Origin of the sequence: Labilibaculum sp. K2S (assembly GCF_030372765.1) — a bacterium.
Lineage (GTDB): Bacteria > Bacteroidota > Bacteroidia > Bacteroidales > Marinifilaceae > Labilibaculum.
The window spans coordinates 57,672-102,952 of record NZ_JAUCMW010000019.1 but is presented as its reverse complement, the minus strand read 5'-3'; the positions used below and the strand labels follow the sequence as shown (position 1 = coordinate 102,952).

The following is a 45,281-nucleotide window of genomic DNA, read 5'->3' as shown; positions in this document are numbered from 1 at the left end:
ACCTATTTACCTATAAAACAACACTTTAATAATCGAACTCAGGTTAATTGGTATTATAAATAAAAAAAGCCATTACGAAATGCATAATGGCTAACTTTAAAAGGAAAAAACAATTTATTATTCGTGTACTCTCTGATTTTACGATTTATATTTCCAGTTTTGAATTGCCTTAGAATTTCATCAGTCAATAAATCTTTTGATCCAAAAATAAGTGTACTTTTAATATGAGATTAACGTACAGTTGCTTCCATTTTTTGAGCTAAAAAAGGACTCCGAAAAAAAATCAGAAATAACTGTACCTATATTTTTTATGGAATTCTACTTAAGAAAAATTTTTAAAGTTGAATTACAAGCTTTTCTCCTTCATAAGATGCATTTCTATTTGCCATATCCTTCCCTTTTGAACTTTGTTCAATAACCTTAATAGTAAACTTTCTATACTCAAACATTCCAGGATACCTCCCTTCTCTAGCTCCAATTGTAAGTTTCATTTTTTCATTATCCCACCTAAATGTGATAATGGAATAAGTCCCCTCTTCATAATTATAATTATCTCCTTCGTCTTCATATAATTCAAAATATCCATCAGCTCCCGGATAGATTCTTATTTCCAATGGCTCTGAAGTTTTTTGCCCTGAGTATTGAACCACTCCTCCCATTGGAAGAATAGATCCTGACTTCACAAATAGTGGTATTTTATCTAAAGGGGTATCGGTTTTTACCGTTTGTCCTCCTTTAATGCGCTCCCCAGTCCAGAAATCATACCAATCGTTATTTTTCGGTAAATAAACATCTAACATATTGATACCAGCTTCTGTAATAGGGGCGACCAACAATGATTTGCCAAACATATATTCATATTGCTGCGAAACGGCTTGAGCATCGTCCCTAAAATCCATAACCAAAGGCCTCATCATAGTTGAACCAGCACTGGTTACCTGCCATGCCTCTGAATAAATGTATGGCAATAACGCATAACGCAGATTCAACATTTTGCGCATGTTCTCTTCTACCTTTGTCCCATACTTCCATGGTTCTGTTTCGGATTGATAACCATGCATGCGAAAAATTGGGTTAAACACCCCCCATTGAAACCAGCGGACAAGCAGTTCATGATAATTTTTATCGCTGTATTGTAAATGTCCCGGACGGAAGAAACCTCCGATATCGGTGGTCCAGTAAGGCAATCCAGTAATGGTATAATTTAAACCGGCTACAATCTGGCGCCTGAAAGTATCCCATGTGCCACCAATATCGCCCGACCAGTTAATGATGCCATAGCGCTGCTGGCCAAGGAATGCAGAGCGTGTAAGAATACAAACCCTTTTATCAGAAGCAGTTGCCCTTTGTCCTTCGTACACCGCTTTACTCACCATTAAAGGATAAGTTAATCGGTAAAAATCGCCTAAGCCTGCATAGGTTTGTTGCCCTTTTAATGCATCATTTTCAGGCTCAACAGCATCCATCCACCAAGAATCCACCCCATTATCAAACATATTTTCTTTTAGTGTCTGCCAATACTCTCCTCTTGTTTTTGGATTGAAATAATCGAGCCATTTAGTGCCTGGCACAAAACGGTTTTTAGCTACATACTCTTTACCTATGCCGGAATTCTTATCGGGGTTTGACCATATTGATATATTAAAATGGACATTTAAATCATGTAGTTCTTTTATAAAACCTGACGGATTCGGATAATTCGTTTCGTCAAATTGCGGAACACCCCAGCCCCTATTTCCCCAATATTGCCAATCCTGAACAATTACATCCATTGGCAATTTTCTTTTTCGAAACTCTTTTACAGTTTCTACCAGATGTTTACTTGAAATATACCTTTCTCGGCATTGCCAAAAACCATAGGCCCACTTTGGAAAAAGGGGTGCTTTTCCGGAAAGCTTACGGTACGAAGCTATAACCTCATCGGCTGAAGGCCCATAAAAAACAATATAATCAAGCTTTTTAGCTGCCGGCGATCTAAAAGTAGTGGTATTATCCTTTAGCTTCCATGATAATTTTGGGGTATTATCGGATTTACATATTACTTGAACCTGATGTTCCCCTTGTTTCAGTTTCACTAATGTACCAGCAGTTGGTGGTAGCCACATGTTGCTCTGGTCAAGAACAGGATGTCCGTCAATAGTTACAAAATGCCTGTTGCCCATATCTCCTAAATCAAGAAAAATGGAGTAAGTTCCAGATTCTGCTAATGAAAATTTCCCGGAATAAAGGGCTTGATTTCGAGATACTTTCTGTGTTCCGGATGTAGTTGTTACCTCAACTACGTCTTCTTCACCTTCGGTTTGTTCCTGTTTTTTCAATGCTATAAAGTTATCAGCAGGGTTAAAGTCTGTGAGTCCATACTGATGCCATAACACGCCATAACCTTTATTGGAATAGATAAATGGCAATGCAATTTGAGTATTAACCTGGGTTAAACGGCGGCTTACACCTTTTAAATTATAATTTCCATCCTGAAATTGCCCTAAACCGAAAAGGGCTTCAGCCTCAGGGGAAAGAAAGGATTGTTCTGCCAAATAACAAGGTTCGCCATGAATCGTATCGCTTACAAGTTTTCTGGAATCAGCATTCTCTTCTAGAAAAACTTTCCCTTCAGCATTAGCATAAGACAACTTCCCTGTTGTTTTATCAACAAGAACATGAATATTTTTTCCTTTCACCTCAATGGTTGAGGAATTTTCAGACACTTCATACCCCGGAACTTCATCTGCTGAAGTTAAGACCAACTCCAGCAAACTTTCCAAAGAGTCTTTCATATACATAATCCTCACGGCATTATCGGCTATTGGATAAATACCAAGCCTCCCTTCTGAAAGTGTTATGTCTACGCCTTTTTTACTTTTTTGATAACTTATTACGCTTGGCTTTGAGCAGGATACCAAAAAATAAGCAATGAGGGCTAAATAAATTAATTTCATTTTAAATGGCATTATATTTAGAAGTGTTTTTTTTCAAACATATATATTACAATCAATTACACATTCAGATTATTACATAAGGTTATCTCCCCGCTGTAATTGTGCCAAATTTAATGTACTAGGATACAGGGTGTGGCTTAAATAATCACAAGGGCTGTTTAGAGGTACCTCAATATAAAATACTCCTTTACTTCATTAATTCAAATGGTTCTATTATTTAATTCCGTAAAATGAAATAACCTGATTGGATTTAGTATCGATATCATATTCATATATCTTCCTGAACTCAGCATTTTGTATCTCTTCCTTGGCATTATTAATTGGTTGAGGTGTAGTTTTTAAAAGGTAAAAACCATTTACATTTTTACCTTCTGCTTCCCTAATGCCATTTCCACTAAGGGGAGTGTAAGAACGTACACGGCATAAACCACCATTCAAAGAGCGAATATCAGCTTTAATCAGTTGTCCTTCGTCCCACTCCATATTAACTTCAAAACCACCCCTTGCTTTAAGTCCACTCACTGTTCCTTTGCGCCACACAGACGGCAGGGCTGGCAGTAAATGAATCGCTTCATCGTGGCTTTGAAGAAGCATTTCAGCAATACCTGCTGTACAACCAAGATTACCATCAATCTGAAAAGGAGGGTGTGCATCAAAAAGATTAGGATAGGTGCCACCGCTTCCACCCATGCCACCCTTCCCGTCAACGGGCTTTAACTGATCTTTAATAAGTTTATAGGCATGATTGCCATCAAGTAAACGCGCCCAAAGGTTTACCTTCCATCCCATAGACCATCCTGTAGATTCATCGCCACGAGCCAAAAGTGATGTTTTTGCCGCCGAAAATAATTCGGGTGTACGATAGGGTGAAATTTGGTTTGAAGGGTACAAGCCATAAAGGTGAGATACATGACGATGATGGTCATTTGGATTATCTAAATCTTCCATCCACTCCTGCAACTGTCCCCATTTACCTATTTGCATTGGAGGTAAACGTCTTAATGCTTCATTTAACGTGTCAACTAATTCGGGATCCGTATTAAGAATTTGTGCTGTATGTATGGCAATTTTAAATAGATCAAAAACCAATTGATTATCCATAGTTGTTCCGGCTGTAATTGATGTTAAACGCCCCATTGGGGTATTTTCCGGTGAAACAGAAGGACTTACAACCAACCAATTATTTACAGGCTCTTCAACCAGAAAATCCACAAAGAACAGAGCGGCATTTTTGATCACAGGATAAACAGATTTTAAATAGTCTATATCACCTGAAAAGGCATATTTTTCAAACAGGTGTTGCGACAACCATGCTCCTCCCATTGGCCACATTCCCCAATTAGCACCATCTATAGGCCCATTAATTCGCCATATATCAGTATTATGGTGTAACACCCAGCCTCTGGCACCATACATATCCTTTGCAGTTTGTTTTCCTGTTTCAGCTAGTTCGCGTACCATTTTAACCAATGGTTCGTTCATTTCGGTTAAGTTGGTAATCTCAGATGGCCAATAATTCATTTCAGTATTAATATTCACTGTATATTTACTATCCCATGCAGGAAATAGGTTATCTGCCCAGATACCTTGTAAATTAGTGGGTTGAGTACCTGGACGCGAAGAAGAGATTAACAGGTACCGGCCAAACTGAAAATAAAGAGACACCAATTGTGGATCGTTGCCTTTGGCAAACTCTTTAATACGCACATCGGTTGTTTTCTTTTCTGAATCAGTTACCCCCAAATCTAATTTAACGCGGTTAAAAAATGAGCGATAATCAGCAACATGTTGCTTCAATGCTTGCTCATAATCCTTTTGTATTGCTTTATCAAGGTATCCATTCACCCTTTGCTTGGTGTTGCCACTTACGTCTTTATAATTATTAAAATTGGTTGCAACGGAAATATAAAGAGTTGCTTCATTGGCATCTTTTACAGTTAATATTCCGTTTTCAGCAGAAACAGAACCACCTTTCGTAATAATCTTAACTTTAGCATTGAAAGCTACCTTCCCTTTAATACCTTCTTGATCGCTGCAGATACCAGACATAATTAGTTCATTAGTATCGTTTGTGGAAACAGTTACTTCGGAAGGCCTGTCCATAGTTGCAGAAAAATTAATGACACCTGATTTATCTGCTTCTATTTTTGCAATAATAACCTCATCGGGATGGGAAGAAAACACGCTGGTTTTATAGCCAACGCCATCAACTTTATAGGAAGATGTCACAATGGCATTATTAATATCCAGCTCTCTGTAATAATCGGTATAATTCTCATGTCCCGGAAACGTAAGCTTTAAGTTGCCTGCTGTTTGATAAGACATGCCATGAGATTTTTTACTAATCATTTTCTGATCTACCAGATCACGCGCTTCAGCAAATTTACCTTCAAAAATAAGCTTGCGCACATTGGCCAAGGCATCTTTTGCCAGCACATTATCGTTACGATTAGGACCTCCTGCCCATAACGTGTTCTCATTCAACTGAAAGACTTCATTTACCGGGTCGCCAAAAATCATTGCTCCTAAACGACCATTGCCCACCGGCAAAGCTTCTACCCATTGTTTTGCAGGCTTATCGTACCACAGTTTCAATTCTTGCTCTTGTGCCTGCAACTGCATTATAAATGCTAAAGCTAAAGCGGCTGCTAAAAAAATCTTTTTCATAAACTGGTTTTCTATATGTATTTTAGCTTTGCGTAAAGCATTTCTATTTTTTAATTTCATCAAAAATAGGCTATTATGCCCCAAAACGTTTTCAAATTCAAATATTATAGTTTAAAATACAGACATCTGGCAGTTCTATATTTCCGACCAACATTTACACATTGGTAATGCCTACAAAAAACAAAGACAACCCTAAAGGCAGTCATGGTTGGAAGAAATTCAGATCATTTTTTTTACAAAAACAACATTAATCTTCTAAAAGCTAAATGATTATATCTACTATTGAGATTATCTGGTATTATTAATAAATTTACTTTTTCAATGATGCATTTATGTAACTTATAATTCATAATTGGATTCAAATACTTGAATCGATATAGCTAGTACCTATAAATAAGTAACGAGTTTATTTATCTGCGCCGCCTTAACAATCTAACATAATACATCACACCAGCAACATTACTCGGAAGAGCTTGAAATTTCACCCTTACATGGTCTTTTCCAACAACCATCGAGTTGGGAATGGAATATTCCACTTTCCGGTGTTGTCTTCAGTCAGAAGTTTTTCATCGTCGATATAAATATCAAATTTCCTGCTACCCCATTCTGCGCCCCAATAGCGGACTCTCATTATGGCAATCTATGATGAAATTTCTGAAACATTAATTCTCTCATCTTCAAAGTCGCTTATTCAAACCTAAAAACATTGGAAGAAACGAATGGTATTTCAACCAGATAAGTTATAGCCAGTCCATCTGGATCAGAAAAATATAAATTATAGAAAACTCTAGTTGAGGAGATTTCTTACAGCAACTTGTACACACCAATTATAACATAAGGCTTTTCGCCTGGATTTAACTGTGGCATAGTAAGTGTTCCCAAAAAAATGGCATGATTAAGATAAGCATATTGGCTATCGTTTGGAGCTTCCAAATCAACAACTGATTTTACATAAAAACCACCCTCTTCCCCTTTTGCAGGTACATGCATCAGTGCTTTGTTTATAACCTGAATTATAATGCTATCATTCGTTTTAAGCAAGTAACGTGCATTGAGTTCTGTATCACCATCGGGGCGCACCACTTGCCAATCTTCACCGCCTGGCAAAACTTCGCCTTGTATGTTGGGACCTTTAAACGAGCCTCCTTTAATTGGTATCATCCGGCGGGTACCATGCTTGCTGTCTGCAACAATAACCATATTGCCAATTTCGACTTTAGCATCCCACATGAACTCCACCTTAAAATCTTTATAAACACGCTCCTCTTTTTCAGTGGGAGTTAGCTGCGCTAATATATTGAAAGGAATAAAAGCAGTTAGCAATAATAAGCTTAACACCAGAATATTTTTAATCATTTTAACTTTCTTTTTAGATAAACTTTTCAACTACTAAAACGCTCTATATTCAGCGAAAATCCTGCCTATATAAATCTATTAACCACATTAATACGCCGACAACTGCTCAAAATACAAACAACGCTTATCACATCCTAACGTTACAGATATGACTCCGTTACCGTTTTCTTCTTTCAAAATAACTTTAGGGAATTGCTATGTATTGAAGGCTATGCCTAAAAAAAAGCATAGCCTCTTATTCTCAACTATTTAATAAACTTCCAATGGTCAAAATTGAACAATTGACCGTCATTGCCTTTAAACACAAAATATAAATCGTGAACACCTTTGACTTTATCGACCTTGGCAGTGAATGATTTCCAAATAGCTTCCCCATCAGTTTTGGTAATTTCACAAACGCCAATCAACTGGCCATCTTTAGCATCTAGACGAATCTCAATTTTCCCTCCGGCTAGGGAAGCTGCAGTAGCTTCGAACTTTTTAGCACCTTTTGCAAAATCAACACTACGCACTTTTAAGTAATCGTTGTCATTAATTTGCGAAACATACACACCATTGCTACCCTCTGTCGTTTTCAATCCTTCGGACCAGGCAATGGTTTCAGCTTCCGTTCTTTTGAACGGATTTAAGGGTTCCAAACTTGATGTTACACCTTCTTTTGTTGGTACCATTAATGGAATTGATCCATCTTCGTTGTATTCAAATTGTTCAACACAAGAGGAACGCCTGAAACCGCCTCCATTTGGCAAAGCTTCGTTGTGGTAGAAGAAATACGAATTCCCTTTAAAATCAATAGTTCCAGAGTGATTTGTAAATGAAAGTTTAGGATATCGCTCCATTATTAATCCCTGATATGTCCATGGACCCGTTGGCGATGGAGATGTTGAATACCCAATACTTTCAGGAACTCCATTGGCGGCATAAATAAGATAATAAAGATTGTTGCGCTTATAAAACCAAGGGCCTTCAACATATTTAGTACCTAGTTTACCATCTGGCCTTACACTTTCGCCAAACGATTCGGCAGTCATATCAACCGATACTACTCCGTTATTGCCTATGCTATGGTCATACGAAACCATATCTTCATTCAATTTCACATACCAAACACTAGGGTTGCCCCAATATAGGTAGGCCTGCCCATCGTCGTCGACAAAAACAGTAGGATCAATATCTTGCCATAAATGGTCACTATCAACTAGTTGTTTTCCTAAAATATCGGTAAAAGGTCCATAAGGCGAATCGGCTACCAAAACACAAACCCCGGTTCCGTGAATAGGTACATAGAGGTAATATTTGCCATTGCGTTCGATACACTGAACCGCCCAAGCACCATTGGTTTTATCCAACCATCTGAAGTTTTTTAACGAGGCAACTGCGCCGTGGTCCGTCCAGTTAACCATATCAGTTGATGAATAACAACGCCAATCGTACATGGTAAAAAAATTGGCTACTGTGCTGTCCTCATCGTGAGACGTATAAAGGTAAACGGTATCATTGTAAACCATTGGTGCCGGATCGGCAGTAAAATTGGTTTGCACAATTGGGTTTTGAGCATAAACAGAACCCGTAAAAAGTAAAACTGTTAGGACTAATATTGAAGCGATTCTAAGCATATTTGATATTTGTAAATTCATATTTTAATATTTACCAGAATTAAATTTATACAGAAGGACTCCATGCGCCGGAACTTTAATTGCCAGCTTTTGAGTATTGGTATCTATTTCAGCAATATCTTTCTGGCGCCAAAGGTCACGTACGGTAACATTTCCTTTTATGCCCAACTTTTCGAAATCGCTGTATTGAGCATCTACTATCTCTGCTCCGAAATTGCAGAAACCAACTGCACGGCTACCATCTTCAAGTTCCTTCACATAAATCCTTAAATCCCCAATGGTTTGGATACAGGTAGCCTGTTTTCCAAGCGGATCCTGATTAACATCAATCACTTCATCGTTTGTAAGCAGATTCAAGGTAAAATCATCCAATTTTTCCATGTCACAACCTATTAAAAGAGGTGCGGCAAAAAGGCTCCATAAACTAATGTGCAAATACTGTTCGTCAGGCTTTAGCTTGCTAGGGTGTGTATTTCCCCAACCAACATGGCCAACTACCAACATATCAGGGTCGTTCCAGTTGCCCGGTTTGGCATAAGGAGCAGATTTATCCTGGTCGAGAGCAATGTTTTTCACACTTACCCATGTATCGGTAATATCGTTGGTGGTACGCCAGCAATTGCCGCCAACTGAACCTCCCCATTTCCATACATCGGACATACCATATTGACAGACACTGAAAACAATATCACGTGGTTGCTCCCTAAGATAATCCCCCATTAGTTTGAAAGGTTTCATTGCGGTATTCAGCTCGCCTCCACCATTATAGGAGAGCGATGACACTTTATATGGGTCATTATCGGGCAAGCCATCAATTACATTTCCATAACTACACCAGTCATATTTAAGGTAATCAAAGCCCCACTCAGCATAAGTTTCAGCATCCAACTCTTCAAAACCAAAGCTACCGGCACATCCACCACACGACCAAGGGCCTGGGCTGGAATAAAGACCTATTTTAAGGCCAAGTCCATGCACATAATCAGCAAGGCCTTTCATATCTTCAAATCGTTTATTAGGTACGATTTTTCCATTAGCATCCCTTAATTCCCCTCTTAAAGAAGCGTCTTCAGAATCGCGATGGTTATTCCAAAAGTCATCAATATTTATATATGTCCAGCCATGGTTAATCAAGCCACTTTTAGCCATAGCATCGGCAGCGCTTTTAACTTTTTCGGCAGAAACCTCTTGAGCAAAACAGTTCCAACTGTTCCAACCCATTGGTGGTGTGAGGGCAATTTGGTCTCCACAAACTATACGAAGTTTTCTTTCTGCTTTACCTTTAGCATTTTTGGCAGATAAGGTAACTTCATAGGTTCTTTTTTCATGCAATTTTCCTGTAATAATACCTGTTTGAGGATTCAATTTCAATCCCTTTGGTAATTTTTGGGCCGAAAATTCCATTGGCCTGTCGCCTGTTGCAGTAACTAAGAATTGAAACGGCGAACCCGGGCGTACGCCAAAAACCTTAGCTCCAGTCAACCTTGGCTTATCCGATGGTTTTGGAGTTAAAATATACGGTTCGCTCGCAATTGGATTATAGGTTTTTAATGTTGTAACTCCTGTGGTTTCAAATTTAGCATCTACCCAATCGGCATGGTCGTAGTAATTGCCATTGCCTCCATCGGTAACTACCAATTCTACTTTCTTAATGCCGGTTAATGCAACAGAACATTCTTTAGCAGAATCGCCTAAATGCATCACCCCGCTGGACCAAAGTTTATTTCCATCGCCATAAATTTCAAACTCCACAGCAGGCTCATGCCCTTTCATTTCATCATCAAGCCCTACTTTTGCAGTAAATGCATTTGCTTTACCTTCAGTTAAAACAAGTAACGAACTTACCGCATGGGTAGCAAAACCACGTTCAAAGGTTTGCCCTGCGATAGTCATCGTGTTGCCATCTAAAGATTTGTTTTTCACAGGCACACCATATCCTTGGGTTGCCGTACTCAGGTCTAGTTCATCAAGCCATACTGTTTGGGCTGATAGATCTTGCATTCCACACAGACCGGCTAATAATACCAATCCAATAATACCTGTCAATGTGATATTCTTAATCGCATTCATAAGTCACTATATTTTATATACCTATTAAAATTTAACCAACACTTTCTTTCCGTTGTACTTAACCACTTTATCAAACGACATAACAACCTCATTTCCTGCCGCTTTGCCTTTGGCCACTTTAACAATGCGGAAAGTACGCTCTTTAATCATTCCAGGAAAATCCCCCTTGCGATTATCGATGGTTAATGTTTTTTTAGCATCGTTCCAATTAAAAGAGATGGTTGAGTATAAACCTTTCTCATAATTGTAATTGTCGTTTTCATCTTCGTAAAGGGAGAACTCGCCATTGGCACCTTCGTAAACTCTTATTTCCAGATTATCCCAATTCTTTTCAGTGGCATATTGTACTTTTGGCCCTATTGGAATAATGCTCCCTTCTTTGATGTAAAAAGGTATGGTATTTATTGTTGTTTCTTTGGTTATTTCTTGTCCACCGTGGTACTTTTCGTTAGTCCAGAAGTCATACCAATCAGCGCCTTCAGGCAAATAAACGGTTGACGATTTAACAGGCATAAAATCTACCACTGGAAAACCATTCTCGCCTATTTCCTGCCCTTTATTCCAGCCTGTTTTTTTATCTACTTTCACCACTTTTTCCGGTGTGTATTGAGCTTGAAGAACAGGGGCAACTAAAATGGATTTGCCAAACATGTATTCGTCATTCAAATCCCATACTTTTTTATCATCCGTAAAATCCATCACCAAAGCACGCATAAAGCTGCCTTGCTGTTTTGTAACATCCCACGAAGTGGAGTAAATAAAAGGAAGCAGCGAATAACGTAATTTGATGGCATTTTCAATGGCATCGTAAACAGGCTCGCCTTTTTCTCCGAAATAATAAATCTCTCTTTTTAGATCGGTGCCATGAGAACGCATCATTGGTGTAAATACTCCGTATTGCAACCAGCGTACATACAACTCCTGGAAAAGTGGATTTTTTGCAGCTGTACCATCATTATAGGATAGGTTGTAGGCTCCGGCAAAGAAACCGCCAATATCTGAATTGAAATTCGGGTTTCCGGTAAGGGTGAAGTTAAGGCCGGCAGGAATCTGGTTACGCAAAGCCTCCCATGACGAACCCAAATCGCCCGACCAAACATTACTACCATAGCGTTGCTGCCCGGCAAAACCGGAACGGGTTAAAATAAACACCCGTTTATCAGAAGTTTGCTTGCGCTGGTGCTCATACACACCTCCAACTGTTTCCAGAGGATAAGCATTACGTACCTTTCTGAAAGAACCCAGATAAGTTTTATTATCAAAATCTTCTGGCTTAACATCTAAATGGTCGGGCTCGGTTGAATCCATCCACCAGCCATCAATGCCTAAAGAGAAAAGTCCTTTATTAAGATGTTCCCAATAAATATCTTTTGCCTCGGGATGATAGGCATCGTAAACCTGAACACCAGAAGGATAATTCATGTCCGGTGGCCAAACATCTTTACCTGACTGAGGCCATGTTTGGAAATCCATCAACATGCCTTTGTCCTGCAATAGTTTAAATTGCGACGTTTTAGGGCCAAAAGACGACCAGATAGAGATGATAAGGTGCGCATTTAAATTATGTACGTCGTCAACAAATTTTTGCGGTTCAGGAAAACCTGGATTTAAAAACTGCATGGCATTCCAGTGATAGTTGTCGCCCCAATATTGCCAGTCTTGGATAATACCATCCAGAGGAACGCCTAACTCACGGTATTTTTCAACAACTCCTACCACTTCATCCTGAGTTTTGTAACGCTCTCTGCTTTGCCAAAAACCATAGGTCCAAAGTGGGAACATGGGCACTTCACCTGTAAGCTCCCTCATTTCAGCAACCACGCCATCGGCATTTTTGCCATACATAAAATAGTAGTCGATACAATCGCCAACTTCCGAAAGAAATTCAGTACTTGCTTCATTGTCGGTAAAGGTTGTTGGCGAATAGTTATCCCAAAACAAACCGTAGCCTTTCACCGATTGAAAGAAAGTGGTAAAATCCCAGGTATTATTCTGTACCATTTGAACTTGTTGATTTCGTTGCGACATTTTACCGTTCTGCAAAATTCCAAGTCCGTATATTGCCTCGTTTTCATCCAGAATATATGACTGTGAGACACTGTAAGTTGTATCTCCGGCATCAATAAAGTCAGTAAATTTACCTCCATATTTTTTTTCGTTCAACAAAGGTTCTCCTGATATTGTTTTAAATGCCACTTGCCCATTCTTTAGATTTAATACAACACTAATTTTCTTACTCTTCAAAATAATTTCCTTGCCCATTTCTGAGATATTAAAAATCTCTTTCTGAGGCTTCTTAATCACAGAAAGACTCTTTTTTTCAAATTCGTCACCCTCTGGAAATTTTAATATCCGAACTGTAGATGATCCATAAAATTGAATTTCTATTTCAGTAGAATTTATTACTGTTTTAATACCTAGATCTGTCTGCTTATATGATTGACCTTTACTGGTATTGTATAGCGAAAATACCAGTAAGAGCAATGTATACATATGCTTTAATTTCATAATAAAAATATTTTTAATAATCATACAATTCTTCAAACTTGCCTTTATTTAAATGTATTTTCAATATTCCATTTTTAAAACTTTTGTTGCAACCACAGTTCCATCCGAATAAAGTTCTCTAACTATAAAAATTCCTATCCGATTATCTAAATCAGTTATTTTTTGTCCCAATAAAGTAAAATATGCAGTTGACGTAACAACAGCACCTGAACTTGGAATATTATAAATCCCATTCGTTTTTTCTACTTGTCCGAATAGAGCAATAGTTTTACTAAAAGCTCCTGCCGAAGAAAGCTCAATATTCCCACGATACATATTGTCTGTTAAACCGGAAACTAACCTTACATATATAATAACCAAGGAGACTTCACCCTTATTCGGACTAAGCGATATCATTTGAGAATATCCTTGTGTCTCTTCAAGTGATATTTCATAATTGGCAGAAGATGTAATGACAATATCATTCGTCAATTTATTACCGGAAACTATAATTTGCTGCACAGTAGATGGCCCTGTATCAATTCCATAATAAAAGTCATTAAGCTCTGTAATATTATTTGAGTTAATATCCTGAATATTAATAGATGGTGGATCATATTCGCTGGAATTAGATAGGAATACAGTATCAATTACAAAAGGATTACTGCCATTAGACCAAAAGCCTGCAATATAAATATGTTCCGAATTAAGAGGTGTACCATCATTCTTCTTTGCTTGTTCCAGCATTACAACCACTTCTTGTTCATTACCGAACTGATACGAAGCGGGTGACCCCCAATAACTACTTCCATCATAAATGTTGAATGATATATCAGCAGTATTATTTCCACCTAATCGAGCGATGATATATTTATAACCAGTTAAATCAATTCCTTCATATTGCCAACCTCCAAAACCATATAATCCGGTATTCAGCGTATTGGTAACTCCATCAAAAGAGCCATTTTCCCAGATATCAGGATTAAATAAATTATTTGTTAACGGAAAAGTGGTTGAGGTAATATTTAATGTCACTTGTTTTTGTACACCTAAAGGTCCTGTATAAGCTATATCAATAGTTGCTTCTCCATCCTTAAGTGAGTAAATTCTTCCATTAGAAACTTCAACGACCGAGGGATTGTCAATAGTGTACTCAGCAAGAGAACCTACATTTTCGATATGCCCATCAGCAAAAACAGCCTTTATTTTTAAACCTACAGATCTACTTGTTAAAAGTGCTAAATTCTCCCCACTTTCAACAACCAGATCCGATAACGCTAAATAGTCATCTGCAGCACCTTCAAAACTATATTCCTGTGCATATTCCTGATACCAATGATAAACCGGCCACGGACAAGCCTCCGGATCATTAAGAAAGACATAATCCTCACCTTCAGCAGGAGCAATTCCTGTAAAATCATCCAACAGGTCAGGACTTGTAAAAAGGAGCCAACTTACATTGCCGCAACCGTCAACAATCTTCTTTAAATTTGCACCGAAACCATCTCCACCAGCAATACCGGTAATGTCTTTACCCCAGGATGCGTTGTATTTTTCCGGTGCCCAATCCATCTCTGTTACCATGATAGGTGCGATATCAGCTATTGGCTGAACCTGATTATTCCATCCATTTTGGAAAGGTTCATAGCCTTGACCACTGTTAAACCACCCCGGATAAACATGTACTGCATAACCAATATTATCGCCTTCAATGGGATTCGCTGCGTACCCGGCATACAATGACTGATATCCTAAACCCGGTATCCAAAGTATGTTATTTGCACTCTCCCTTACAGCATCAACAATTGCCTGAAAATAGATTCTAAGGTTATCGAAATGACCTTGCGTACCTGCGCCATATGTTCCATCGGATCCAAGTATATCAACTGGCTCATTGGCTAATTCAAACATAATGTTAGGATTATTTTTTAATTTGGGATGTTGAGAAACATATCCCCAAACTAGAATAAGATATTGCTGATATGCATCGCCGATAGCTATCTCTTCGGGACAAACTCCCGGAGGACGCATTACAACGTACAATCCCTTTGAGATTGCATATTCGGCCATGGGGATAAAAACCTGATCGAGATATGTTTTAAACCGATTAAAGTCAAAGGCAGATATATCGTTTTCACCATTAACCTGCACACCCGGAGTATTGGACCAATAGGGATCCATGTGTAATCGAATAAAATTCATTTTCCAACCGGCCTGCAATATACCGTCAATTAAGCCTTGGTTATAAGTCAAACATGCAGCCACATCAAAGTTGGTCCATTTTGAATTCTGTTCGTTAAACCAAGGAGAGTATGTTTGAGCAAAACCGTGCAAATTTACAATATGACCAGAAACATCTTTTAAATATCTCCCCTCCACATGCAATTGAGGCATTGGCATTCCTTCCCATGCAAATGTGATATTTGCATGGAAAATAACTACTAATACCAAACACAATTTTAAAATTACTGTCTTCATTATGACTATTTTTTTGTCTGACTTTTAATAAAATTGCTTATTAATTACAATTGTACAAACGCCATCGCAATCTATCTTCTACCTTTTCCCTTTGGATTTACGATCTTATTTTCAGTCCACAAAAAGAGAATAGTGTTGCAAACCAAATTTTTGATGGCAACACAGCCTCATTTATTTATTATAATTTATTGCAGGCAACAAACCTTTTTTCCTGTTAAATATTTAATCGTTAAAACTTCATTTATACCAATCAGTGTTACTCATACAAATTGTAAAAAAATGTCTATCAACAGATAACCTACAGAACTAATCGACCAAACCTTATGAGTCGATTCTACAAATTTCCGATCTCAACCCACTCATCATTGAAATAATATTTTATTTAAGTTATTCCCAGCGTCATAAAAAATAACCTTGGTAAATAAAAAATTTAAACACTTAAAAAATCCAATAATACTATTATCATTATTTTGCCCAATCCTCTCCATTAGGTGTCCTGCGCCACTCAAAATATGCATCAAGTACTTTAAGTGCTTCTTCGCTTGGTACAGATCCCAAATGAGGCGTTGATCCCAAGTACATTATTTGCTTATTTTCATTGCCGAATGCAGGCCATTCAGGAACACCTTCACCATTAGGATTGCCATACTTGGCAAAGTTGACCCAATAAGTGCCCATCGCCTCTGATATTTCACTATCTGACTCTGATGTCTGCGAATTATTATCTAAATGTTGAAAAACATAGGCCACATCCTGTCCATGCGGAGATCCATAACCAAACATTGGGGAATCTTCAGGATAAACCGGATGTTGATCGAAATAGTAATAATAAACATCAGATTTCCCTGTTTTAGATTGCAATTGCGCCCAACTCCAGGTGTGCCAGCCAAAAGCGGCATCACGCATCAGGTCGCGAGCTGTTTTTGGCACACTATTTTCTTCAACTGGATAGGCTTGCAATAATGCATCTGCAAATTTTCCATAACGTGTTTTCACATTATTTATGACAACCTTTGAATCTTTTTCCCACATAAAACTGGCACCCTCATCGGAATTATAACCAATCAGCACAGGTACATCGTTGTATTTTCCTTCCTGATAAAGCTCATACTGATCGCCAGGAATCACATATCCATCAACAATAGGCCAACCTCCGGGCATGGTCCAACCCGCCGGGATAAATTTTTCAGCTTCCATTTCGCGCAATTCAGCAATTGACGAAGCACCATGGTTCTTAACAAATGCTTCACCATCTGCTTCAGCTTGTTTCAATGTTTTCATGTTTTCACCCGGATAGGTAGTTGATCGGGTAGGTCCAAAAGAACCACCACTTTGCGATATGGCTCCATGAAACAAACCTTTTGCCAATGGCGATGCACACAACATACTTACTGAGATTCCTCCTGCCGACTCTCCAAAAATGGTTACTTTATCAGGGTCACCGCCAAAAGCTGCTATATTTTTTTGAATCCATTCAAGGGCTGCAATTTGATCTAACAAACCATAGTTGCCTGAAACACCTACTGGACTCTCAGCACTTAATTCAGGATGTGCTAAAAAACCAAGTTGACCAACACGATAAGAAATACTAACCAAAACAACCCCCTTTTTTGCTAACATTTCGCCATCGGAAACAGGATCTGAGGCAGATCCAAAACTAAAGCCTCCACCATAGATCCAAACCAGTACCGGAACTTTTTCATCCGGTGTTTTTGCCGGAGTCCAAACATTAAGGTATAAGCAATCTTCACTCTTCCCAGCAACCGGGTTTCCTCCTTGCATAGGGGCAGGTGCAAATTCGATTGCTTGCTTAATACCTTCCCACTTTTCTGCGGGCTGAGGAGCTTTCCAGCGTAATTCACCAACCGGAGGTTTAGCAAAGGGAATGCCTTTAAAAATGGTTAAACCATTAACAATAGTTCCCTGTAAAATTCCCTCTTCAACCTTAATCTGGTCAGGCTCTAAAGTGGTGCAAGAGACAGTTATTACCATTACAAATAAACTAGCAAAAAATTTGATTGTTCTCATCTATTTATTTTTTTCCTATTTAAATAATTTTGGTGCAAGCTCTTTCAAACTACGGCGCCAAGTCAAAAATTCGTGACCTGTGTTCTCCGAAACATATGAAACAGCGTTAATCCCAGCGTCTTTTAAACTCTTAACAGAATTATTTACACGTTCAGGATTTTCACGACTACCACAACTTTCGAAAATCAATTTTACCGTTGATTTGTCTTTTATATCATCAGGCACATAAACCCCTCCACTCAAAAGTGCATAATACGAAAACACTTCCGGCTTATTAAGAGTAATCAACCTGGTTTCAAACCCTCCCATCGACAAGCCAGCCATTGCACGGCTTTCAGGCTCATCTAATGTTTTAAAATTTGCATCGATATAAGGAATTAATTCATCAACTAAAACGGTTTGAAACGGGGTAATGTCAAAACTTTTTAACCCTCCTATTTTAGTTTCGTTGGTCATGCCGTAAGTCATTACAATAATGAACGATTTAGATTTTCCTTCGGCAATCAGGTTGTCCATTATCAGGTTGGCATGCCCTTGATTAGCCCAAGCTGTTTCATCCTCACCCCAACCATGTTGAAGGTATAAAACAGGATATCTTTCTGACTGATTTATTCCGTAGCCCGGAGGCGTATACACAAATGCCCTACGTATTGTTTTTGTACTTTCTGAAGGAAAAAGTATTTGTTCTACTTTCCCATGAGGAACATCTTTCAAAGCAAAGAAATTACGGTCGTGTGCAGGTATTTCAATACCACTTTCCCAGCGTAATGAACCAAAAAAATTCATTGCTCCCGGGTCATTAAACATACCACCATCAATGGTTAAATGATAGTAATGAAAACCTTCGTCCATAGCCCCTTCTGTAGTCCCCATCCATGAACCATCTTCCATTTTCTCCAGTTTTGTGCCCCCCCGGCCACCAAGCCCAAGACTAACACGTACGCTATCCGCACCAGGAACATCAACACGAAAACGAGCGTATCCTTGTGAATTAACTTGAGGGTATTCTTTGCCCGGCTGATTTAATTCAGAAGGTTTAAAATCTTCAATTATGTTTTTAGACGTTGTTTGAGCGAAACACATATCTCCTGCTAAAATAAATAAGAGAACAAGTTTCAAGAAAAGCTTCTTTTTCATCGTGATTTGTTTTTTTTGTTAAGAGAAAAGTTAAAAAGACAGTCTCCTGCTGATATATTCCTGATTTTATAAGCAAACTCTACGAAGCTTAAAGAATCATAGCAGAGAAGGTGACACATATCACATTGATAATAAATTAGTTGATTGTGACTTTTATCATTTTTAAATCTTTTGCATCCGAACTATTTCCATAAAATATTTTGTATTCACCAGGTGTTACAGCCATTTTTCGTTGATCCCAATCATAAAACTCAAAAGAAGAGGCTGGTAATTTAATGGTGGCTTTTTGAGTTTCGCCCGGTTTAACTGTTATGCGCTGATAGGCTCTTAGCGTTTTTAAAGGGCCGTCGATATCATTTTCTTTATGCACATATACTTGAACTACTTCTGTTCCGCTATTCTTTCCTGAGTTTTTAACCGGAACAGTTAACGAAATAGATTCTTCAGCAGAAATTTTTGTTTTACTTATGGAAGCTTTGCCAATATCAAATTTAGTATAGCTTAATCCATAGCCAAACGGAAAAAGGACATCCGTTGTATAACGATAGGTACGACCTTTCATGGAATAATCTTCAAAATCACCTAATTTTTCAGAGTTTTTGTAAAATGAAATCGGCAATTTACCGGAAGGATTATAATCGCCAAACAGAACATCAGCAATAGCTTGTCCTCCCGATTCTCCAGCATACCAAGCCTGAAGAATAGCATCACACGTTTCGGTTTCGGGGGTTAAAGCAATGGCCGAACCAGAGCAGTTAACGAAAACCAATTTTTTACCAGCCTCTTTCAATGCCTTTAAACAGTTACGCTGAACAGATGGCAATTCAATATTGGTACGGTCACCGCCTTTAAAACCCGGATAAGAAACCGGCATTTCTTCGCCTTCCAGTTCGCCGGAAAGTCCTCCTACAAATACTACTACATCTATGCCTTTTAGCTTTTTAATTAAGGAGGAATAATCTACATCAACTTCTTTTCCGAAATTCAGTTCAATATTGGCCTGCCAATCGTTCATTTGAGCATATCGTATTTCAATTTTATACTTTTTACCTGCTTCTACTTTAATAGGCATCTTTGAGGAGAGTAAGCGCCAGTTATTGTATTTTCGAATAGTATCGCCATTTACCAACAATTCAAAAGCTCCTGAGGCACCTCCTTTAAAAACAAGATCTTCGGTTTCTTTTGCCACAAATTCGGTTTCATATAAAGCAGAAAAACCCTCAAGTTTTACACCTGATGCAAATTCGTGCTGGCCGGCAGTTGTTAATTTAATTGGATTGGTAATTTGCGTAGTTGCAGCAACAGCACCTTTTCTTTCACTATTATTCCAATAAGTAGCTTTAAACCCGGGTTTGCCTTCAAAAACACATTGTCCTATATAACTTTGGGTAACTTTATCCTCCACTAAATCACAACCTTTATCATAAAAAAGAGTATTATCGGCCAATTTGGTTTTTATACCGTTAAGAATAGAAATAGTTCGTACCGGTGTACCATTATAATTTCCCCATAACATGGGCTCATTGCCGGCGTTGGGTCCTATAACGGCAATTTTATTCTCTTTTTTGGATAATGGAAGTATATGGTTGTTATTTTGAAGCAAAGTCAGTGACTGGCGAGCCATATCAAGTGCCAGCTGTCTGTGTTTTTCATTATTCAAAATTGAAGGAGGAATTTGTGCCCAAGGTACCATTGAATCATCATCAAAATCACCAAGATCAAAACGCCCAATTAATACACGCATTAAGCTTTTATCTATATCTTCTTCTTTTATCAATCCCTTTTCAACAGCTTTTGGTAATGTCTTATAAGGATAATTATTCCAAACACATTCTACATCGGTTCCAGAAAGAACAGCTTTTGAGGCGGCATGAACAGCATCGGAAGATACTTTATGTGAAGTGAAAAAATCAGTAACTGCCCCACAATCAGAAACAACTAAATACTTATATCCCCACTCGTCGCGAAGAATACGTTGCAAAAGCCTTGTGCTTCCACAACAAGGCTCATCGTCTAAACGCTGATATGCGCACATCACCTGGCGCACATCACCTTCTTGTACCAAAGCTTTAAATGCCGGAAGGTAGGTTTCATATAATTCCCGAGGATCCACGTCGTTAAGATTCAATTCATGACGACTCCATTCCGGGCCGGAATGTACTGCATAATGCTTTGCACAAGCCAACAACTTACGATATTTAGCATCGGCAGGTCCTTGCAAGCCCTTTACTACCGCAACGCCCATTCGTGAAGTTAAGTACGGATCCTCGCCATAGGTTTCCTGTCCACGTCCCCAGCGAGGGTCTCTAAAAATATTTACATTCGGTGTCCAAACTGAAAGACTTAGGAAACGTTTGTTTTCATTACCCATATTAATCCACTCATGGTATTTGGCACGTGCTTCATCTGACACAGCGTTATAAATATCATACAACAATTCATCATTAAATGAAGCTGCCATCCCAATAGGTTCGGGAAATACGGTTACATTACCATTATTGGCATATCCATGTAAAGCTTCGCTCCACCAGTTAAATTTCTTAATATCCAGCCGTGGTATAGCGTCAGACTGATCGCACATTAGTGTTGCCTTTTCTTCAAGCGTAAGCCTTAAAATTAAATCTTTAGCGCGCTCCCGGGAACTTAATTCCGGGTTTTGAAAAGGATATTCCTGCCCCCAAACAGTCAGAGTCAAAAGAAGATTTAAGACTATTAAAAATCCCCTTTTAAACACGGTAGAGTCGATTTGTATTTCCATTTGTTTAAAAATTATCAAAACCACGATAACCTGTGCAATTTATAATCATGCTCCTTTGTTTCCAATTATTTGCTCCGGCTATGTCGGTTTCATCTGTTTATATTTTATTTTTTAAGGTCAGATGAAACTCGCAAAAGATCATCATCCCCTTGTTTTGGGAAGCTTTATTAATGGCTCGTTTCATTTTATAGATTTATTCGTTAATTCATTGGTTTTAGACTAGCAACAAAACCACCCCTTGGTAAAGACTTTACAAGAACAATACTTGATTTATCAACCACCATATATTTGGTTTTCAACTCTGTATCAAAACCTCCACCGGTAATTAAAATCAGCTTATATTTCATTCCATCAGGCAAAAATCCAAATTCAACGTTTTGCGTAAGCTTTTTATCTTCAGAATTAAGCCCGCCTATGTACCATTGATTCCCTTTTTTTCGAGCCATAACAATGCTTTTTCCCGGATAGCCATTGAGGAACCTGGTATCATCCCAACTATTTGGTACCTCTTTTAAAAAGTTCTTGACTGCATCCGGCAGATTATAGTATCCCTCGGGACGATCGGCCAGATGTTGAATTCCCGATTCAAACACAACACTCAATGCCAGTTCGTGCCCATAAGAGGTAATATGTGGATACTGAGAATTAGTAAAAGTAACCGGTGTATAGTCCATACTTCCAACAACATTTCGGGTAAAAGGCAATATGGAATTATGTCTTGGTGCAGTAGTCGTAAATTCCGGCCCATTATTATACCATTCAGCCCCCCGCACACCTTCGTATGTCATCAAATTAGGATAAGTACGTGCCCATCCTCGCGGTACTAAACAGCCATGAAAATAAACCATCATCTCGAACCGGGCAGCATCTTCTAAAATATCAAGATAATAATTTATCATATTCTGTTTCTCACTTTCAAAAAAATCGACTTTCACCCCAGCAACACCTAATTTCTTTAATCTGGCAAATTCTTCCATACGGTTTTCATGAGTCAACATCCTGTCTTTTGGTGTGGCGCCAACCCATGTATGTTCGCCACCCGAGTTGTACCACATCAATGGCGTAACACCTATAGAATGAATGTATTTTAAAGCATCTTCCAATTGCCCGCCGTTACCCATGGCATCCCATTCCCAATCAAGTAAAGTGTATCGCCAATTAAAAGCAGCAGCCAAATCGGCAAATTTACAAACTGTTCTATAGTTCTTTGTACCATGATTATCAGACCAGTAATTCCACGAAGCTTTGCCAGGTTGCACCCAATCCGTATTCTCAATTACAGAAGGTGTTGACACATCATCTACCAATGTTGACTCAACAACATTATTAAGACCTCCGATAATGACTAAACGCCAGGGCGATTTCCATGGCAATGAAATAGTTGGCTGCACCTCACCTGTTCCTCTGCCATTCCATTCATCGGGGAAAGTTATTTTATAGGATGTCTTCTCACTATAGTTTGAAAGCTTTGTTCCGCAATAATTTCGGTTTAAATCAGCTTCATGAATTAAAAACCAACACTTTTTATCGGCTGTATTAAAAAGTGCGGGATAACACCAATCCTTTTGAATATTACCATCTACCATTTCAGAGTAGAGCCCCTCATTTGCAGGGTTATATTTTTCGAGCCATCTTTTTGTACTATCAGGAATAAAATAAGCTGTTAACTCATCCTTTACCAGGTATGTCCCATTTTTTTCAGGAAATTCGTACCGAAAAGCAATGCCATCATTATAAGCCCTAATAATTAGATTTAATTTTGCCTTCCCGGGATTTTGAAATGAAACAGTTATTTCGTTAGCAGAATTTGTGCATTTAGAACGCTTGCCATGTAGAGTTGAATAGTTATCGGTTATTAATCGGGCTTTTCCTGTTTTAAGAAATTGTAAATCCTTACTAAAATTCTGGTCACTACGCACCAACCCAAGATTTATTTTAGGAATAATCTGTGTTGATCCATTACTATCATAATTTACCTGTAAAAACCATGTGTCTGACACAAACTCATTTGGAGCATTCACCACAACATTTATTTGTTTGTTTGGTGAGGTTACAGATGCAACTTGAGATAATATTGCAGTACTCCACACACATAATAATATTGAAATAAAAAAGAATTTCATTTTTATGCCTATTAATTTTACCTGACTCATTCAACTAAGAAACGCACTATTATCACTTAAATAACACTTGTGAAAAATTATACAGGTTGTTTCGCCATACCGGCCAGGTATGTCCGCCAGGATATTCGCTATATGTATATTTAATTTTTATGTCATCGAATTTACCAAGCATTCTCTGACCGTTTTTCCAGGCAATATCTTCTTTTCCTCCCATTGAAATCCAAAAACACTTCAAATTTTTATTAATCTGCGCTGCGTTTTCTTTCATAAAATCATACTCTTTATTTGCAATATCGTCTTGCATCGGATGAATCCATCCAGAACTAAATACGCCCAAATACCCAAACAGATCAGTATTGCGTACTCCCGCATAAAGAGTTTGCATTCCGCCCATAGATAAACCTGCCAATGCACGTGACTGAGAATCGGTTTTAACACGATAATTCTTTTCAACGAAAGGAATGACTGTTTGCTTTAATTCTGATTCAAAAAGTTTCAGAAAACCCTTACTAAACCCTGACAATGCCAAATTGCCATCTAACATTACAATAACCATAGGTTTCGCTTTTCCTTCGGCAATCAGGTTATCTAAAATCAAATCGGTTTTACCCTGAGTTGCCCATCCGCGCTGATCCTCTCCTCCTCCGTGCAACAAATACAACACAGGATATTTTTCTTTAGTATTCTGAGAATAACCGGGAGGTGTATACATATAAAAATTACGCCACGAGTGGGTTAAATTTGAATAGTAACGCTTGAATCGAATATCGCCATGAGGAACCTCTTTTATTTGGTAGTAACCATCTCCGGCAAAAGGCACCTCAATACCACTTGCCATGCGTCCCATACCGTAAAATGTTTCACTTGAAGGATCAGCCACGGTAACACCATCAATGATTAAAGAATAATAATGAATGCCTTCGCTCAACGAATCGGTGGTAACTTCCCAAAACCCATCAGCCTGCCTTATCATATCATATTTTCGGCCTAAATCAACCTGTATCTTACTTGCTTCCGGTGCCTTAATGCGAAAAACAGCTCTTCCATCAGTCAATATCTTTGGGTATTGAGCTGAACGCACATTTGATTCAGCTCTTCGCCCCTCACTGTTGACACCCGAAAACAGGGCATAATCAACCGGCTTAAACAACAACTGTGAAAAATGATATAGATTATCTTTCCACACATTAAAATCGTGGTATCCACCGGCAATCACCTGGTAAATATGAGGTACACTATTCTTTTCCAAGTAATCGTGAGTACGCTTACTAAAATTGATCAGGTTATCTTTATCGCCGCATGAGATCCAAAGCAGACTCAAATTTTTAGCGGCATCATTGGGATTTGGCAACAGCTTTTCGGGCTCTTTTGTGTTGGGTGCAGAAGAGAAGCCTCCAATCCAGGCAAACTGATCCATATTACCCAAGCCAAAATTCAAAGTTTGGCCTCCTCCCATCGAAAGTCCGGCGATGGCACGATGTTCTCGATCGGCAAACACGGGATAACTCTTTTCTATGTATGGAATCAAATCACTAATCAAGTCTTTTTCAAATGTTGCAAAAGCAGCCACTTTCAAACTATCATAGATATTCCCTACAGCCCGATCATCTTTCATTGCTCTTCCGTTAGGTAAAACCACAATCATAGGTTCAACCTTTTTTTGTGCATAAAGATTATCCAGAATTACCTGAGGCTTTCCTTGCACATACCACTCTTTTTCATCACCTCCAATTCCGTGCAACAGATAAAGGACAGGATACTTTTTATTCTTTGAAAAACCAGGGGGTGTGTAAATGAGAGCACGCCGACTACAACCAACAGTTTTCGAAGTATAAGTTATTGTATCAATTTTTCCATGCAAAACATCAGCATTAACCATATCGTAACCTTGCGGTGCCGATTCTATAATCACCTGACTGTTTACGGCTAAGGTAAACAGCATACTAATTGACAAGAATAAAAAGAGTTTCTTCATTTTTTTTATTTAAAGCTTTAAATGTCTTCGTTTGTTATTTTTGAGGTATAATTATTTGATATTTTCCACTTAAATACAGCAAACTAAACAGATATAACAATTTACCATAATAAAGACCGAAATAACCATCGATATATGGCTTAAGTTTGGCATTCCACAACTCAGTTTTCCGGCACCCCATATATCCAACAACAAGCTCAGGTTCAGTACTATCAAGATTCAATTGGTCTTTAAATTCAGATATTCCCTGAGATCGAAACAACTCCTGAAACTTATCAGCATAAAACTCTTGCCACTCCTTATCTTTGCCATACCAAATGTAATCCGTTACTGTATTCATTGGCACATGCCACGAATCATAACCAAATCCGACAGGTATCCACTGTGTTCTTCAAAGAAACTACCATGAATGACACCACCAACAATTCGATTAATTTTCTCTTCATAATATTAATTCAAATATTGGATAAACCTAAATCTTAAGGAAATACGATTTTGTATTTACAACTTGTATCTCCTTTTCGAACAGAAGCAATAACTTCTGCCTCCGCCTGTACGCCCGAAACCGATGAAAACATCTTCTCTGCAAACCCTTCAGAGCAATAGCACATTGCAGACGAATCTTTTTCTTTATCGTGAACTGCAATTGGACAAACACAGTAATTTTTGTTTTCATCGGCAATGAGTATTCCTTTCTCCTTGTCGTAATCTACTTTCCAACCCCATTTTTCGCGCAGGAAAACAGTGAACTTGTCAAGGTCACCTTTATACTCCGCCAAAAGAGCATCCATTTTCAGATTTTCATAATGAACCCCTGCGGTTTTTTTAATTACTTTCCGGGCAGACTCTTTGTCTAATCCAACATTTACATTCAGTAGAATACTTGCTATCCATTCCTGTAAAAGGGAGAGTTTTTGGGTTTGAGCTTGCATTGTGTTTTCATCTGAGCCATCGACTTTTTTTGAAAACGCAATTGAACCGAACCCACACAAACACGCTCCTGAAAAACAAACTTTTTTTAAAAAGTCTTTTCTATTTACTGCCATCTCATTAAGATTAAAAAGTAGACTATTTTCAATTAACTATAAACTTGTTGGCTATTAATTTTCGACCAACCTAATATAATAAACAGCTCCTGCAGCACTTCCCGGAAGGGACTGAAATTTAATCCTTACATGCTCTTTCCCAGTAACCATAGAGTTGGGAATGGAATATTCCACATCACGAAATTTTGACAAGTTCCATTTTCCGGTGTTGTCTTCGGTCAGAAGTTTTTCATCGTCGATATAAATATCAAATTTCCTGCTACCCCATTCTGCGCCCCAATAGCGGACTCTCAAACTCAAGCCGGTTTCAGATTTCGTTGCCAGATCGTAGCTGAAAAAGCCACCATTCTTGGCCTCGCGGAAAAACTCATTCAAATTGTTGCCTTTATTGGAATCTTCGGATAGCATGCCATGATCAGTTTCGGGCTGTTGCTCGCCAGGAGCCACCTGATCGATTGTGCGTTTTTCCAGAGCAAGTTTTTCTTTTTCAATGTTTGCCAAAGAATCGGTGTATGCAGTGTAGCCTGAGTTTGACAAGGCCAACCAATATATCATATACCTGGCATCGTGTATGTTACTAAACGGTTCGAGTGTAAGTTCGACAGGATTGACCATTTTTACATTTAATTTATAATTTAACGGCTTACCATCTACCGGAACCAACTTATTTCCTATATTTTGAATATCATCATTAATCAGAATTGGGGCTTTATCAATAGGTAAAAATTTACCACTTGAAGATTGTCCCCAACGACCATCATCCGCAATCAAACCTCTTAAATCTTCGGTTCCGGTTTTTGCACCCAATAAAATAGGTCCATGCATGAAAGCGATGTATTCAGGAACATTGGGTAAATGTTCGATAGTATTGCGCATAGGCAACGTTATTTGAACCACATCACCTTTTTTCCATTTTCTGTCGATGCAAACATAAGACGAAGGAAGTATTGAGCAATCCACATCCTTTCCATTCACTGCAATTTTCAAAGCACCCTTACTTACCCATGCTGGATAGCGAACCAATAATTTGAATTTTGAAGCCCCCTCTGAAATGGTAAGCTTTGTTTGTTCTTCATTAGGAAAAGTTGTTTCCTGTTTGATTTTCACCCCTTTTTCTTTCCAATTCAACTCAGAAGCGATAAAAAGATTCAGGAACAATGAATCGCTTGAATGGGTATAAATGAATTGATTGTATTTGCCGTGGTTTTCCATACCAGAGCCAACACAACACCACATCGCTTCGTTTGGAGCCGAGTAAACCCGGTAATGACGTGGACGTGCCGGGGTGAAATAAACATATCCGCCGTGTTCGGGATGTTGAGAAGAAAGGATGTGATTAAATATGGTACGTTCGTAATAATCAGCATATTTTGCAGCTGGATTCACCCTAAACAAATCTTCTGTTAATTTGAGCATGTTATACGAATTACATGATTCGGGTCCATCATTGACATTTGCAAAATCGCTACACGATTCTTTGGCCGGAAAATGTTCCCTTCGGCTGTTGCCGCCAAAAGCCAACGAACGGTTGGTTGTTACCGTTTCCCAGAAAAAGCTACCCGCTTTTTCATATTTATCATCCTGATTAAGCTCTGCAATTCGCTCGAAACCAATAATTTTTGGGATCTGAGTATTGGCATGTTTGTTATCAAGCATATCTATTCCTTGGGACAATGGATCGAGAAACATTTTGTGCGAATAACGTTTTGCAGCAGTAAGGTATTTTTCATTGCCTGTAATTTGGAAAGCATCGGCAAGAACTTCGTTCATACCACCGTATTCGTTGGCGAGCATATCTTCCATCTGCTTGTCCGACAAGTTCTGAGTAATTGTAATTGCCCAATCGCAAAATTGAAGAAAAATGTTCTTTGCTTCATCATTACCGGTATATAACCATGCGTCTCTAAGGCCTGCATACATTTTGTGAATATTGTAATAGGGTGCCCATTCCTTCCATATTGCTCCTACATCTCCTGCTTTGATCTTTGACCATAAAGCCGCACTGTGTGGAACGCCTCCAACATACCCAACACCCCAATCAGGATATTTCTGGCTATTAGCTTCTTGACAGTCCTTTAGTTCAGAGATCATATAATCCATGCGCTTTTTACATTCTACATTCCCGGTTGCGGCATAATTCATTGCCATTGCAGTCAGGTAATGCCCTGCTATATGTCCATCTAAACCTTCCCAGTTGGGATAGCTCTTTGCCTTTTGAGGTAATCCAGCTTCTTTCCGATAGGGAGCCAATAAACGATCAACATCGTACTTCAGGAGAACCTCAATATTCAGGTCGCGGGCATGTTTGAACGGCCCATCGAGTAGTTTTACATCTCCCAAAGCGAATTCGTTGGGATATAGCTTTTCCTGTGCTTTTAATCCAATAGGGAATATGAACCCCAATAACAACACTAATCTGCATACTTTTTGAAACATAACAATAAAACTTTAGTAGTCTTTATATAATTTTACATACTTAATATCACGTGCATTCATCAAAGTGATCCTTGATGAAATTTTTGAAACATGGAAAGTCCGGCGATGGCACGATGTTCTCGATCGGCAAACACGGGATAACTCTTTTCTATGTATGGAATCAAATCACTAATCAAGTCCTTTTCAAATGTTGCAAAAGCAGCCACTTTCAAACTATCATAGATATTCCCTACGGCCCAATCATCTTTCATTGCTCTTCCGTTAGGCAAAACCACAATCATAGGTTCAACCTTTTTTTGTGCATAAAGATTATCCAAAATTACCTGAAGCTTTCCTTGCACATGCCACTCTTTTTCTATTCCCTGAGATCGCAATAACTCCTGAAACTTATCAGCATAAACCATTTTGAAACTCCAATCACTAAAAGAAAGTCTCGAAGCACCAAATTAATAGTTAGCTGCTTGCTCGATATTTATTTTTAGATATTTGATTTGTAAATACAGATAATAACACTTTTATACTTCTTCCCCAGTTAATATCATAGTTTCATATGATTATAATTTTGTTTTCGATATGCCCTAAATTTAACTCTTTTAAATGTGAAATTTTACTCCAGTCTTTTTTGGGGCTAAACTATATTGAAAGGGACGAGAACCCATTTGATATTCATAACAAGTATAGAGATGCATAATCCCTCTCTCCACAAATTAGAATTCATTCTAAACAAAAAGAGGCTGTCTCAAATGAGATAGCCTCTTCTAATCAAAACCATCAGGAAACTTTTTAAATCACTTTAGTACACAAGGAATCTCAGTACTCGTCTTTCTTTTCCAACTATAATTACAACTGCATACACATTGTTTGGTCTAAATATGGATCTATTATTGAAATCGAATTGGTAAACGGCATTATTATGGCCTTCATGAGTATCTATTTTAAGAGCTCTTTCTACATCATATATTTCCAAGCTCACGTCTGCTGTTTTACTCAAGAGAAGCTTTAAATGGAAATCACCCCTGTTCGGATTAGGATATAATTTTGCCTCAGTTATATAAACTTGATCAGGCTGAATAAATCCTGCTTTCCGTTTAGTACTGCTACCCGCAACTACAACTTGCTTTTCCATATAGTCGTTGCATTCATTTTTAAAAATGGACATGCCAATTGTGTGGTTTCCCGCTTCCAGTATTCTCAACCAAATTGATGCCTCTTCTTTCTTCACCACTTCTAATCCGTCTGGGAAATGCCATTTTACCGAATCGGGCTGCTCCCATGAAATATCAACTGCAACAATAGTATCACCAACAATGGCCTCAACAGGAATAATAAAATCAGCCACCACTTCATAATCAAGAAATGCTATTGCAAATTCATGCTCAGCCTCACATCCTTTTTCTGTTGTTACAACCAATCGATAATTCCCTTCTTCAGTGAGTTCTACCTCGTTGTTGACGCTAAATTGATTACCTCCAAAAAACCACTTATTTGAAGCTCCATCCACTCCAGAATTTACTGTTTCTGTTTGATTCCGGCATAACACATACTCGTAAGGCAATTCTATCGTAACAGGCACTGGCGCACTCAATTCAGCCTCTAAAGTCTTTTTACAGGCATTTGTATCAGTAACCTCTATTTGTAAGCCTCCAGCTCCTAGATTAGGAAACCATCCGTTAATGTTTGATTTACCATTTAAATTATAGATATAGTCAGGACTTCCTCCAACAGCAGTCAACAGAATACTTCCATCATCAATTCCAACACAATTTGGAGATTGTAAACTACTCACATATAATTCCAATTCTTCAGGACCCGTAATTTCATATTCTGCCTCTGCAAAACAATTGTTTGCATCACTAACAACGAGCGAATACTTCCCTTTTCCCAATTGTCTGATTTCTCTTGGATTTAAACTTTCGAGGCCTTTCCAAATCACATCATATGGCTCTGTCCCATTTGTTATTTCAATGGATATTTCCCCATCTGTGGATTCATGACAACTCACTTCTTTCAGATCCATCAAACTAATTTCAGGGCCACTCTTTTCTCCTATTGAAAATGATTGTAAAGCTACACATGAATTAGCATCAGTAACTTCAATTTTATAATTACCAGCTGCCAGAGTGTTTGGTTGTAATTTGTTAGCTGGATAAAAATCACCCCAATTGATATAATATTCCGGCGTACCTCCTGTTATTTCAATCTTCGCAGAACCGTTACCACTGTTACAGGTACTATGTGTCAAATCTGACAATTCTACCTTAAGGTTCTCCGGTTCATCAACATTAATATATTGATTTTGAATATTACCCAACTTATCTTTTACAAAAACACGATAATTCCCTGCTTTTAGATTCGTAAATTCATTCGATTTAGAAAAATCGATCGCATAATTAATTGCATAGGTATAAGGTTCAGTACCTCCAGTTGCGCTAACCCTTACACTACCACTTTCATCGTTAAAGCAAAGACAGTTACTCTTCTCTAATTCCATCAAAATTTCGTCAGGCTCTTCAATTACCAGTTCTATTGAATCTTTTACTCCTTTACTATCTTTTACCCGTAATTGGTACAATCCGGCTTTTAAATTTTCAAATTTACTGGTCACTAACCAAACCCCCTGATTTAAAGAAAATTCATATCCCGGCCAAACGGCATAAGGCCATCCACCAACAGCTGAAACTTCCAACACACCATCTTCAGCTCCATAATAACTGGTCTTAACAGGATTGGCAACAATAGTTAATTTACCTCCTGGCTCCATTACACCAGCCGTCTTCTTCAAACCATTCGCAACTCCAAACTCATTATTACCATAGGGACAATTGTTCTTATCCCAAACTTCAACAGTATACTCTCCAGCATAAAGCTCTTCAATTTTTTTAAGCGTACCATTTGAGTATTTTTCACCTTTGTGATACCATTGGTATCGATAGTCTCCATTTCCACCACTAACTCTCGCCTGAACTGCTCCATCATTATTTCCAAAATCAGTAACGCCCATCACATCAAAATCGATGGCCATTTCGGCAGGTTGCAGTAATTCTTCCTCTTGTTTGTAGTAACAGCCTAAATCATCAGTTATTTCGAGAAGGTATTTGCCTTTGCCTAACTGATCCTGATTCCATTCCTTACCCGTTGTGCCATTTCTAAAATCCTGCTCATCTTTAGAAATAATAAATGAGTAGCTTCCTGAAGTACTTGTTCCACCCAATACTTCACTCTCCCAAAATCCATCTTTTGCTTCGTAACATTCCGGAATAACAGAATTAAAGTTTTCAATATGCAGCCAATCCGCTTGGTTTAATTGCTGCTTGCTTCTTACTATTATGCACGCATTTGCATCCGTCACCTCTACTATGTATTCCCCTGTTTCCCGTTGAATAAATGTTGCATTTGTAATCCCTCTAATTGAATCCAACCGATCTTTTGCGTTTGAAAGCGGTATCTTATTTAACAAAAAATCATAATAGCCTCCATAATAACTCACACCTCCTGTTGCCTGCACCTTTATTTCCCCGTCTGTTCTTTTCGAAATGTCTCCCATGTCCTTTGCGTGACATGTTGGTATTGTAAAATCAACACCCGTAATTTGTAAAGAATCCGGTTTTACAAGCGTTGCTACATTGCTAACAGAACACCCATTATCATCAGAAACTATATAGCTGTACATTCCTGCTTCTAAATTTCTAAATACCAGATTCTCTCCGGCAATAATATTTCCTAATTGATGATTATTATCTTCATCCGATTGTACGATTTTATATTTGGATGCATTCGTAATTGGCAATCCGCCATAAGGAGTGATCTTAACTGAATCTTTTAAATAAGAACATCTGATTTCGAACCCGCCTTCGTAATGCGATGTTTCAATATCAAATTTAAGTACTGTTGGTTCGGTTAATACCGTATCCTTTACATACTCACAAGCTTTAAACTGATCAGTAATGCTTACTTGATATTTGCCGGCTGGTAAATCGCTAAAAATTACCTGTCCATTTTTTACTTCAGTAAATTCCTCCTCAATCTGCTCATCACCAATTTCAGTAAGTTCTTCCTCAGGTACCATCCCTTTTAAGTGGATTGTATAAGGAGAGATACCACCCAAGGCTTCTACTTTAATAGTATCGGTTAATCCTTTACATTTTATTTCAAATCCTTTGTGATAGGACAAATTTATGTTTGCATTTATAGGATCTGGTTGTTTTAAGCTAATCGTATCAGAAGCAGAACAACTGGTATTGTATGCTCCCGTAACCTTTACATGATAAAGACCAGCAGGTAGATCTTCAAAAAACACTTCATCATTCGATTCTTTGCTTGCCATTGGAGTATTGCTTTTATCCAGCAATTCGAAAGTGTAAGGAGTTATTCCTCCAGTAGCTTTTGCCCAAATGCTATCAGTTCCAGCAAAGCATTTGATATTATAATCGTCTGATTTATATGTATTCTTTGATAATTCAAGTTCCAATTTTAATGGTTCTAAAAGATCAGGGGTATAATTATTCTCACATCCATTACTGTCTTTCACTAAAAAAATTTGAGGTACTCCCTTTATATCAAAATCCACATAATTACCTTCAGCATCCAAATGTTCAATTACTCCATCATGCTCAATAGTATATGGGGTTGTTCCTCCATTTACTGATATTCCCAAAATATCACTTACACCAAAACAAGTATAATCAAAAAACTCATTTTTCGAATTACTATACTTAGAATCGGTCTTCCCAACTTTTAGTTGTGTCGGTTGATCTAAAGTAAATTTAACACTTGCAGACTGACATCCTAATGTATCAGTAGTTAATACAGAATATGTCCCTTTACTCAGTTTTTTAGTATCCGGGAAATTAATTTTTGTATTGTTTGCCACATTAGAGAAACTATGATAAAAGCTACCATACTTCTGTATTTCAACAGAATATAATGGATTTCCTCCATTTACAATAAGAAATGGTTGAACCGTTTCACCAAAACACCTAAATTTAATTTCTTTTCCACCTTCCAAAACATCAATACCAGCAATAGTCATACTATTAACAATGGAATCTTTTATAGGAACAACAATATTTTGCTTATACACACATTTATTTTCATCAGAGATACTCACTTCATAGCTTCCTGCCTTTTTGGCTGACTGATTAAAAGCTCGTCCTGTTTCGATACCTGCTGCACCATCAATAGAATACTTGAATGTTCCTCCCGTACCACCTATAATCTTGCTAGTCCAACTACCATTACTATCATTATGGCATTCAGGTGCAATCGAATTGACTTTATCTAAAAATAACAATTTTGGTTCTTCAAGTTTCTGATCTATTTTTTCTGCATAGCAACCATTAACATCTGTCACTTTAATATCATACATCCCTGTTTTTAGTCCAGTAAAATCTATAGTTTTTCCAGGAAGATCTATATTGGATTTATCCTTGTGGTTATAAATAGAATATATGTATTTTTTGATATCACACCCGCCAGTAGCATCAACTTGAATCTCTCCATCTTCTTTTTCATTATTTATATCATCTATCATATCATGATGACAAGATGGAATTTTAAAAACTGGATCATGAAGTACTAAGGGATTAGGTTTTTTAAGCTCAATTTCTGCTGTTTCTTCACATCCGTTAGCATCAGTTATTGTATAAAGATACGAGCCTGCATCCAAGGTGCTAAATGTTTGGGGTTCGTCAATATTTTCTCTCTCCAAAATAGACACTCCATTATTCTGAATGAGTTTATAATCACTTACACCTCCCGATGGAGTCACCTTTATTTCTCCTCTCTCTTCAAAGCATTTAATCTGATACCCTCCCTCAAAATTTAAGCTTGACACAACATTTACCCCCAGAGTTTCTGGCTCTGTCAGTGTAAATTTCTCAATCTCCATAAGCGGATTATGCTCACCTTTAATACTCAAAGTGTATGATCCTGCCTTTAAATTAAAATCTGTTTCAATAGTACCATTTACAGTTTTTGACAATGTTTTACCATTACCAGTAATTGTAATTACGTAAGGCTTAATTCCTCCAGAAGGAGTTACCAGAACCCTTGCATCATCACCATGACATTTAATATCAAAAGTATTCAACTTAGTAGGAAGCTTTACAGCCGCAACTAAGGGATCAGGTTCAGTTAAAGTGACACTTTTTTCAGTTTTACAACCTCCAAATTTCCCTTCAACCCTCACTACATAATCGCCTGCCTTTTTATCTGTAAAAGTATAACTACCACTCAATGGGCTATCCTCTTCTACTATTTCACCACTCCGAATAAGTTGAACTACATAGGGACGGATTCCACCTTCAATGGTAAGAGCTATATTTCCAACTCCCCCATGTTTCTTTATATTGTAAACTTCCGTCTTATCTCCTGATTTAAATGTATCTAATGCAACGATTAACTTAAGTGGTGTCGGCTCTTTCAAATCAACTAAACTATTTACAGTACAATTCAATTCATCTGTAATTTCAAATGTGCTTTTTGCTCCCTGAACAGAAAATGTCTTCAATTCCTCCTTAGGCACATTACTCCACGTACTTTTTTCGTTAGAAATCGTATATGGAGCAATTCCACCTTTTACTTTAAAATTAATCTCACCTGCCGAGCCATTGCATCTGTATGTATAACCATCATAATTATTGATATTTAAATCGTAAACCTCAACTATTGAAGGCTCTTCCAATTTAAAAGTTTTGACCTCTCCTAACGAACATCCATTCTTATCAAGAATTGTTAAGGTATATTCTCCTGATAATAGTCCTTGAATAACAACTACCGTATTTTCACTTATTTCAGTTCCCGATTTTGGTGTTGGTCCAGTTAGAATATAAGAATATTTTGGTGTACCTCCTTTTATTTTAAATTTTACTTCTCCATCACTAGCTCCATTGCAGCTAATATGAATTTCATTCCCCGCAATCTTTTCTGTTCGCTCAAATTCATAAATCTCAATAGGACCATATTGTTCAAATGTTCTTTCAACATCTGCTGCGGTACAACCATGTGAATCTTTTATTTTGAATGTATGTTTCTTTGCATCAATATCAGTAAAAGTCTTATCTTCAGCATAATCTTCAAGAGGGTTGATCTCACCATCCATTGAAAAATGATATTCTCCACTTCCACCTACACCTGAAACTGTATGAGATACTAACTCACCAAAACATACCTTCCCTATAGGTTCAGGAACTGCAAATTCCAATTTACTATCCTTAATTAAGCTAGACTTACCTCTCTGATAACATGCTAAATCATCCATTACCCAAAGTGTAAACTCCTTCTCCTCCTCTGGTTGTTTATCTGCAATGCTCACAATTGGTAATTCCGTTCTATACTCTCCATTAGATGTTAAACTATAAGTATAAGCACTTGATACAACACCTCCACTAGTGCTAGGATTAATAATCTGAAATTCATCACAATTCCCAGTAGATTCAAATCCAAAAGATGACAATTTTATTATCTCATTTTCCTTTATTGTAAAAGGAACTGTTTCATGACCCAACAAAAAGAATCCATTATATTCCGTTGAATCTTTGTCTTCATAATTCTCAGTATTGGATTGATTAAATCCATTACTAACAGTTAGTTCATAATCTCCCTCACTTAAATTATAAAAGGTAAACTCGGATGTTTCGAAAGTTTTCGAATCAGAATATGTATCATCTGTTTTCCACACTGTTGCCCTATATGCCACAACACCACCATTGGTACCTAAATCACCATCAACTCTTACTTTTAGTTCTCCATCGTCACCTCCAGAACAAGTAACGGTCTTTTTATCGGCCTCAGAGATTGGCTGTATCTCAGGATAATGAGGAAAAACATCAACAATTATCACTTTATCCTCCTCAATACATCTCAAATCATCTTTGTCATCAGTCCGGACAATGGTTTGTACTCTAAATTTGAAATTTCGGTAAAATTTATTTGATTCGGGAAGTAGGTAATCACAGGTTGCCTCTTTTGTGATATTGGACTTAGTTTTACTATCTATTGCAGGAACAAAATAGGGAATATAAATTGTTTCATCTATTAAGTTCCGCTCTATCATATCCTCCAATTCAGTATCAGAAGGATCATCTTTAAGATAAAACATAACATATTGAGTAACATTCCATATTTCTTCCCGAGACATATTAGAATAAAACTGAAGATTATATCCGTCTTCCGGCTCTCTGCCAATTGCCGAAATCCAAGGAAATGATTCTCCATATTCATAAAAGAAAAACGGACCTAAAACCTCACGGTTGGTTTTTTCAGTAGTAGTGGCATTATCAATCTGCACCATCCATTCATACTCAACATTAGAATCAGAAAGCTTATCAACTTTTAAAGGTACTATTGATCCCTCCTCGAAACTAGTATCTCCTTCTGGTTTTCCTGGGTTTTCTAGAGTTTCTGGAATTTCTGGAAAATTATTAATTTTTACTGAGGGTGGTGTTATGGAATATTCTAAATCAACAGCCCAATTCGCCCCATCTCCTATTTTGGGACTTATTTTATGCCACCCGGGACTAGGATCATTTTTGATTATGTCCCATATATCCAATTCAATACTTCTATAGTAACGCTTTTTCCCACTATGCAAAGTAGTCTTACCTTGCCACTCCCATATTTCGAACTCGAAACTAACCTTATTGTTATTTATTCCAAAGTAGCTCTTCAAAGTAGTGTCCGATAGGTTATATTTACTTGAATGAATACTTATTGGCAATCCCATGTTTAATCCAGTCCAATCTTCCCAATCTGGGGGATTATCTGAACAAGTTCCGGTCACATATTTAGATTCGAAATAATCTCCAGTTCCATATTTCTTATTAATTCTTAACTTATTATCTGGGGTTCCATCCTTATTCTCATTAACCAATTTGGCTTGCAATCGACTTACAAAAATTTTTATCTCCACCTCCCCATTATACTTCAAGCCTTGCGCCTTTACCGAAAAGCTCCCCAATAAAAAAACAAGTATAAAAAACAGTAAAAATCTCAATTTCATAGTTATGGCTTTTAGGATGATAAAATGATCTGGTATCTGAAAATAATTGCTTAGTAATGAATTTGTAGTAGTTCGGTGAAAGGAGATTTGCCTCCATCTTTGTACACAGCCTGCAGTCGGTACTGATAGTGGGTATTTAACTCTACATCAACATCTTTAAATTCCGATTTGTTTTGAATGAACCGATAGAATGTTAATTCTTTTCCCTCTGCATCTCTATATATATTTACCTGCACAACATCATTTTCTGCTGCTTTCCATGTAAGAAGCACATGTCCTTCATTTATTTTTGCCACTGCTTGCACTCCTTTCAATTCAGGACGGAATCCGTCATCGGCAATTTCGGCCTGCAACCACTTTTCGGCGGGAGATTGGTTCTTACCGGCATCTTCGGCAAGAATACAATATTGGTAAGCAATTCCTTTTTTAGGACTTTTATCCAGATAGGAACTTATGGAATCGGTACTAGAAAAACGAGCAATGGTATCACACACTACACTTTCTTTTGATTTTCTCAACAGCTTCTCGTATTTGGTGTCAACACTAAAACTATGCACCCAACTAAGACTAATTCCCTCATCGGTAATTTCATAATTCGAAAATACAGGAGGTACAGGAGGAATAGTATCAGGCTTTTGAAGCAGTAATGCCTCGCTCAATTCCGATTGATTAAAACGTTGATCGATGGCCGCTACCTTGTAGTATATTTTTGGAGTCAGATTGTACAAATCGATGGAGTCTACAAAAAAAGTATCGCGAGTATGAACTTTGGTAATCTGACTAAATTCATCAATCATGAAATTGGATCGGAAAACCCGGTAACCATTTATATCTTTTTCTTTGCCTGCATCCCAACTTAGGTGCACCAAACCAGTAGAATCGATCCGCCCTTGCAGATTTAGAGGTGCCACTGGAGGAATGCTATCCTGAAGCTGCACCAGCAATGGCACCGAATAGAAGTTATCGTCGTTTACTCCTGTTGCCTTAATTTTATAATAATTGGTGCTTAATGGTTCCATATCAACAAAAGACCGGGCTTTCCCATTCAACTCACCCGAAACATCCTTAAAATTTCCTGTTGATGAGCCAGCTCTCAGCACCTTCATATTCTTCACATATTGTTTTCCAACGGAATCCAGTTTCCATCGAATTTCCACCTCTCCATTATCATTAATCTGCTGATCCAAATCTTCATATCCTATTTGATACTGTGGCCTCCCTATTGCACTAACCACATCGGAATAAGGGCCTGTTTCGCCAAAAGCAGTACGCCCATAAATTCGATATTGATATTCTTTCAACAATTCAGGTAAGGAATCGGGCTTCATCATATCCATAGGAATATCTCCATCATCGCCATAGGTAAGAACCATTGGCGATTCACTTATTGAGTGAAAAGAGTTTCCTCCATCATCCGATCGTTCTACCATATAGGCATTGTAAGTCGTTGATAATAGAAATTGATTCCATACAATTAATGCTCTTTTTCCATCTGCCTTAGCATGCAGTCCCAATGGTTTTTGTAAGGGTTGATAATCAGCTGCTCCCGTATATACATATCCCGTATCCACCTCAACAGTTAAATGGGTAGGATAAACCCGATACAGATACATTTCATTCTCCCTGATATCCGTATCGGTATAATTCAATCCCATTGCCTTCGACACTCTGGCCGATTGATCGGCTGCAAACATGGCAAATGAAAACCGATTCTCCTGTTCTCTGGTTTTATAAACCATCTGCATCATCGGATTTTGCTTTTCATCAATCATTTCGAACTCTTTGCCATAAATAGCCTGAGCCGCTACACAAAGCCAATCGTAATCGGCTGCAAGAGAATCCTGCATGGCATTTTCCCACCATGGCTCACTATTTGCTTTAATTCCTTCCTGTAATAATTTGTATTCGGGCTGTGGCAATTGTTTGCCATCTCGATACAAAACAAACCGTTCCAAAGTATAGCCGTTTGTACTGGCCTGCTTCCAAAGAATATGATGGTTAGGCGCCCAACGCAGCAACACTTTATCTTTTTTGGGCGAAGCCAGAAGTGCTACACCACGTTTTTCTTCAGTACTTTTTTCCTGCGAATAAGCAAAATTGATGCATAAACACAATAAAAATATTGCTGCAAGTTGTTTCATGGCTTGTTATATTGTTTGATATTTTATCGGATGTAGTTTAGGGGAGTATTTAATTAAAACTCCCCCTTATTTTTCATTTACTATTTAATCTGCTGGTGTATATTCCCAGAACTCTAAAGCATCATCATCTGTACCAATATAAATCTTACTGTTTATATTGAATGTGAAATGTTTATACCTACCAATTACAGGACAAGGCGTATCTGTTACAATTTCGTCTCTGTTAAAATCATAATCGCTAATTCCTATCACCTCCTCGTAATTAAATCGAAATGAACCATCATCACTCTTTACAGCCGAAACAAATCGATTAATCACACCTATCAAATAGCACTTATCGTTAAACACCAGGCAGTTTTTACCTGCGTAAAAAGATACCATACTATCCGTATACGTATCAGTTCCATGGTCGTATATCAATCCATTTATAAAAACCTTACCTTCTAAAACAAAAACAGATTCCTTTTGATATGAAAAAAAGTGATTTAAGGATGGACCATCTGAAAGACGAATCCATTCATCAGTATCAAGATTATACTTCCAAAGATCATTTTGATAATCCTCATTAATGTACCCCAAGCCATAATAAAAAGCGTTGTTTACAATAAAACTCGCTGCACCATCACGCGCTACTCCGGGAAATTCAGCTCTCGCCTGAGAATAATCTCCAAAAAAGCTGTATGTTTTTAAAGTCTTTCCCTGCATAATCAATAATTCCTCATCGATCAAACCAAGTGCATCTATTTTTTTATCCTGAAGAGATAAAATCTCTTTATATAAAGTCCAACTATTGCTGGCGGGATTGTATTGATATAACTTTTTCTGATTCAAAACATATCCAAAACCATCTTTTGAAAAGCCTACCCCTTTTCCCAAATCCTTGCTTGGTAAATCTTGCTTCTTTGCCCATACTCCTGAAGGCAGAATTGTTAAAGAATTGTTTTTATTAAATAAGTACTCACCATTAGAAGTCTTCATTTCAATAGTAGCTACTCCTGCCTGTAAATCTTTAGGCAAATAAACATCTACCTCAGACTGTCGCTGACTAACCCTTACTGAAAAAGCATCACATTGCTTACCATTTACTTTTACATCAATTTTTGGTTTTCGATTATCATCAGTATACACCTGATTAGAAACTATAAAAGTAAACACCTCACCTGATCTAAGATATTTCGTATCAAATTGAAAATAATCTAAATAGGTAAATGTAATTTCACTTTGACTTTGCACTCCATTAACAATAAGATCAAGGTCAATCTCTATATCACCCTGATAACCTTCTGGTGCAATAAACGTAATTTCATTTTCGGAGGCTTCCAATATTTCGGTCTCAACGGAACCCAACTTTAGGGAAATAGCCTCCTTGTTAGTTGTAAAGTATTTACCAGTAATGGTCACCTTAGTTCCTCCAGCACCTTCCTTAGGGCTGATTTCAGTAATTTCAGGACTTGCCAGATCAAAATCAGTTCCATATTTATTCATATAAGTATCGGTTTCGGTCTGAATAAAAGCATTGTATTTGTAATGCTTTCCTTGCTCTAAATTTTTTAATTCAAAAGAGATTTTACCTTCCTGAGGATTTCCATTTAAATATTCAACCGTTCCTTCGTTTAGAGTTGAAACTCCATCGTAACCTTCTGTCCAAACAAACCCATACTTAAGGATTGGCTCGGAACCTGCTTCGGTTATTTCAGCATTAATAACTGCCGTTGTATTGGTTATATCTGATGCTGCTATGGCATTTATTACCGGGGGAACCATAGGCTCATCTTTTTGGCAGCTGCAAACCACAAAAGCCATTAAGAGTATAAAACAGTAGTGTTTAAAGTCTTTCATTTCTGTATTGTTATTATGCCTTTTTCTCATTTACACCTTTCCCGAATTCGGAAGCCCTGAAGGGGACTTTCCAAACGACCACACAAAAAACCAAGAGAAAGATTCTATCTATATATTTCTGCTGGTACGAATTACAAAAGCGTACCAGCAGTATTTTTTTTGTTGTGATGTGTTATTTTTTAATTACCACAATTAGAATAATCCAAAATGTGTTGAGTTAAATCTCTCCATTTAATATCAGTGGTTTTTTGAACCAACGTATCGCACCCACCCCAAAGTGTAGCAAATTCCTTAGTGTATTTGTTTTTCTTAATTAAATGAGCAACATCTTCGTCAGCATTTTTCACATAGTATGATTTGGCAATATTACCTGTTGCATTTATTCCTGCAACACCAATTCCCATAGTGTGTTTTGCCTTAGGATCATGATATACTCTCACTTCATTACTAAACTCAGGATTTAGCAATTGTAGCATCATTGTTCTCTCCTTCTTTTTAACCAGCACCTGTGTATTCTCACAATAAACATAGCCCTGATGTAACAAATCCTGATTCAGCTTCTGATTGGTCCATTTTTTCGCATCCTTCAAAAAAGAAATTGCTTTACTCAATTTATCCAGACCACTTGCAGGCAGATACATGTGCACAATAGCAGCAGGCTTCAATTTGTGTTTCTTCCCTGTTTCATCTTCTATTTTAATGTACTTTATTAACCCCTTTTTTCTATCAATATCTTTTATGATACCCTCTAACTCTGTTCCATCTGTAAGAGTTAGGTAAGCCGTTTTCTTGTGCGAAAACGTAAACGATGGGGATAACAATTGTTGTGCACTTAGCTCTCCAATACAAAAAATTGTTAAAGCAATTAGTAAAAATTTCTTAAGCATTTTTAAATTATATTAAATGGTGTCTACTCTTATCGATTTTCGACATTCTCGTTTTTATTATTTCGCTTTTCGCTCCGGCAAAAAGGCCTTTTAAAGATTTTATTACAAAGAACCCAAAGCATAATTTCTAATTCATAACTGTCTTACTTTTCGGCTTTCCTATCCCCGCTACCGCACGATTGCATCGTGTGCTTACCACTTCCATAACAGTCTTACTACCCCTAAATGGACTTCGTCGATTTCCACTTCGTTCCAATTCCCTGAAAGGAACTTCCCAAACCTGCACCATTAAGCCCCTTTAGGGGTTTGGGGTAATAGGGATAAAATTTATAATTACCACACCTCTTAAAATTTACACTAAACAGTTAATCATTAATACCAAATTGCATTACTTACCACATATCTTTTACAAACCACACGATGCAATCGTGCGGGAGCGGGGGCGGGGAAATCAATCTTCTCCAAAATAATCTGCATTATACTTTATTAAATAAAATACGGACATCACTGTAAACAAAATTCCAGCTAAAGTAAAAAACCAAGCCCTCCAATAAGGAGGCTTATATACCATAAGCATTTGATTATTTACAATCAGCTGTTTTACATATACATCATTGAGATTTGTCCACACTTTTAGTGAATCTCCTATTTTATAGTCATAACTCTCCATTATTCTACGCTCCTTTCTACGATCAGCATAATACATTTCGGAATTAATTTTCACATAAAACAATGTTCTTTCCAAATCTAATTCTACTTCGTAATATGTAGTTTCTCCGAATGATGTTAACACCCCCTCATACAAAATCAACTCTTTGGGAGTTTCAGGAATCTCATTAAACATAGTAGTACCACCTATTAATGAAGCTACTCCAAAAGGAAGACCTACAAACAGTACTCTTAAATACCCACTCTTTTTAAATATGTTCATTTTACTATATCCAAGCATTCTACCACAACAAAACTTATAAAATAAACACCCTCCGGATTATAAAATTTATAATTACCACACCTATTAGAATTTACACTAAACAGTTAATCATTAATTCCTAATTACATTTCTTACCACATGTCTTTCACAAACCACACGATGCAATCGTGCGGGAGCAGGGGGAGAAGCACAAAAACCAATCTATCATTTAATATTTCCCCTTAATGCAATAACAATATCCTTGGCTAATTTATTGGATAATTCATTACCTAAAGTATTTGGAGACTTTAGCAAATTTGGAAATATTTCATATTCAGAATCTAAACTAATATCGTCAATGGACACCCGTAATTTCCAAGGCATATCTAACGGATGTACACTTAAATTACATCTTATCACAGACATATCATTTTTAAAACTAATCTCTAGTGAACTATTATAAATAAGACATTTATCAAATGAATAATGCCCTATTGATTCTTTATTGCTCACCAATTCACTCTTCAAATTGGCAACAACTCTTTCTGCAAATAAAAATAAATACTCCATAATTAAGGAAAAATTACATTTAACTCCATATTGTAGAAAACACTTGGAGTGTTGTTATTAATTGGATATCCGATATCAATGATTTCATATCCATCATCTAAAAGTTTTTGAACCCATTTTTGATTTGCTTTATACATCAATGTATTTGGTAATTCTTCATCAATTATCCACCCATCGCTATTAGTTGAATACTTACCATTTATATTCCCAAAATCATCAACAATTTCTTGCCAACTATAATTTGCACCGTCAATATTAAATGATTTACCAGATTGAAAGACATCATTAAAAGCTTCTACTTGTTTGCCTTGAGATTGAAGACTGTTTATGGCTTCATTTACATGTCCATCCATTTTCCGACCAATTACAGCAATTTTCCCATTTATCCCTGCTTTTACTTGAACAATAATTTTACCAGCAATATTGTCTCCAACTTTAAAAACACTTCCGGCATAAGCCGCTCCTACTCCCCTCTTCACCAAAACCTCATCACTCTTGGCAATCAAATCGTCCAATCGTTTTGCTTCAGCTTCAGGTAAATCGCTTAAAACATTGCTTACAGACTTACTGTTTTTAACAAAACTAGTCAAAAGTTCAGTGCTGATTTGTGCTAAATCGATAGTAGTACTTATAGTTGGCCAAACCTCCAGAAATACTTTCCCTTCATCCGTTTGTTTTAACCTCTCAGTTAAAATTGGATTTGTGATAAGTGTATTTAAAGCTCCGCTACCGCACGATTGCATCGTGTGGTTACTACATCACTACAACCACTCCTTCCAATGTTCCTTTATCACACAAGAAAACCTGTATGACTTAGAACGCG

The 45,281-nt window shown here is 37.5% G+C and carries 24 protein-coding genes; all 24 read right to left on the bottom strand.

Annotated features, from left to right (window positions below; all coding sequences use genetic code 11):
• Positions 1–335 precede the first annotated feature (335 nt).
• On the bottom strand, positions 336–2,936 hold the full coding sequence (locus tag QUH73_RS17060) for a glycoside hydrolase family 31 protein (protein ID WP_289531649.1): 2,601 nt from the start codon (positions 2,934–2,936) through the stop codon (positions 336–338).
• 213 nt (positions 2,937–3,149) lie between these two features.
• Positions 3,150–5,603, bottom strand: a complete 2,454-nt coding sequence (locus tag QUH73_RS17055; protein WP_289531648.1) for a glycoside hydrolase family 95 protein — start codon at positions 5,601–5,603, stop codon at positions 3,150–3,152.
• Positions 5,604–6,090: 487 nt separating this feature from the next.
• Entirely contained in the window at positions 6,091–6,234 is a 144-nt protein-coding gene (locus QUH73_RS17050) for a hypothetical protein (protein ID WP_289531647.1), read from the bottom strand.
• Between the two features lie 173 nt (positions 6,235–6,407).
• Positions 6,408–6,959, bottom strand: a complete 552-nt coding sequence (locus tag QUH73_RS17045; RefSeq protein ID WP_289531646.1) for a DUF3237 domain-containing protein — start codon at positions 6,957–6,959, stop codon at positions 6,408–6,410.
• Positions 6,960–7,204: 245 nt separating this feature from the next.
• Entirely contained in the window at positions 7,205–8,596 is a 1,392-nt protein-coding gene (locus QUH73_RS17040) for a glycoside hydrolase family 43 protein (RefSeq protein ID WP_289531645.1), read from the bottom strand.
• A gap of 3 nt (positions 8,597–8,599) precedes the next feature.
• Positions 8,600–10,645 carry an NPCBM/NEW2 domain-containing protein gene (locus tag QUH73_RS17035; protein ID WP_289531644.1) on the bottom strand — a complete coding sequence of 682 codons (2,046 nt, stop codon included), beginning with the start codon at positions 10,643–10,645 and terminating at the stop codon, positions 8,600–8,602.
• 24 nt (positions 10,646–10,669) lie between these two features.
• On the bottom strand, positions 10,670–13,153 hold the full coding sequence (locus tag QUH73_RS17030; RefSeq protein ID WP_289531643.1) for a glycoside hydrolase family 31 protein: 2,484 nt from the start codon (positions 13,151–13,153) through the stop codon (positions 10,670–10,672).
• Positions 13,154–13,213: 60 nt separating this feature from the next.
• Positions 13,214–15,610, bottom strand: coding sequence for a glycoside hydrolase family 5 protein (locus tag QUH73_RS17025; protein ID WP_289531642.1), 2,397 nt, complete (start codon positions 15,608–15,610; stop codon positions 13,214–13,216).
• A 465-nt stretch (positions 15,611–16,075) separates the two neighbouring features.
• Positions 16,076–17,638, bottom strand: a complete 1,563-nt coding sequence (locus QUH73_RS17020) for a carboxylesterase/lipase family protein (RefSeq protein ID WP_289531641.1) — start codon at positions 17,636–17,638, stop codon at positions 16,076–16,078.
• 15 nt (positions 17,639–17,653) lie between these two features.
• Positions 17,654–18,775, bottom strand: a complete 1,122-nt coding sequence (locus QUH73_RS17015) for an alpha/beta hydrolase-fold protein (RefSeq protein WP_289531640.1) — start codon at positions 18,773–18,775, stop codon at positions 17,654–17,656.
• A gap of 136 nt (positions 18,776–18,911) precedes the next feature.
• Positions 18,912–21,533, bottom strand: coding sequence for a xylan 1,4-beta-xylosidase (xyl3A, locus tag QUH73_RS17010; RefSeq protein ID WP_289531639.1), 2,622 nt, complete (start codon positions 21,531–21,533; stop codon positions 18,912–18,914).
• Between the two features lie 200 nt (positions 21,534–21,733).
• Complete coding sequence (locus QUH73_RS17005; protein WP_289531638.1) at positions 21,734–23,656, bottom strand: glycoside hydrolase family 97 protein; 1,923 nt, start codon at positions 23,654–23,656, stop codon at positions 21,734–21,736.
• A 52-nt stretch (positions 23,657–23,708) separates the two neighbouring features.
• Complete coding sequence (locus tag QUH73_RS17000) at positions 23,709–25,631, bottom strand: alpha/beta hydrolase-fold protein (RefSeq protein WP_289531637.1); 1,923 nt, start codon at positions 25,629–25,631, stop codon at positions 23,709–23,711.
• 34 nt (positions 25,632–25,665) lie between these two features.
• The gene (locus QUH73_RS16995) at positions 25,666–25,971 is read right to left on the bottom strand and encodes a hypothetical protein (RefSeq protein ID WP_289531636.1); all 306 of its coding nucleotides are present in this window, start codon (positions 25,969–25,971) and stop codon (positions 25,666–25,668) included.
• Positions 25,972–26,110: 139 nt separating this feature from the next.
• On the bottom strand, positions 26,111–26,677 hold the full coding sequence (locus QUH73_RS16990; protein ID WP_289531635.1) for a hypothetical protein: 567 nt from the start codon (positions 26,675–26,677) through the stop codon (positions 26,111–26,113).
• 54 nt (positions 26,678–26,731) lie between these two features.
• Positions 26,732–29,113, bottom strand: a complete 2,382-nt coding sequence (locus QUH73_RS16985; RefSeq protein WP_289531634.1) for a glycoside hydrolase family 127 protein — start codon at positions 29,111–29,113, stop codon at positions 26,732–26,734.
• Positions 29,114–29,172: 59 nt separating this feature from the next.
• Positions 29,173–29,517, bottom strand: a complete 345-nt coding sequence (locus QUH73_RS16980; protein ID WP_289531633.1) for an alpha/beta hydrolase — start codon at positions 29,515–29,517, stop codon at positions 29,173–29,175.
• Positions 29,518–29,906: 389 nt separating this feature from the next.
• The gene (locus QUH73_RS16975) at positions 29,907–38,111 is read right to left on the bottom strand and encodes a SprB repeat-containing protein (RefSeq protein WP_289531632.1); all 8,205 of its coding nucleotides are present in this window, start codon (positions 38,109–38,111) and stop codon (positions 29,907–29,909) included.
• A gap of 50 nt (positions 38,112–38,161) precedes the next feature.
• Positions 38,162–40,252: a fibronectin type III domain-containing protein gene (locus QUH73_RS16970; protein ID WP_289531631.1), complete on the bottom strand. Its 2,091-nt coding sequence runs from the start codon at positions 40,250–40,252 to the stop codon at positions 38,162–38,164.
• 84 nt (positions 40,253–40,336) lie between these two features.
• On the bottom strand, positions 40,337–42,091 hold the full coding sequence (locus tag QUH73_RS16965; protein WP_289531630.1) for an IPT/TIG domain-containing protein: 1,755 nt from the start codon (positions 42,089–42,091) through the stop codon (positions 40,337–40,339).
• 179 nt (positions 42,092–42,270) lie between these two features.
• Positions 42,271–42,978, bottom strand: a complete 708-nt coding sequence (locus tag QUH73_RS16960; protein WP_289531629.1) for a hypothetical protein — start codon at positions 42,976–42,978, stop codon at positions 42,271–42,273.
• Between the two features lie 451 nt (positions 42,979–43,429).
• The gene (locus QUH73_RS16955; RefSeq protein WP_289531628.1) at positions 43,430–43,909 is read right to left on the bottom strand and encodes a hypothetical protein; all 480 of its coding nucleotides are present in this window, start codon (positions 43,907–43,909) and stop codon (positions 43,430–43,432) included.
• A 204-nt stretch (positions 43,910–44,113) separates the two neighbouring features.
• Entirely contained in the window at positions 44,114–44,458 is a 345-nt protein-coding gene (locus tag QUH73_RS16950; RefSeq protein WP_289531627.1) for a hypothetical protein, read from the bottom strand.
• A gap of 2 nt (positions 44,459–44,460) precedes the next feature.
• Positions 44,461–45,201 carry a hypothetical protein gene (locus QUH73_RS16945; protein ID WP_289531626.1) on the bottom strand — a complete coding sequence of 247 codons (741 nt, stop codon included), beginning with the start codon at positions 45,199–45,201 and terminating at the stop codon, positions 44,461–44,463.
• Positions 45,202–45,281 lie beyond the last annotated feature (80 nt).

Bases quoted from the DNA above. Each gene is read 5' to 3' on its own strand.
- QUH73_RS17060 (WP_289531649.1), bottom strand. From the start codon at position 2,936: ATGAAATTAATTTATTTAGCCCTCATTGCTTATTTTTTGGTATCCTGC.
- QUH73_RS17055 (WP_289531648.1), bottom strand. From the start codon at position 5,603: ATGAAAAAGATTTTTTTAGCAGCCGCTTTAGCTTTAGCATTTATAATG.
- QUH73_RS17050 (WP_289531647.1), bottom strand. From the start codon at position 6,234: ATGAGAGTCCGCTATTGGGGCGCAGAATGGGGTAGCAGGAAATTTGAT.
- QUH73_RS17045 (WP_289531646.1), bottom strand. From the start codon at position 6,959: ATGATTAAAAATATTCTGGTGTTAAGCTTATTATTGCTAACTGCTTTT.
- QUH73_RS17040 (WP_289531645.1), bottom strand. From the start codon at position 8,596: ATGAATTTACAAATATCAAATATGCTTAGAATCGCTTCAATATTAGTC.
- QUH73_RS17035 (WP_289531644.1), bottom strand. From the start codon at position 10,645: ATGAATGCGATTAAGAATATCACATTGACAGGTATTATTGGATTGGTA.
- QUH73_RS17030 (WP_289531643.1), bottom strand. From the start codon at position 13,153: ATGAAATTAAAGCATATGTATACATTGCTCTTACTGGTATTTTCGCTA.
- QUH73_RS17025 (WP_289531642.1), bottom strand. From the start codon at position 15,610: ATGAAGACAGTAATTTTAAAATTGTGTTTGGTATTAGTAGTTATTTTC.
- QUH73_RS17020 (WP_289531641.1), bottom strand. From the start codon at position 17,638: ATGAGAACAATCAAATTTTTTGCTAGTTTATTTGTAATGGTAATAACT.
- QUH73_RS17015 (WP_289531640.1), bottom strand. From the start codon at position 18,775: ATGAAAAAGAAGCTTTTCTTGAAACTTGTTCTCTTATTTATTTTAGCA.
- xyl3A (WP_289531639.1), bottom strand. From the start codon at position 21,533: ATGGAAATACAAATCGACTCTACCGTGTTTAAAAGGGGATTTTTAATA.
- QUH73_RS17005 (WP_289531638.1), bottom strand. From the start codon at position 23,656: ATGAAATTCTTTTTTATTTCAATATTATTATGTGTGTGGAGTACTGCA.
- QUH73_RS17000 (WP_289531637.1), bottom strand. From the start codon at position 25,631: ATGAAGAAACTCTTTTTATTCTTGTCAATTAGTATGCTGTTTACCTTA.
- QUH73_RS16995 (WP_289531636.1), bottom strand. From the start codon at position 25,971: ATGAATACAGTAACGGATTACATTTGGTATGGCAAAGATAAGGAGTGG.
- QUH73_RS16990 (WP_289531635.1), bottom strand. From the start codon at position 26,677: ATGGCAGTAAATAGAAAAGACTTTTTAAAAAAAGTTTGTTTTTCAGGA.
- QUH73_RS16985 (WP_289531634.1), bottom strand. From the start codon at position 29,113: ATGTTTCAAAAAGTATGCAGATTAGTGTTGTTATTGGGGTTCATATTC.
- QUH73_RS16980 (WP_289531633.1), bottom strand. From the start codon at position 29,517: ATGGTTTATGCTGATAAGTTTCAGGAGTTATTGCGATCTCAGGGAATA.
- QUH73_RS16975 (WP_289531632.1), bottom strand. From the start codon at position 38,111: ATGAAATTGAGATTTTTACTGTTTTTTATACTTGTTTTTTTATTGGGG.
- QUH73_RS16970 (WP_289531631.1), bottom strand. From the start codon at position 40,252: ATGAAACAACTTGCAGCAATATTTTTATTGTGTTTATGCATCAATTTT.
- QUH73_RS16965 (WP_289531630.1), bottom strand. From the start codon at position 42,091: ATGAAAGACTTTAAACACTACTGTTTTATACTCTTAATGGCTTTTGTG.
- QUH73_RS16960 (WP_289531629.1), bottom strand. From the start codon at position 42,978: ATGCTTAAGAAATTTTTACTAATTGCTTTAACAATTTTTTGTATTGGA.
- QUH73_RS16955 (WP_289531628.1), bottom strand. From the start codon at position 43,909: ATGAACATATTTAAAAAGAGTGGGTATTTAAGAGTACTGTTTGTAGGT.
- QUH73_RS16950 (WP_289531627.1), bottom strand. From the start codon at position 44,458: ATGGAGTATTTATTTTTATTTGCAGAAAGAGTTGTTGCCAATTTGAAG.
- QUH73_RS16945 (WP_289531626.1), bottom strand. From the start codon at position 45,201: ATGCAATCGTGCGGTAGCGGAGCTTTAAATACACTTATCACAAATCCA.